Origin of the sequence: Microbulbifer sp., from assembly GCF_036563125.1 — a bacterium.
In the GTDB taxonomy this organism is placed as follows: domain Bacteria; phylum Pseudomonadota; class Gammaproteobacteria; order Pseudomonadales; family Cellvibrionaceae; genus Microbulbifer.
Map to the genome: position 1 here is coordinate 1 of NZ_DATCMV010000111.1, position 42,980 is coordinate 42,980.

Here is a 42,980-nt window from a genome sequence, read left to right on the forward strand (position 1 = left end):
GCCTATGACAAGGGGCAGAAATCGGGTCTCTGGCACGAGACCCTGAACGAGAATTTCTTGCGCGAGCAGTTCAGGGAGCAAGTCCTGCCGGCGGATGCGGCGAAAAATTTCTGACAACGAAGCACTGCCTAACTGCGGATAAAGTTCAGTATGTCGTTATTGATTTCATCCGCATGGGTTGTCGCCATGCCGTGGGAATACCCCTTATACACTTTCAGGGTCGCGTTCTTGATGATCTCCGCGGACTTGATGCCGGAGGCGTTGATCGGGACAACCTGATCGTCGTCACCGTGCATCACCAGCGTGGGAACTTCGATCCTTTTCAGGTCTTCGGTGAAATCGGTTTCCGAAAACGCCTTGATGCCGTGGTAGTGCGCCAGGGCGCTGCCCATCATTCCCTGCCGCCACCAGTTCTCGATCATGCCCTGTGACACCTTGGCATCGTCGCGATTGAAGCCGTAGAACGGGCCGCTGGCGACATCCAGGTAGAACTGCGCGCGGTTGGCCGCGAGCTGCGCGCGGAAGTCATCGAACACCTCGAGCGGCGTACCTTCCGGGTTGGAGGCGCTTTTCAGCATAATCGGCGGCACTGCGCCAATCATCACCAGCTTGTCCACCCTGCCCTTGCCATAACGCGCCACGTAACTGGCCGCCTCACCACCACCGGTGGAGTGCCCGATATGCACCGCATCACTCAGCCCCAGGTGCTCGGTGACCGCAGCGACATCCAACGCGTAGTGGTCCATGTCATGCCCGCTGTCGATCTGGCTGGAGCGCCCGTGGCCGCGGCGGTCGTGGGCGACCACGCGGAACCCCTGATTCACGAAAAACAGCATCTGCGCATCCCAGTCGTCTCCGCTCAACGGCCAGCCGTGGTGAAACACAATGGGTTGCCCGGAGCCCCAATCCTTGAAGTAAATCTTGGCGCCATCCTTGGTGGTGATTGTCGGCATATTGCCTGCTCCTGAGCGGTCGCTGCGGGGGTTAGGAAATCACTGAGTCGATCTTGGCAGACTAGCAGAAGCCGACGAGAGCCCCCTGAGCCGAGGCCACTTTAGACAGAGAAAGCGTTGGGAGAAGCCTCGGAGTAGCGTAACCTTAGCGGGATTGAGACCCGATACTGAGAGTTACCCAAGCGATGAGCAATGACGACCTGAAAGCCATCCTCGAAATGGACGATGAATCCCGCTATGACTATTTCATTGGAATGGTTGGCGAAGAGCGGGAGGTGTGGATTCTGGTGAACGACGACGAGCAGTTCCTGAAGCTGCACAGCGAAGACCAGGACGCGGTGGAATATCTGCCACTGTGGCCGCTGGAGGCATTCGCGCAAGAGTATGCCAAAGGAGAGACCGACCTTAAGCCCCGCGGTATCCCCCTGCCCCAATTCCTGAACCGCTGGCTGCCGGGACTGAGCAAGGACGGGATTTCTGTAGGGGTATTCCCCGGCGCCGACGACAGCGTGTGGATTATCGAGGCCGAGGAACTGGAGCAAGACCTGCGCGACGAACTCGCGCAATTCTGAGCAAGCGGGCGCAATGCCCGCTTTTTTATGCAAAATGATTCAGAAAACGCTTAGCCGACCGCGCGCTGCAGCATGTTCAGCGCGCTTTCGATATAGGCGAGCCGCTCAGCGGTATCCAGGGATTCCGGGCGCACCCCGATCTTGATGCCCATATAGTCGAGCGCCTGCGGGTCTGCGGCTTCCACACAGCGGCGGAACTCCGCCTCGCTGAGCATGGAACAAGGTTCGAACGCGCCGGTACTGGCCTCACCCGCCGGCGGCATGTGGGTGTCCTGCCAGCTACCGTAGGGACTTTCCGCACCGGATACACCGGAGAACATCAGCCCTTTCAACAAGCCTGCCGCGCGCGCGGCCTCAATGTGCTGCACCGGTCCGTCCACGCTGCGCGTTTCCAGCGCCGAGCGGCCCCAGTTGATGCACAGGCCAATCTCGCTACCGGTTTTGCGGTTTACTTCGGCGATGGCTGCTATCTCGGACTCGATCGTCAGAAAGCCCTTGGACGGTGCCTGGCCTTCGATCTGGGTGTCACAGTGTTCAATCACCAGTGCCGCGCCATCCCAGTCCCAGGTCTGCATCTCTTCCAGCGATGCAACCAGTGCCGCCATATCCGGGTACACACCGTCTGCTGGGCGCGGCGCGGTGTGGAGCATCATCACCTTCACCGCCTGCCTTCCCAGGTGGCGGTTGAGCTTGAGGATCGCCTGTCGCGCCTGCTGGTAAAACGCCAGCGCCGCCTGGCGGCCCGCTTCCGCGCTGGAGGCGATACCGAAACTCGCATCCTCCCCCAGACGCCCCATCACCCCGGGAATACCGGTGAACACGAAATCCCAGCTCGGATCTACGTTTGCCAGAAACCAGGCATCATCCTGCCCGTGCAGCGCCCCAGTAAACGGATGCTCCAGCCCGCGAACCCCCGGAATCGCCTTCAGGCCGTTGAAGTAAGCCGTCTGTACCTCGGGGTTCCAGGATTGTGTCACCGGGGCCGTCGCATAGGCCCCCACGTAAAAGCCCGTCATCGTGTTTCCTTTTTCGTTGTGTGAATGCAGCTGGCGGTCACTGCGCGGCTATTCCTGTGAAGCCGACTGACCTCAGGCGCCTGCCCACTTGCTGCGGAAGATAAAGAATACCGCCCCCAGAATACACAGCCCCGCCCACAGGTAGTCCAGCTTCAGCGGCTCCTTCAGGTAATACACCGCAAACGGTACGAACACCGACAGCGTGATCACCTCCTGCAGGATTTTCAGCTGCCCCACATTCAGTGCCGAATAACCGATGCGGTTGGCCGGCACCTGGAACATATACTCAAACAGCGCAATCCCCCAGCTCACCAGGGCGGCGATGACCCAGGGCTTGTGGCTCAGCTCTTTGAGGTGGGAGTACCAGGCAAACGTCATAAACACATTGCTAATTACCAGCAATGACGTAGCAGTCAGAACAGGGTTCATGGCGGAACATCACCGGAGTAAAAGTGCCCGTTGCGGGCACTGACCAGCGCTTTTTACACTGAAATCCGGTGTTCGGGAAGTCGGTTTGAATCAGCCAAACCAGAGCAAATAAAAACCAGCCAGTCCCCCGATAAAAAAGATAAAGCCGGACGCATAACCCGCAGCGGGACGATAGTTACCACTGTGCCACTGCGGATTGGCCATAAGGGCTCCAACGATAACTGCCACCAACAGCAGGAAGGAAACCACAAGCTTCCCGAACAAAATCAGAAAACTCACAGTTTCCTCAGCGCATTGCGCGCCTCCCGATTGGCCTTCTCGGTGAGGCGCACCAGCACCTGCCGAATAAGTGAACGGGTAATGGCTTCCTTGCTCGCTTCAACTTTCATTCCGAGCGCAACCAGCAGTTTCCGGATCAGCAATTCCACCCATAGACTGATGTGTTCGGCGAGATGTAACCCTCGTTCAAGTATGATAGCGAGCTTGTCCGCTACGGTCAGAATGCCGACAAACGCGCCCTGCAGTAAAAGCACCGCTCCCATCAATACCTTTTTCACAACATAGATTAGCGCCGCATCTACCCAGCGCCAGAATGCCGGGCTGCCGCTGTCGATTGGGGATTTGGATTTGAGCCACCCCTCAACTGCCGCCTCCAGGTCATAAGGCTGATCCGGAATGTCACTAACCTGTTCCCAAGATTTGCTGCCGACGGAGTCTGAATACTTCGTCATGGCATGTGCAGCGCCAGAAATCAGCGGCTCGGACGAATAAATATAGTGACCTGATGAGCCGTAAGGAGCCTGCATAAAGGGATAAAGCGCAACCATCGGCACCGGGTCGGTCTTATGGTAAACACGGTACATATTCTCCCGACCGACAGATGAAGTCGTCTGCTTTACAAACCAGTCGGTACCGACACGTGGGGCACCAAATGTGTACAGTTTGACTGCACGAGAGGTATTTCTCGATACCCAGTCGGCCGCTAGTGACGCCACGGCTCCACCGAGGCTATGCCCGATACAATGTACCGGCCCGGTTGTATCCGTTCCTGCGACAAATTCACGTATCTCAGGCAACATACTGTTAAAAGTCTGATTAAACCCGATATGCACTGGTAATCCGGCTTTTGACGTTGTAATACCGATACGAGCATCGGTCACAAAATCCGCTTTATTGTTAGCCTCGGTTGTTCCTCTAAAAACAAGGAACAAATGATTCCGATAAAGCCCATCCCCTCTAGCACAAAGCCCGAAGCTGTCTTGAGCTCGCCTAAAAATTCGCCCACCAACTTGTGCTTCAAGTATTTTGGGGCCCTGTACATTCACTTTTGTAGAGCTCTTCTGCTTGGCAAATAGAGGTTTCGCTAAAAAAAGCTCCAACTCATCTTCATCACCGGCATTAACCGAATAAACCCCAAGCGCCAAATCCGCCGCGTCGAAAGGCTCTAGAAAAATTGCCATATAACATCCCTTTAAACTTGCACATTTAGTAGTTATTGTTGCCAACTACATCTTGTGAGCACTCTCCAGCTTCCTATATCCACCGCATTTTTCGGATTTAATAGATCACAGGTTACCCCCTTCAACTCCCCCCCCATCTCCGAGTACAACTCTTTGGAGAACTTCGGCGCATACCAAATAAGCTGATCAGATTCTTCTCGCTCAACATAAATTTTCGACTTCGCCACAAACTGAACCAAAAAGTTGAAGCTCAGACTCTCTTCATGTGCAGGCAATGAAAAACGTCCGTCACCATCTGTAGAAAATTCCTGCAGCACGCCTTCTTCATTGCCATTCCAAGTCAGCCGTCGCAATATACGGGCATTCGCTACAGGCTTACCATCTTGCAGTAACACTCCAGCCAGAGGTGATGCAATCACAAAGGTTTCTTCGTTCTTTCCCTTTCCGAACATATTCGCTTCCTTTTCGCGAGAAATAGCCAAACTGGAATCTGCACTACAGTTCCAAATAGATGAAATGCCGACCAGCAAAAAAAGCCATCGCAACAAAGCCTTCCCTCCAATGATGCGCCCCGGACCCAATGGGTGAAAGTGCCACCAATTTAATATCCAGAAAAGTGCACTGTGTTAAATTAGCGATAAAACTGGCGCCAAATAAAACACTTGGCCAAATGCCCCTTTCCCCGAACAAAGTCAACACATAAAAAAACGGACCTAACATGAGGTCCGTTTTTATTTCACCAAAATGTATGTGCACGATTATTCATCAAATAACGGAGCTACCGGCCACACCTCATCGAATGCGGGCTGGGACTTCTGTGACTTTGCGATGAAGGATTTCATCATGTCGTCCTGACGAAACATGCCCGACTGCCATGTGGCCATATAGCGCAGGCTGTCTTCCACCGAGTGGTCCCGACTGTAATTCAGCATTTCCTTGCAGCCCACTACCGCCAGTGGGGAGTTCGCCGCAATCTGTGTGGCAATTTCCAGCACGCCCGCAATCAGCGCTTCGTGATCGGCAAACACCTTGTTCACCAGCCCCATGGTTTGCGCTTCACTGGCACTGAATTTACGCCCGGTGTACGCGAGTTCGCGCACCATGCCCTGAGAAACCAGCTTGGGGAAACGCTGCAAGGTACCGACATCCGCGGTCATGCCCAGCTCGGTTTCCTTGATGGTGAAAAACGCATCCTCTGATGCGTAACGGCAGTCCGCCGCGCACACCATATCCAGTGCGCCGCCAATGCAACCGCCGTGAATGGCAACCAGTACCGGGACTCTGGCTTTCTCCAGCGAGCTCAGGCTGTCCTGCAGCTGCATCACCACACGGCGCAGGTTCTCGCCCATGCGCCCTGGGTCGCCGGTCATGGGCACCGCATGCGGATCGGAAAATACCGAGAGGTCCATCCCCGCTGAAAAGTGCTTACCGGTGGAAGAAATCACGATCACCCGCGCCAGCGATTCTCCATCGATTTTTCCGATCAGAGCCGGCAACTCTTTCCAGAATGCCTTGTTCATGGTGTTCATCTGATCCGGGCGCGACAACTGCACATGGGCAACATGGTCGGCAATCGACACATCGAAACAGGAATATTCGAATTGAGTTCCTTCGGTGGCCATAGGGAATCTCCTCTTGTACGGTATAAAAATCTGTTGTTTGAATGCTCTGCGCGCGAACAATTTGGGCTGCCTGCGATACTGGTTATTTGCAGCTTTCGCCCTTCTCTCTCGCCTTATCGAACATTTCCTTGCGCACTTTCTTCATGTAATCGCTATTCACAAATTCTTTTGGCTGTGAATTGAGCAGGTAATAAAAATCGTCATCGCGCTCGCTGAGCAGACTCTCACCTTGCAGCGCGCTGAACTCATCCAGATGGATCGGCGTGATCACACTCACGTTCAGCCCCGGCCCCAGTCGCTTGAGCGCAGCCACCGTTCCCAGGTGGTCCTCACTGTGGAAACTACCGTTGATATGCACAACTTGTGCGCCCGGCGATTGCATCAGGGCCTCGGCAATGGACTCCGCCATGGTGTTGTCCCTGGTGATTTGCCCCAGATACGCCTGACGCTGGTGCTGGCTTGGGTTCTCTGCAGTGCCGCCCATCAGGCCATAAAATTTCTCGCTATAGCCGGGAATTTCCGCAAACGGCTGTCTGGCGATATACATTTTTTCGGTCTGATCGAGTTTCTCGACATAGCCTTCGGCCTGCCGCCCTATACAGCGCACAATATCCCCTGCAGCATTGGCGGCAATGACCGGGATGCCATTTTGCTTGGCATATTCAACCAGCGGTCGATAACTACCCTGGTAGTTCTTCCAGGCCGGCGCTTCATCAATCAGATATTTCTCGCCAATGGTGCCCGCAATATAGTCATTCAGGATGGCCTGCTGATCGCGGTTGAACATTTCCAAGCTGAGGACGGTTTGACGGTTAGCGGCCAGGTTGCGCCGATGCAGCGCAGCCAAAACCTGCATTTCAAGCAGGTGAGATGCCTGATTGCCGTGGTATTCACCGATAAACACCACATCTTCTTTTTCCAGTTCGGAAACCATCTGCAGAAGTGTTTGCGCTCGACCGCGGTGATTCAGTAACTGGTAGTCATACGCCGTGGGAAGCTGTCCGTCGAAGTGCGCCGCGGTAACGTCGCCACCGGCGCTGAAGGCACATCCAGTGAGGGATGAAAAAACAGCCAAACAGGACAGCAAAGTAATTTTTCTTATCATGGAATTCACCGAAGAGGTCACTTGCCGAAGCGGTAAGTTACTTTACACGCCCGCGGGCAAAAAAAAAGGCGGCCCCTCACGGGGCCGCCTTTTTCAGCAACTAGAAACTATCGGCTTACCAGCCAGTAATTTCCTTCAGTGCGTCGCCAATCTGCGCCAGGGAGCGAACGGTTTTAACACCGGCGTCTTCCAGAGCAGCAAATTTCTCGTCGGCAGTGCCTTTACCACCGGAGATGATCGCACCAGCGTGGCCCATGCGCTTGCCGGGAGGAGCGGTTACACCAGCGATGTAGGAAACAACCGGCTTGGTGACGTTTGCTTTGATGTAAGCAGCCGCTTCTTCTTCAGCGGAGCCGCCGATCTCACCGATCATTACGATCGCTTCGGTCTGCGGGTCGTTCTGGAACATTTCCAGAATGTCGATGAAGTTGGAGCCCGGGATGGGGTCGCCACCGATGCCCACGCAGGTGGACTGGCCGAAGCCGTAGTCGGTAGTCTGCTTAACAGCTTCATAGGTCAGGGTGCCAGAGCGGGAAACGATGCCCACTTTGCCCGGCAGGTGGATGTGACCCGGCATGATGCCGATTTTGCACTCACCGGGAGTGATCACGCCCGGGCAGTTCGGGCCGATCAGGCGTACGCCCAGCTCGTCGCACTTAACCTTGGCATCCAGCATGTCCATGGTAGGAATGCCTTCGGTGATGCACACGATCAGCTTGATGCCGCCGTTGGCAGCTTCCAGGATGGAGTCTTTACAGAAAGGCGCCGGAACGTAGATTACGGACGCTTCTGCACCGGTAGCTTCAACCGCTTCTTTCACGGTGTCGAATACCGGCAGGCCCAGGTGAGTCTGGCCGCCTTTACCCGGAGTTACACCACCAACCATTTTGGTGCCGTAAGCAATCGCTTGCTCGGAGTGGAAAGTACCCTGGGAGCCGGTGAAGCCCTGGCAGATTACTTTGGTGTCTTTGTTAATCAATACGGACATGATTATTTACCCTCCGCGGCTTTTACTACCTGCTGAGCAGCATCGGTCAGGCTGGTAGCTGCGATGATGTTCAGGCCGCTTTCGCTCAGTACCTTGGCACCCAGGTCGGCGTTGTTACCTTCAAGGCGCACAACAACCGGCACTTTTACGCCGACTTCTTTCACTGCGCCGATCACGCCTTCTGCGATCATGTCGCAGCGAACGATACCGCCGAAGATGTTGATCAGAACTGCCTTCACGTTCTCGTCAGACAGAATGATCTTGAACGCTTCGATAACGCGCTCTTTGGTTGCGCCGCCGCCAACGTCCAGGAAGTTGGCCGGCTTGCCGCCGTGCAGGTTAACGATGTCCATGGTGCCCATGGCCAGACCGGCGCCGTTCACCATGCAGCCGATGTTGCCATCGAGCGCTACGTAGTTCAGGTCCCACTTGGCAGCGTGTGCTTCACGAGCGTCGTCCTGAGACGGGTCGTGCATTTCACGCAGGTCCGGGTGACGGTACAGCGCGTTGCTGTCGATCACGATCTTGGCATCCAGACAGTGCAGGTTCTTCTCTGGGGTGATTACCAGCGGGTTGATTTCCAGCAGGGCCAGATCTTTTTCTTTGAACATCTTGGCGAGGCCCAGGAAGATCTTGGTGAACTGCTTGATCTGGTCGCCTTCGAGGCCCAGTTTGAATGCCAGCTCACGCGCCTGGTAAGGCTGAGCGCCTACCAGCGGGTCGATGATGGCTTTCAGGATTTTTTCCGGAGTCTCTTCCGCTACTTTCTCGATCTCAACGCCGCCTTCGGTGGAGGCCATGAAAACGATGCGACGGGTAGCACGGTCAAGGACCGCACCCAGGTACAGTTCCTGGTCGATGTCGGTGCAGCTTTCCACCAGAATGCGGGAAACCGGCTGACCTTTTTCGTCTGTCTGATAAGTTACCAGGTTGTTGCCCAGCCACTTCTTGGCGAATTCTTCGATTTCTGCCTTGGAGTCCACCAGCTTAACGCCGCCCGCTTTACCGCGGCCACCGGCGTGTACCTGGGCCTTAACAACCCACTTGTTTCCGCCGATTACGTCTGCTGCCGCTGCTGCTGCTGCCGGGGTTTCCGCTGCAATGCCTTTGGAAACCGGCAATCCGTATGCTGCAAACAGTTGTTTGCCCTGATACTCATGCAAGTTCATAGTCAATACCAATTCACATTTGAAATGTGTTTACCAATTGCAGATTACTCTGCACCTTTAGACAGAACCCCGATTTCAAGCTGGCAAAAAACTGCCGTTGCAAAATCAGGATTCTGAAATGAAACCGGGGCGGAAGTTTCAGTTTCCGCCCCGACATCGCGAATCGCTTACTTGCGCTTTTTACGGTTGGCGATGTGAATCGCGTGGCCGTTCACCGCAAGCGCCGCTTCCTTCACTGTTTCAGACAGGGTCGGGTGACCGAACACGGTCATGCCGATGTCTTCCGCACTGGAACCGAATTCCATCGCAATCGCGACCTGCTGTACCAGATCCGCTGCAGACGGGCCAACAATGTGGGCGCCCAGTACGCGGTCGGTTTCTGCGTGCGCGATAATTTTTACCATGCCTGCAGTTTCGTTCGCGGCTACGGCACGACCGGAAGCTACAAACGGGAAAACACCGATATTGTAGGGTTCGCCGTCGGCTTTAACCTGTTCTTCGGTACGACCTACCGCGGCAATTTCCGGGTGGGTGTAGATCACGTTCGGGATCACGTCGTAGTTCATCATCGGCTTCTGGCCGGCGATGCGCTCTGCCACCACAACGCCTTCTTCAGAGGCCTTGTGCGCCAGCATCGGGCCACGCACCACGTCACCTACCGCCCACACGCCCGGTGCAGAAGTCATGCACAGGTCGTTGACGTAGATGAAGCCGCGCTCGTCCAGTTTTACACCGGCGTCTTCGGACAGCAGGCCTTCGGTGAACGGACGACGGCCGACGCACACGATCAGCTTGTCGAAGGTTTCCTGATGCTCGTTACCTTCCTTGTCCTGGTAGGTAACCACAACTTCTTTGCCTTTTACTTCACTGCCGGTTACGCGACAGGACAGGCGAATATCCAGACCCTGCTTTTTCAGGATCTTCTGCGCTTCTTTGGCGATCTGCTGGTCCATGATGGCCAGGAAGCTGTCGAGGGCTTCCAGCACAACCACGTCGGCACCCAGACGGTTCCATACGGAGCCCAGTTCCAGACCGATTACACCCGCGCCGATTACGCCCAGGCGCTTCGGTACGTCGGTGAATTCCAGTGCACCAGTGGAGTCCACGATGATTTTGTTGTCTACCGGCGCCGGCGGAATGTTCACCGGAACAGAGCCGGAAGCCAGGATCACGTTTTCGGCTTCATAGACGGTGACGTTGCCATCTTTATCGGTAACTTCCACTTTCTTGCCAGCCAGCAGCTTGCCGGTACCCTGGATGGAGGTCACTTTGTTGGCCATGAACAGACCGGCGATACCGCCAGACATCTGCTTAACAACGCCGTCTTTACGCTCGATCATTTTCTTGACGTCGATCTTGACCTTGCCAGTTTCGATACCGTGTACGTCGAGAGCGTCTTTCGCTTCGTGGTATTTCCAGGAGCTGTCCAGCAGCGCCTTGGACGGGATACAGCCCACGTTCAGACAGGTACCACCGTTGATGGTCTTGCCTTCTTGGTTCACCCATTTTTCAACACAGGCAGTTTTCAGACCCAGCTGCGCTGCGCGGATTGCGGCCACATAACCACCGGGGCCAGAGCCGATTACGATTACGTCAAATTTTTCTGACATGGTCTGTTCCAAATTTGAGTGGATTCAACGGATGCGGGTTTCTACCGCAAAACCGGGGATCTGCCCGGTATTCCCTGAGGCGGTCTTGTTGCCGCTGATGCCAGACGGACTGGCTCATTTTTTAGGGCGACCGCCAATGCAGTCGCCCCATCTCCAATATTCGAAGCGCTTACACTTCCAGCAGGATGCGCGCCGGGTCTTCGATCATTTCCTTGATCGCTACCAGGAAGCCAACCGCTTCCTTGCCGTCGATCAGGCGGTGGTCGTAAGACAGAGCCAGGTACATCATCGGCAGGATTTCTACCTTGCCGTTTACCGCCATCGGGCGATCCTGGATCTTGTGCATACCGAGGATGGCGGTTTGCGGCGGGTTCAGGATCGGGGTGGACAGCAGGGAACCGAACACACCACCGTTGGTGATGGTGAAGGTGCCGCCGGTCATCTCTTCGATGGACAGTTTGCCGTCACGCGCGCGCAGGCCCATGTCACGGATGTTGTTTTCGATATCCGCCAGGCCCATGTTCTCGGCGCTGCGCAGAATCGGCACTACCAGACCTTTCGGAGAGGAAACCGCTACACCGATGTCCTGGTAGCCGTGGTAAACGATATCGTCACCGTCGATGGACGCGTTCACCGCGGAGTAACGCTTCAGCGCTTCTACAGCAGCTTTTACGAAGAAGCCCATGAAACCCAGACGGGTGCCGTTGTGGGTCTTCTCGAACAGGTCCTTGTAGTTCGCACGCAGGTCCATGATCGGCTTCATGTTCACTTCGTTGAAGGTAGTGAGCATGGCGGTGGACTGGGAAGCGTCCAGCAGACGCTCGGCGATGCGCTTGCGCATACGGGTCATCGGTACACGCTTCTCGACGCGCTCGCCCGGTGCAACCACAACCTGCGCAGCCGCAGCCGGTGCAGCAGCCGGTGCTGGTGCTGAGCCCGCTTTCATCACGTCTTCTTTCAGCACGCGACCGCCTTTACCGCTGCCTTCAACGCCGGCCAGGTCAACGCCTTTCTCGGCGGCCATTTTCTTGGCAGACGGCATGGCAATCTTGTCGGCAGTGGCGGCAGGAGCCGGCGCAGCCGCTGGTGCTTCCGCGGCGGGTGCTGCTGCAGCGGTGCTGCCAGCGGCGCCTTCGGTCAGAATCGCGATCACTTCGTTGGACAGGATGGTTTCACCCTCGCCCTTGATGATTTCACTGAGGACGCCGTCTGCCGGCGCAACAACTTCCAGCACCACTTTGTCGGTTTCAATATCCACGATCAGTTCATCGCGGGACACGGCTTCACCCGGTTGTTTGTGCCAGGTGGCAACGGTGCCGTCCTGAACGGATTCCGGGAAAGTTGGCGCTTTAATCTCGATGGTCATTGTTCCTGTTTCCTGAGATTGCTCTGGGGTGCCGGAAAAAACTGATTTTTCTCGGCACCCTGCTCTTCGTTGTACTGCTGCCTTAGTTGACAGTCAGCGCCTCGTTGATGAACTTGTTCTGTTCTTCCAGGTGCGTGGACATGTAGCCCGCCGCCGGTGCAGCAGATGCCGCGCGACCGACGTATTCCAGTTCCAGCTTCGGATGTGCCTCTTTCAGCAGTCGACGCAGGTGGTGCTGGCTGGAGTACCAGGCGCCCTGGTTCATCGGTTCTTCCTGACACCAGGCCACACTCTCGATGTTCTTGAATGCGGACACTGCGGCCAGGAATTCGTCGTCCGGGAACGGGTACAGCTGTTCGATACGAACGAATGCCACGTCCTCCTGTTCGCGCTCCATGCGCGCTTCCAGCAGATGGTAGTAAACCTTGCCGGAACAAAGGATCAGTCGTTTCACCTTGGCGGGATCCACACCCTGATCCTGGATTACGTTGTGGAATTTGCCGTTGGCCAGCTCGTCCAGGGTAGAGGTCGCGAGCTTGTGACGCAGAATCCACTTCGGGCTCATGATCACCAGCGGGCGGCGCATCGGGCGGACCGCCTGGCGGCGCAGCAGGTGGAAAATCTGCGCCGGGGTGGTGGCGTTACACACCTGGATGTTGTGCTCGGCACACAGCTGCATGAAGCGCTCGAGACGCGCGGAGGAGTGCTCCGGGCCCTGGCCTTCGTAGCCGTGCGGCAGCAACATTACCAGACCGCACATACGGCCCCACTTGTGCTCACCGGAAGTGATGAACTGGTCGATCACCACCTGCGCGCCGTTGGCGAAGTCACCGAACTGCGCTTCCCACACCACCAGAGATTTCGGGGTGGTGGTGGCGTAGCCGTATTCGAATGCCAGTACCGCTTCCTCGGACAGCAGCGAGTCGTACATGTCGAAACGCGGCTGGCCCTCGTACATGTGCTGCAGCGGCACATAGGTCTGGCCGTCTTTCTGGCTGTGCAGTACCGCGTGGCGATGGGAGAAGGTACCGCGACCCACGTCCTCACCGGTGAAGCGGATCATGTAGCCCTGCTCCAGCAGCGTGCCGTAGGCCAGGGTTTCCGCCATACCCCAGTTCAGCTCGAGGCCGCCACCGGCCATCTTGCGACGGTCTTCGTAGATCTTGGCAACCTGGCGCTGCATCACGATGCCGTCCGGCACAGTGGTCATGCGGTTGGCCACATCTTTCAGTTTGGTCAGCGGGAAGCTGGTGTCGCCTTCTGCGGTCCACTCGTGGTTCAGGTATGGAGTCCAGTCCACGAACATGGAGGAATCCGGCTCCTTGATGAGGCCGGTAGCCACGTCTTCGCCACGGTCCAGCTTATCGCGGTAATCGTTTGCCAGCGCGTCCGCCGCATCCTTGTCCAGTACGGCTTCCGCCACCAGCTTTTCCGCATACAGGGTACGGGTAGTCTTCTGCTTGCGGATGGCCTGGTACATCAGCGGCTGGGTGCCGGAGGGGTCGTCGGTCTCGTTGTGGCCGCGACGGCGGTAACACACCAGATCGATGACGATGTCTTTCTTGAATTCGTAGCGGTAATCCACTGCCAGCAGACCGGCCAGCACCACCGCTTCCGGGTCATCGCCATTCACGTGCAGAACCGGGGCGTCGATCATCTTCGCCACATCGGTGCAGTACTCGGTGGAGCGCGCATCTTCACGCTTGCTGGTGGTGAAGCCCACCTGGTTGTTCAGCACCAGGTGGATGCTGCCGCCGGTGTAGTAACCGCGGGTCTGGGACATTTGCAGGGTTTCCTGCACTACGCCCTGACCGGCAAACGCCGCATCACCGTGGATATTGATCGGCATTACCTTTTCGCCAGCGGCGTCGCCACGGCGATCCTGGCGCGCACGCACGGAGCCCACAACTACCGGCGCACAGATTTCAAGGTGCGAGGGGTTGAAAGCCAGCGCCAGGTGCACTTCGCCACCCGGGGTCATTACGTTGGAAGAGAAGCCCTGGTGGTACTTAACGTCACCGGAGGTATCGAGGGTTTTCTTACCTTCGAATTCTTCGAACAGATCCGCCGGGTTTTTACCCAGGATGTTGACCAGGGTATTCAGACGGCCGCGGTGGGCCATACCGATCACCACTTCCTTCACACCGTAGGTGCCGGAGCGGCGGATCAGCGCGTCCATCAGCGGGATCAGGCTCTCGCCACCTTCCACGCCGAAACGCTTGGTGCCCGGGTATTTGGAGTCCAGGTGACGCTCGAGGCCTTCTGCGGCAGACAGGCGCTGCAGAATCTCAACACGGATGTCGTTGCCGAAGCTGGGCTTGGACTGGCTGCGCTCAAGGCGCTGCTGGAACCACTGCTGCTCGTCCAGATTGGACAGGTGCATGATCTCTGCACCGAGGGTGCCACAGTAGGTTCTCTCCAGACCTTGAACAATTTCGCGCAGGGTGGCTTCACCTTTGCCGAAGAACAGGTCGCCGGTCTGGAAGGTGGTATCGAAATCGCCCTCGGTGAGGCCGTGGTAATTCAGTTGCAGATCCGGCACCTGCTCGCGCGCCATCAGGCCCAGCGGGTCGAGGGTGGCCTTCTTGTGGCCGCGGTGACGGTAGGAGTTGATCAGCTGCAGAACTTTGATCTGCTTGCGCTCGTGCTCAACATTGACTGAGCCGGCGCCGGGGGCGGACAGCGGGCGGGTACGGTTTTTCGCCAACAATTCGAAATGCTGACGAATGGCAGCATGTGAGACATCGCCACCGTTTACGCGCGGCAGGCTGTCAAAGTAATTGCGCCATTCTTCCGGTACACCACTGGGGTCGTGCAGATAGGTCTCGTACAGGTCTTCCACGTATCCGGCGTTACCACCGGAGATGTGCGAAGTCCGCCAGAGCTCCTCCATAGTGCTTTCGTGCATTAATGCCTACCTCAATTGACGACGCGCACCCTTTAAATTCCGCGCCGCTCTTTCCTGTCTTTTCACTCACAAAAGGGGAGGCGCTGAAAAGACACCTCCCCTTTTTCGTATAAGCCTGACACCTGCGCTGCTGTCGGCTTAATTGTGATTATCTATGGTGGCTAAACCCATACGCTATACAGCGCGGGTTATCAGCATATTGCGGATGTGGCCGATGGCCCGGGTGGGGTTCAGACCCTTCGGACATACGTTCACACAGTTCTGGATACCGTGGCAGCGGAAAACGCTGAACGGGTCATCCAGTTTACCGAGGCGCTCGTCGGTCGCGGTATCGCGGCTGTCCGCCAGGAAGCGGTAAGCCTGCAGCAGGCCCGCGGGGCCGATGAACTTGTCGGGGTTCCACCAGAAAGACGGACACGCAGTGGAACAGCAGGCGCAGAGAATACACTCGTACAGGCCATCCAGCTTTTCACGCTCTTCCGGTGACTGCAGGCGCTCGATGGCCGGAGCCGGGGAGCTGTTCTGCAGGTAGGGCTCGATCTTCTTGTACTGGGTGTAGAACTGCTCCATATCCACAACCAGGTCGCGGATCACCGGCAGGCCGGGCAGCGGACGCAGTACCAGTTTGCCTTTGGGGGCAGCCTGGGAGATCGGCATGATACAGGCAAGGCCATTCTTGCCGGAAATGTTCATACCGTCGGAGCCACACACACCCTCACGGCAGGAGCGACGGAATGCCAGTGACGGGTCCTGGGCCTTCAACAGCTCCAGTACGTCCAGCACCATCAGGTCCTTGCCCTGAGTGTCCAGTTCGTAATCCTGCATGTAAGGTGCAGAATCGGTTTCCGGGTTGTAACGGTAGACGCTTACTTTCAACATGTTCTTTCCGCTCCCGAATTAGTAGGTACGCGCTTTCGGTTCGAAAGCTGGCACAGTGTTGGGCGCAAAGTTAACCGCACGCTTGCCAACACGTTTTTCCGCCGGGAAGAACATGGAGTGGCACAGCCAGTTTTCGTCGTCGCGCTCCTGGAAGTCTTCGCGGGCGTGGGCGCCGCGGCTCTCGGTGCGGACTTCCGCAGCGATCGCGGTGGCTTCTGCCACTTCCAGCAGGTTTTGCAGTTCCAGCGCTTCGATACGCGCGGTGTTGAACGCGCGGGACTTGTCGTCCAGACGCACGTTGGCGATACGCTCGCGCAGGCTTTCCAGTTTCTTCACGCCTTCGGCCATGTAGTCGCCGCGACGGAATACACCGAAGTGGTTCTGCATCACGTTCTGCAGCTCGGTGCGCAGATCTGCCGCCTTCTCACCATTGTTGGTGGTTTCCAGACGGTTCAGGCGGGACATCGCCGCTTCGATATCGGAATCGCTCGCTTCGCGGGCTTCGATACCTTCGCGCAGGGCCTTCTCGATGAACAGGCCGGACGCGCGACCGAACACCACCAGGTCCAGCAGGGAGTTGCCGCCCAGGCGGTTTGCGCCGTGTACGGATACACATGCAACTTCACCACAGGCGAAGAGGCCTTCAACGATCTGGTCGTTACCGGAGGCGTCCTGGGTCAGGGCCTGGCCGTGAATGTTGGTCGGGATACCGCCCATCATGTAGTGACAGGTCGGAACAACCGGGATCGGCGCCTTGACCGGGTCCACGTGGGCAAAGGTCTTGGCCAGTTCACAGATGCCCGGCAGGCGGCTGTGCAGCAGTTCTTCTCCCAGGTGATCCAGCTTCAGGAACACGTGGTCGGCATTCGGACCGGCACCGCGGCCGTCGAGGATTTCCAGCACCATGGAGCGGGCCACGACATCGCGGGACGCCAGGTCTTTGGCGTTGGGCGCGTAGCGCTCCATGAAACGCTCGCCGTCCTTGTTGATCAGGTAGCCGCCTTCACCGCGACAACCTTCGGTGACCAGTACCCCGGCACCGGCGATACCGGTGGGGTGGAACTGCCACATTTCAATATCCTGCACCGGCACACCCGCACGCAGGGCCATGCCCACGCCGTCACCGGTGTTGATGTGCGCGTTGGTGGTGGACGCGAAAATACGGCCGGCGCCACCGGTAGCGAGCACGGTCGCCTTGGATTTGATGAATACCACTTCGCCATCTTCAATACAGATGGCGATAACACCCACAACCGCGCCGTCCTGGTTCTTCACCAGGTCTACCGCGAACCATTCGTTCAGGAATACGGTGTTGTGCTTGACGTTGTTCTGGTAAAGGGTGTGCAGCAGGGCGTGACCGGTACGGTCCGCTGCCGCGCAGGTGCGCGCAGCCTGGCCGCCGCGGCCGTAGTCCTTGGACTGGCCACCGAACGGACGCTGGTAGATGCGACCTTCTTTGGTACGGGAGAACGGCAGACCCATGTGCTCCAGTTCGAACACGGCTTCCGGGCCTACAGAACACATGTACTCGATCGCGTCCTGGTCACCGATATAGTCGGAGCCCTTGACGGTGTCGTACATGTGCCAGCGCCAATCGTCGTTGGGGTCATCGCTGGCGATCGCACAGGTGATACCGCCCTGGGCAGATACCGTGTGCGAACGGGTCGGGAATACTTTGGTGATCACCGCAGTCTTGAAACCGGACTGGGCCATCTGCAGCGCAGCGCGCATACCCGCGCCGCCGCCGCCAACTACGATACCGTCAAAGGTAATTGTTCGCATATTCGACATGTCTTACACACCCCACAGAATTTCAATGCCCCACACCGCGTAGAACACGGCTACAGCGCCCAACAGTACCTCTACCAGAATGCGCAGTACGGTAGCTTTGCCACCCATCATGCGGTTGGTGAGGTAGTCGGTAACCACGGACCAGAGACCGATCCAGGCGTGAGCAATTGTGGAGATCAGAGCGACCAGGCTGAAAACGCGAACCCAGCGCTGCTCGAACAGAGCAGACCAGCTGGCGTAGCCAAAATCTTTGGAGAGGAAAATGAACCCAACAATAAAGAGGGTATAAGCCACCAGCACTACGGCACTGATGCGCTGAATGAACCAGTCGTACAGACCGCTACGACCGAAACCTGTAACTGCCTTTACCATATCAGGACCCCCGCCAGCAGGATGAGTGCAACAGAAAGCACCAGCACGACGATGGCGCCGCGGCGACCGCCTTCCAGGCTCTCACCAATGCCCATATCCATGATCAGGTGACGCACACCGGCGATCAGGTGATAAATGAGCGCAGCGAGTGAAGCCCACAAAACGAGCTTTGCCGGAACACTGGTAAAAAACTCTGCTACTTTTTGGAAACCCTGCTCAGATTCCAGACTGGAGTCCAGCATGCACAGAAGAAGTGCAACGACAGCGAAGAGCACCACACCGGAAATACGGTGCAGAATAGAAACCAACGCTGGTGCAGGGAGCTTGATAGTAGAAATGTCTAAATTGACAGGTCTGTTTTTTTTCACAGGAAAAACACCTTGTTGCCCTGAAAGACGGGGCGCCCGTTAATTTTGTGTGGCTCGGGCGAGCTTGCTGATCACTCGTTACACAACCCGTAGAGATCTTGTACAAAGTGGCCTTACCACGGCGCAAGCCGCGCGGATTATAGGCATTCAAAATTCAAAACACAACGAACCACGGCCCCTTGGGGACGGCTTTATAACAGTAGCAATCCGCGCCACACCACCGACCAAGGTATGAATCGCATATTTCATCCTCTCGGCGGGCGAGCCGAATTTACACGCCATAACCCCAGCCCCTACAGGCAAATTCCCTGCCACCTGGGCCGAGTACAACAGATCCTGCGGCGTGCGAAGCGACCAGTCCATCCGATTTGGTTTGACAATTTCAGGCGCGGCACTTAAGTTTGGCCGCGCTCAAAAGCCCGCTAGCCCCATATCCGCGTCCGGATGCCGCCAAAGAAGGCCCTCCGAGCCCGCAGAATCCGGCCCTTTCCGGGTTTTGCCTGTGCACAGACAACGCCTGCGATACGCCTTGCCATAAAAAGGTGATCACAGATGAGCGCGGAGCGCGCCCCTCCCGGGCCGTTAAATCCCTGAAGGAATTCAGTGATTTGTGTGGAAATAAAAAAGCTGGCAACAGAATAGTTTTTAGGAGTCCACAATGTCCGACAAGAAAGCTCAACTCACGGTCGACGGTATCGACGCCTCTATCGACCTGCCGGTCTATTCCGGTACCGTCGGTCCCGACGTTGTCGATATCAGCAGCCTGGCAAGCAAAGGTCTGTTCACCTTCGACCCGGGCTTTATGTCCACTGCCTCCTGCGAGTCCAAGATCACCTATATCGACGGCGCCAAGGGTGTACTGCTGCACCGCGGCTACCCGATCGAGCAACTGGCGGAAAAATCCGACTACCTGGAAACCTGCTACCTGCTGATGAACGGCGAACTGCCCACCGTCGAGCAGAAGAAGGAATACGTCAGCGGCATCATGAACCACACCATGGTGCATGAATCCCTGGTCAACTTCTTTAAGGGCTTCCGCTACGATGCCCACCCGATGGCCATGATGTGTGGCGTTGTGGGCGCCCTCGCCTCCTTCTACCACGATTCCCTCGACATCACCGACCCCGAACACCGCAAGATCTCCGCTGACCGCCTGATCGCCAAGATGCCGACCCTGGCCGCCATGTGCTACAAGCACAGCAAGGGCCAGCCGTTCATGTATCCGGACAACAGCCTCAGCTACTCCGAGAACTTCCTGCACATGATGTTCGGCACCCCCTGTGAGCCGAGCAAGATCGACCCGATCGTGGCCAAGGCCATGGACGTGATCTTCCTGCTGCACGCGGACCACGAGCAGAACGCCTCTACCTCTACCGTGCGTCTGGCCGGTTCCTCCGGCGCCAACCCCTTCGCCTGTATCTCCTCCGGTATCGCCACCCTGTGGGGACCGGCGCACGGCGGTGCCAACGAAGCGGTTCTGACCATGCTGGAAGAGATCGGAGACGAGAGCCGCATCGACGAGTACGTCGCCAAGGCCAAGGACAAGAACGATCCGTTCCGCCTGATGGGCTTCGGCCACCGCGTGTACAAGAACTTCGACCCGCGCTCCCGCGTTATGCAGGGCATCTGCGACGAAGTACTGGGTGCCATGGGTGCCGAGAATGATCCGCTGCTGCGCATCGCCAAGAAGCTCGAGAAGATTGCCCTGGAAGACGAGTACTTCGTTGAGAAGAAACTCTACCCGAACGTGGACTTCTACTCCGGCATCATCATGAAGGCCATCGGTATCCCCACCGACATGTTCACCGTGATCTTCGCCACCGGCCGTACCGCGGGCTGGATCGCGCACTGGAACGAGATGATCTCCAACCCGTACAAGATCGGCCGTCCGCGTCAGCTGTACACCGGCTACCCCACACGCGATTACGTAGCTCCCCAAGACCGTTAATTCGGTCTCTGTCAGAGCACAAAAAAGCCCGGCTACAGCCGGGTTTTTTTATGCCTCAATTTTCTGCCGGTATAAAAAAGCCGCTAACTGCCAGGCTGTTAGCGGCGTTTAATCTTGTGCGCGTTACGGGTTATCCGTTACCGAAGCATGTAGGTACGCATGGTTACCTGCTCGGTGCGGCTGCCCTCGGTACCGGTCATGCTGACCCGCAGATGCACAAACTCACCGGCTTCGGCATCGTTGGGCACAATGGCGACCCACTCGCCGCCCACCTGCTTGGTCTCCGCATCCACCCAGTTGCTGGAAGAGAACTTGTCGTTAACCGGGCAGTAGACATAGGCCGGGACATCGCTCAGCACACATTCCTGCCCGTAACCGTACTGCAGGGAAACGGAAGCCAGGTCGACTTCGCCGAGTCCGTCCATCACCGCCGACAACTTGACCTCCATTGGCTCACCGGCCGGTGCAGAGTTCATGGTGTCCACAGGAAGGTCGACCACCGGAACCAGGATTGCCTGTGCCCCCTGTTTAGCGCTGTCGGTAGAGAAGCTGTATTTGCCCTGATAGAAGGAGCCGAGCTTATCCTTGACCGGGGAGCGCTCGCCGACACCGCGCGGGTAGTAACGGATCTCCAGCCCGATTTCACTGGCTGCGTCCGGAACCGTGAGGATGCCGCCATCGAGATACTGGGTCTGCCCATTGACGGTAATGCCGTAGGCACCCATCCCGTTGTAACCACCGGTTGCATCGTGGCCGGACGCATCACCGAATGCGGGAATGCTGAATTGCAGGGTGTTGGTACTGCGGTAGGCAATCGCGGAGCCGCTGGTCAGCAAGGTGCCACCGCGCGGTCCCTTGAACCAGCTGGTGCGCTCCTCGCCACCTGCGGTCATCAGGCGCGGGCCATCGAAGTAGCCACCATCCGTGCGCAGCTGCGCGTTAGGCATCACTATATTGGTCCAGGCATTTTTACTGGTCGCGGTGTAGAACTCCTCGCGCTCCACCGGCGTCATGATCAACTGCGGGCTGCCGGTTGAGTAGAATTCACCGGTGCTGTTGGTCATGCCCATCACGTCGGTCCACGCCGGCGCTTCACTGCCCTGCGCGTGATAGCTGGCAGTGATTTTGTACATCTGGTCTTCGTGGACACGTACCAGCCCGCCATCGATATGACCGTCGGTGATGTGATTGATGGAGTAGGCATAGGGTGTGCGCTCAGCCGCAATACCGGACCAGCTGATGCGGTTGTTTCCAGTATCCACTTCCGCGTGAAGGCGCGCGCCCTGCTCGGCACTCAGCATCACCACCGGAATTTTGGGAGTACCGGAAATGATGGTTTTATAGCGGCCGTTGGTACCCGGGCGATAGCCGATCACACCGATGGCGCCATGTTTCATCGCGTTGCCCACCATGTAGCCGGTCAGGTAATAGGGGTTGGAGATCAGGGCAATTTTGCCGTCCAGATCAAACTGCGACCAATCTGTACTGTACCCGGCATCCCCCACGGATACGATTTCCGCACTGCCTTCACCGTGGAAGCTGAGTGCCAGCCCCTGGTTTACATAATCCAGCACTTCGCCGTTTTCCATTTTCATTACGGTTTCCGGCGCGATGGCACGGGTGGTAACGAAGGAGCGGAAGCGGTCGTCGCGGCCCTGGGACCAGGTATAGAAGTCCTTGACGTAATCCGGAGCGAGCTCGATTGCCGCCAGCTTGGCGTGCTTGGCATCGTCCAGGGCGTAGGTGAAACCGAAGGAATATCCCTGCGGGGCCAGCGGTTTCCCGGCCTTGAATTCCACTTTTTCGGCGCTGCGGGCATCGAAGTCGATGTGGGAATCGCTCGCGACCTTGCGGCGAAGCACGGCCATCTGCGCGGCGGACTCCACCAGACCACCGAACGCACTATCGTTGTCGTAGGTCATGATATTGGCGACGATGCTGTAATCGCCTTCAGGCACGTTAACGCTGGCAATGCCATTGTTGATCGCAACGTACTGGCCCCAGTCGTCCTCTTCGTTCATCAGGTAGATTTTTGACGGAGAGGTTGCGGGCTTACCGCGGTGATCGGTAACGCTAAAGCTCAGCTTTACCTTGGGCTGGTCAATCCAGAACGAAACCGGCACGGTAATGCGCTCGTCGCTGTTACCGGTGTCGGTGCCGACAATGCGGCCGGTGATCGCACCGTAGGCGCCACTGAGCAGCCCTACGCTCGGATCTACCCAAACCGGAACCTGTGCGGAACTGTTGGCGGGAACGGTAATGGATTTCACCCCCAGCCCCGCCAGGGTTGCCGGCAGTTCCGTGGAGCCATCCTCACCGATCAGATCCAGCTTCAGCTTGAAGGTACGGGCCTTGTCGCTGAGGTTTTCCAGGGTCACCGAGGTCTCGGTGAATTTGTAATTCGGCGCTCCGCTGAAAAAACCGAGTTCGGTATTGGGCTCTGCCACTACCGCCTGAACCACGGCTTCATTGACGTCCATGGGGCCCGCGCCCTGCTCCAGAACATGGGCATCGCTTACCGCCACCGAGGAAGTGAGTACCTTTTTCAGCTGGCGGGGCGAGAGTTCAGGGCGTGCCTGTTTAAGAATGGCGGCACCACCGGATACATGGGGAGCGGCCATGGAGGTGCCGGACAAGGCGACGTAGCCGGTTTCACCAAAGCCACCGGCTGCGGCCGCAACCACGTCGACGCCCTGAGAGGCGATATCCGGTTTGGCGGAGTGGCCGTCGGGGGATGGCCCACGGGACGAGAAAACCGCAGTCTGGTTTTCGCGGTCGATGGCGGCAACGGTCAGCGCGCTGGGGGCGCACCCGGGGGAGCCGACGGTTTCGCGGGTGAAGCTGTTGCCCGCGGAAATCACGAACAGCGCCTTGTCACTCAGGGCCTCGACGAGATCCACCATTGGACCACTGCAGGTAGTCGCGCTACCGCCGAGAGACATGCTCACCACATCAGCCCCCTGCTCTACCGCCCACAACATGCCGTTCATGATGCCGGTGGTGGAACCACCGCCGGTATTACCCAGCACCTTGCCGATGACCAGCTTGGTCCCCGGCGCCATTCCGGTCCAGAGGCCGTTTGACTCATGGCCAGTGCCGGCAATGGTGGTGGCAACGTGAGTGCCGTGGCCGTTCAGGTCATCCACACCATTTCTCGAGTAGGTGAAATCCCTCGCGGCCACTACCTGGCCGGCGAGATCTGCGTGCTCTACGTCGTAGCCGGTATCCAGCACCGCAACGGTGACACCGTCACCGCTGAAGTTCGCCGCGTAGGTACCATGTGCGCCGGTCAGCGGTACGGTTGGGGTGAGGGCTGCGGATGCGGAAGTCTTGTGCGCGTGCAGCACGGCGTCCAGCCAGACGCCTTCGACACGGCTGTCCGCGGTCAATTTTGACCAGAGCTCCGCGGCCTTGTCTTTTTCAATACCGAAGCTCGCGCTGTCGATGATTTCGATTTCACCGGTCAGGGACATGCCGTCGAGTATTTCCGGTGTCGCCGCGCCAGCCAGGATTCCGTCGGTGTACTCGACAATGACCGGCAGCTTGCTGGTGGAACGATCGTCATAGCCACTCTGGAACAGCTTGTTGATATTGAACAACTCCAGATCCACCGCTTTTGCGTCTACCAGTTCCCGAGCCTTCGCCGGCACCACATAGACATCGCTTCCATACTGGAAAATGCTGGTGATGGCTTCAGTGCCGTCTTCCCCGAGCAGCCGGATACCCGCCAGCTCGCCGTCATTTTTGACCACGGCGGAAACTTTATCCCCGGTAATCAGGGTAAAGGTCACCTCTCCGGGCGAGGTTTCTGAACCCAGTTCCTGGGCGATGCCCGGCACAGCCCCGAGGCCGCCGGAAAGAGCGAGAACCGCCGCAGCGATGCGGCGCATTCCGAATACTTTTTTCATAGGGTTTCCCAAATTTATTAGATTATTTTTTTAATCACAGCCGAACACACCGCGATATCCGCGGAAAAGACGTGATGAGTATTTATGGTTTTTCCGGAGCCTGGTGTTGGCGGCCCGGTAAGGTTCAACACACCCCAAGTGTTACAAACTTGGGGGGCTCAAAACTTGGAGGCAATTCGCACTGCCGCCCGCGTTTTGTAACACTCTGTAACAGAGCGTTTGCAGCTGCACTCAAATGGGGACAATCGCCCGCGCAGCGAACAATCGCTGCACCGTTTCCGGGAATCCGCTTGGCGAGCGCAATTTGACGGGAAAAAATTTGGGGGATTAATGAAAAATACCGGGCAGCGATCAATCGCTGCCCGGTATTTTGTAGTGTCGTTATTTGATGACGAACAACCTTATGGAAGGTTGTGTACGTGGCTGCCAACAGGGCCCGAGAAAATGCCACCGTCGTTCATGTCCCAGTTGATGGACCAGGTCATCACACCGTTGAAGGTGGGGTAAGCCTGGCTCGGGGACAGGGTGGCGCAGTTCAGCTGTTGGGTCAGGCAGTCCAGTGCACGATTGATATCCGCGGTGGTGGCAAAGCCACTGCCGGCGGCCTTCGGGCCCGAAGGCAGTGCCAGGCCGACCTGATCCGGACGCAGCCCTTCAAAGAAGCCCGCGCTGCCGTAACCGAGCGGGAAGCCTTCAATCAGCATCAGCGCGGAAGACACCATCATGTCCACCGAGCCCGCCGCGTAGGCCGAGCCATTGTAGGGCGTGGAGAGACCGCCGTTGTTGTACAGCTGCACGTGCAGCAGATCCAGCTCATTGCGCAGCTGGTCGATCATCGGCAGGTAGGCACCCCAGATGCCGGTGTAGGACACATAGCCACCCTGCACGTATGGATGCTCCGGTGCCATGGACAGGTACATATTGGGATAGCTCTGCTTCAGCTGCTTGACCGCCGTCACCATGTTCTGGATTACCGGTGCACCGTGCATGACGCCAGCGCCGGATTCCAGGTCGATGTCGATGCCGTCAAAGCCGTACTCGTCGATGATCGCCGCGGTGCTGTTGACGAAGTTGGCCACGTTGCTGTCGGTGTTCAGGGTAACGGTGCCTTTTTCGCCACCGAAAGACAGGATCACAATCTTGCCAGCGGCACGTTTGGCGGCGACGTCGGCAATAAACTGCTGCTTGTCGAGACCCGCATCGAGAGTGAATGCAACGCTGCCGTTGCCCGCATCGTCCGCGAAGGCCACCACAATCACATCCCACACATCGGACACTTCAGCAATGCGGTACAGACCGGAACCGTTGTTGAAATTGTGCCAGTAACCCACCAGCGCGTGCTTCGGCAGCAGACCACTATTGCCACCTGAAGAGCTGCCGGAGGAACTGGAAGAACCGCTGCTGGAAGAAGAACCGGAAGAAGAGCTGGAACCACCGCTGGACGAGCTGGAGGACGAACCGCAGTCACCGACCTGACTCCACGCGTCCTGCCAGTGGGCGCCGACGCCGGGCTCATAGGCCCAGGCGGCACTTGAAGAGCACCAACCGGCGATATTGCACTGGAATTCCAGACCGACGTTCTGCACCTGCTGGCCGGCCGTATAGCTGGTACCGGCAACATACTGCAGCGAAGTGCAGGCACCGCCACCGGAACCACCGCCCGAGCTGGAAGAGGAAGACGAGCTGGAGGAAGAACTGGAAGAGGATGAACTGGAGGAGCTCGACGAGGAACTGGAAGAACTGGACGAGGAGCTGGAGGAACTGCCGTCACAGGCGCCGTCGTATTTCCAGTATGCCCATGTGCCAGAGTTGGTGGCTGGGTTGTTGTTCTGGGTCCAATAGTTGGCGGTGTAGCCGTTACCCAGATGCTGAACGGTGTTGCCGCCCACATAGATCGCACTGCTCTCCCAGTTCGGGCGTGCACTGCAGTCTACCGCAGCGGCCTCCACGGAAAGCAGTCCCAGGGCGATAATGCCCAACAGACCTTTTTTCATGATGAATTCCTTTATTCGCGTTATTAATTCGGAACAAAAAGAAAGGAAAAAGACAGAGGGCGCGATTGCGCCCTCTGTGGTTTGCACTAATGCTTAGTTGCAGGTTGCGGGTCCGATTACCACCCACACGCTGTTCACACCGGGCTCGTCGCCCTGGGTCCACCACTGGGCGCGGTAACGTGTACCTTCATGGTTCACTTCGGCACCGCCGTTGTAGGCTGTGCTGGCGTTCCACGGGGTTTCCACGTTGCTAAACAGTTTCCAGTCGGCGGAAGTGAATCCCGGCTCCTGCTGGGTCCAGTACTTGGCTTCCCACACCAGATCCTGATGGCTCACCTTGTTGCCACCGAGATAGGTGCTGCCGGATTGCCAGGCGGGATAACTGCCGGCGTTCGGATCGGTGGCGCTGCACTCGTTGTCGTCCGGTACGTTGGTCACGGTAACCGGGACAGTCGCACTCGCGCTGTCGATGCCATCGCTGACGGTGACGGTCAGATCGAACACAGAGTCCGCGCTCACCTGGGGGGCGGTGATGGCAATGGAGGCTCCGGAGCCTGTGGCCATGCCGGACCAGCTGTAGCTCAGCACATCGCCGTCGGCATCGGTACCAGTGGCGGTCACAGTGAAGCTTTCCCCTTCAACGACAGTGATCGCACCCGGCAGGGTCACTTCCGGCGCGGTGTTGTCGGGCAACAGGAAGATGCTGACCTGATCCGGGGTATCGTCGCTCAGGCTGCCGTCGCTTACGCTCAGCTCAAACACCAGCTCTTCCTCGGCGCTCACCTGCGCGGCGGCGAAGCTCGGGTTGACCGAAGTCGCACTGCTCAGGGAAACCGGGGTACCGCTGACCTGGGTCCAGCTGTAGCTCAGCGCATCACCATCGGGATCACTGGAGTCACTGCCGTTCAGGGTGACGGTAGACGGAGTTACCACCATCTGGTCGGCACCGGCATTGGCGCTGGGGGCGCGGTTTTGCTGGGGCGCCACGACGGTGACGATGACCAGGTCGGTGTCGCTGGCCTCGCTGGTATCGGTGACGGTCAGTGCGAACTCCAGTGCCTGGTCGGCAGTGACGCTCGGCGCGGTGAAGCTGGCAGACGCACTGGTGGCGTTTTGCAGGCTAACCGCGGGACCGGAAATTTGGGTCCAGCTGTAGGTCAACGGGTCGCCATCCAGGTCGCTGGAATTGCTGCCGTCCAGGGTTACTACGGCACCGCTGTCCACGCTCTGGTTACCACCGGCACGCGCGATCGGGGGGCGGTTGCCAGGACCGTCGCCGTGGCCGAGGCTCTCGTGCATGGCGTTGAGGATGTCGCCGTTGTCCGCGTCGATCTCCCAGGAGAACAAACCGGCCAGGTTGTTGGACTGCACATAGGCGCCCTTGGCCAGGACGGAACGGTGGTTGTCATAGGTGATCAGGTCACCAGTGCTGGGCTTGAAGATGTAGGGAGCTTCTGCGGTTGCATCGTAGTACTCCTCCCACTCACCAGTCGCAATACGACCCACGATATCGCGGTAGTCCACTACGCCCGCTTCCCAGGTGCCGGCCACTTTGCCGGTAGCGGTACCGGTCATGTGGTCGCTGCCGGTCCAGCCGGAAACCCCGGTCCAGCCGCGGCCGTACATGGCGGCACCAACAACCAGTTTGCCCGGCTCTACACCGAGGCCCAGCAGTTCCTGGATGCCGTTGTGGGTGGTGTAGTCGGTATCCGGTCGCCAGGCCGGCGCGTACAGTGCGGTCTGGTGACCGAGGACATCGTTGCTCCAACCGCCGTAGAAGTCGTAGGTCATCACGAAGAAGTAGTCCATGTACTGCTGTACCGCGAGGTAGTCCACGTCTTCGATCTTGTCGTAGCCGGCACCGATGGCGGAAGTCAGCTCGTACTCACGGCCGGTATCCTGCTCTACTTTGTCCAGCATCGCGCGCAGGTCGCGCATCAACAGGCGATAGGTTTCACCGTCGGTCGCGGCATCACCCAGGCTCGGGTTGGCGCCCTGGCCGCCCGGATATTCCCAGTCGATATCCACACCGTCGAAGAATTTCCAGGTGCGGATGAACTCTTCCACCGAGTCCACGAAGGTTTTGCGCTTGGCCGCATCGCCAAAGAAGTAGAACGGATCAGACAGGGTCCAGCCGCCGATGGACGGCAGGATTTTCAGATGCGGGTATGCCTGCTTCAGCGCCATCAGCTGGCCGAAGTTGCCCTTGTAGGGGTCGGAGTAGCTCTGGCCAGTCTGGGATTTCTGCAGCGCGGCGAACGGGTCGTGCAGGGTTACCTTGAAGTCTTCACGGCCGGAGCAGGAACGCTGCAGGGCCTGGAAGCTGCCTTCGATCTCTTTCAGGCTGTCGTTGATACCGTCGCCACCACAGATCGGCACAAAGCCGTAAATGATGTGGGTCAGGTTGTAGGCCGGGATTTTGTCCACGGAGAACTTGCGCCCGTAAACACCCCACTCCACGAAGTAGGTACCCACCACAGAACCGCTCTCGTTGGCATACGGCTGGTTGTTTTCGCCCGCGGTGAGGGTGATCGGATCCAGGTGACTGCCGTCGGTATCGGCAACCACAATGTCGACCGCTGCGGAAGTCGCGCAACCATCGTCATTGCACAGGGCAACCTGCAGCTGGTACTGGCCGCCTTCGGCAACCTGGAGAGTGGCACTGCCAGTCTGGGTGGCGCCGCCACTGATGCTCTGCTCGAGCACTACCTGGCCATTCAACAGGTATTGCGCGCTAGTCGCCGGATCACCGGACCATTTGGACCAGGCGACCGGAACTTCCGCATAATCGTTGATGGTGACCAGCTGCTCGTAGGAGGTTGCGGCATCGTCCACTTCGATGACGGCGAAGCTGGTTTCCATCCAGTCGATGGTGGGGGCGCCGGGTGCGGCAATGGCGGAGGAACTGGCAAGGCCGAGCGCTAACAGTGCGCGGCGCCAGTGGCTGGGTGTGAGCCCTTTCATTGATTTTCACCTTGTCGTTATCTTTTATTGATCAGGATCGATATCAATGAGGGCAGCGGAGAGTGTGTTCCGTCTTACCTCAACGGGCTTCGCTGCCCCCGATTGAACGGCATAACTACATCTCCATGCCGGTACTGCTTGTCTGTTTGTAAAAACAGGTACCTCTGGTGCCCGTCTATGGCCCGGGCCGAATGACACCGCTGTCATTTTTAATAAAAATATGACAGCGGTGTCATCAGGTTTTCACGATACTCTGCTTCGGACTGCGTTGACCAGCCCCCTGAGGCAGTCTTGAGAGGTGAGTCACACGGGATTATGTGATTCTGGCGCGATAGTTTGCGTATGGCCCGGTGCTGACACGCTTCACCAACGCTGAATGAATTTGGCAGCCGCAAAAGAAAAGCGGCCGATAAATATCGACCGCTCGCCCCTTTTACCCAATCAAGCTGACTGAAACTTCCCGCTTTTTCACTCGCTGAAGTCAACACTCCGACCAGTGGTCACCCGCTGTGGGCCTATTTACGGGCATGTTCAGACTCCGTTACGGACCGCTTCTTCTTGGCACTCCACCTCGTCCTGCGATGGGGGAGTCTTCCCGGGACAATTCCATTATAGTGTCCCGTCCCCACCCCCCAAATCGCAATTTCGTTACCGCACCGCCGTTCCGCGCACCCTGTCTGACGTTGCCAGGCCATACGCTTAGCGACAGCACTATTGATAGGTGACATCCGCGTCTTCCAGCTGCACCTGGAAATTCGACATCAGCTCCTCCGCGCGCTGCCGGTCGATGGGACCGAGCTGGTTCAGCGCACCGTTGACATCGGACAACCAGAAATCGTGGGAATTTGTGTGCACATTGTTGTCGAGAATCAGGCGCTTCTGATAGATCCAGAAGTTTGACCAGTCGTACCACTCTGGCAAACCATCAAACCATTTGTTGGGATTGCCTGTGCGCATGAACTGGCTGACATACTGGATGAACTTCGCAGATAGCGCTTCGCGCTGGGATTGGTTTTGCCCACTGATCATATAGCGCATGAAATCCGGCTGGTCCGGCCCCGGGAAATTGCCGAACAGAAACGGAAGATCCATGCCGTGGATGGCCCCGAAACTTTCCTTCCACGGCTCGGGAGCATCGTCCCAGTCGAAGTTGTAGCGATAGATATTGCCCTGCATCAAGCGCAGGTAGCGGCAGATATTATCGATGGTCAGATCCACCGCCAGGCTCAGGGTACGGTGCACCGGGTAATAGCTCGGGTAGAGATCGGGCTCGATGATATCCGTAACCGCGAGGTTTTCCGGGTTCTGGTAATTGGCCATATCCCAGAGTTCCGCCAGTGACGGTTTCAGATACCCCGCCAGTGCCCCGGCAAACAAAGTGCCTTCGTCACCGGTGGTGCCGAGTATCATCGGCACCTTGTGGTAACCGCCGACAATCAGATCCGCATAACCCGCCCACGGAATCACGTGCCCATCGGTGAAGTGCCCCATCACCACCGGGCTGGGTGTGTGCCGCACTATGGCTTGCGCCGGCAGTCCGCGCAGAAAATTCCGCAACCAGGCATCACTCTGGTTCAAGCGAAACTGCGCTGCGGACAGCTTGTCAACGGCGTAGCCATTCTCCACCAGCAGATCGTCGATCACGTCATTGGACTGCACCTGACCCAGCGCCTTCGGGTAAGCGTTGGGCAATCCGGACATGCACAGCATGCGATCCACCAGCGCGTCCGCCAGCGGAGATTGCAGCAGTCCCCAGGCATTGATACACCCGGCGGACTGCCCGGCAATGGTGACACTGTCGGGATTGCCGCCGAACTGGCGGATGTTATCCCGTACCCATTCCAGCCCCTTGATCAGGTCCAGGGTGGCGAAATTCCCCGAGTCATCCTTCGGGTCGCCTTCTGCCAGGGCACTGTTGTAGAACCAGCCGAGACTGCCCACCCGGTAATTGATACTGACCACCACGACATTGGCTTTCTGCGCAAAGTTGCCGCCGTGATAAAGCACCTCCGAACCCGCCCCCATTCGATTGGAACCACCGTGAATCCAGAACAGTACCGGTAGATTGTCGGCACTGCTTTTCGGTCGCCATACATTCAGATAGAGACAGTCCTCGCTGCCGATGGGCAGGTCAAAGGTTGTAGGGTCCGGCTCCCCGAAAAAGCTGCCGGGCTGCGGGCAGATACTGCCGAACTGACTCGCATCGCGGACACCGCTCCAGGCAACCGGGTTTCTCGGTGCACGCCAGCGCAGGTCCCCTGTTGGCGCCTGCGCAAACGGAATCCCCCGCCAGGACTGGGTATTGTTGGTGTCGGCAATTCCCTGAACCTGGGCACCGCCCAGAGAGGGGATGGCGCGAATCAGTGACTGGCTGTCGGCGGCACTGGCCACCTGGTTACAAACCGCGAGCAAACCGATGACTAGCAGTGTTTGTTTTATCCGGGAGAGAAGGTGATGTATCTGTTGCTGCATATTGGTGAAGGCATTCATTATTATTTTCCTCGATTCGTTTTGCCTGCGACGGCAGAAAACTCCGAAAATTGCCTGGCACTTTTCTCGCAGAAATAAATTGTTTTTTCCGAAAAACTCAAAAAATCATTTTTTCTCGGGCTTGCAACCGGCTATGCCGGCAGCATTTCCGGCCAGCAATAATCGGCCAGCTGTATCCGCAAATCTTTTTTACTGATTTTTCCTGTGGCGGTATGGGGAATGGCGTCGACCACCAGGCAGGCGTCGGGAATCCACCAGCGCGCAACCTTGCCGTGAAAGCGGCGCAGGATTTCTGCGGTATCCACTTCAGCACCCGGCACGGTGACCACCACCAGCAGCGGTCGCTCATCCCACTTTTCATGGGCGACGCCAATAACTGCAGCCTCTTGGATTTCCGGCATGGCCACGGCGATATTTTCCAGTTCGATGGAGGAAATCCATTCGCCACCGGACTTGATCACATCTTTGGTTCTGTCGGTGATACCCAGGTAACCATCGGGATCAATGGTGGCCACATCGCCGGTATCGAACCAGCCATCGGAGGTGAGTGCGGAAACGTCCGACTTGAAATAGCGCTCACAGATCCAGGGTCCTCGCACCTGCAATGCGCCGAATGCGATACCGTCGTGGGGCAGGCGTTTGCCACTGTCGTCGACAATACGCATTTCCACACCGAATGCCGCGCGCCCCTGCTTCAGCCGCCGCTGCTTGCGCTCCTCCGGCCGAATACTTTCCGGCAGCCTGCCGTTGAAGGTGCCTACGGGACTCATTTCCGTCATGCCCCAGGCGTGATGGGTGTAAACCCCGTTTCTTTCCTCAAACTCCTGCATGATCGACCATGGACAGGCCGCACCGCCGACGATGACCCGCTGCAGGCTCGGTATTTCCAGGCCGGTTTCGCGCAGGTATTGCTGCAGCGCCAGCCACACCGTCGGCACCCCCGCCGCCGCATTGACCTCCTCTTCGCGAATCAGCGTACACAGGGTTTCACCACACCCCATTTTCTGACCCGGCAACACCAGCTTCGCCCCCATGACCGGCGCGGCGTATGGCAGCGACCAGGCGTTGACATGAAACATCGGCACCACCGGCATCACCGCTTCATCGTCCTGTAGCGCAAACGCATTCGGCATCAGCACGCCGTAGGTATGCAGTGTCATTGCGCGATGGGAGTAGAGAACCCCCTTGGGATTACCGGTGGTACCGGAGGTGTAGCAAAGTGCCGCCGCACTTTGCTCATCCAGCTCCGGCCAGGAAAAATCCGCGGATTCCTGTGTGAGCAGCGTTTCGTAGCAGAAAACATTGCGCAGTGTAGTTGCCGGCATCCGCGCCTGGTCGCACAGGATCACAAACCCATTTACACAGGAAAGATCATCGGCGAGGGGTTCCAGCAAGGGGACAAAGGCGGGATCCACAAACAGCCAGCGATCTTCCGCGTGCCGAATAATGTAGGTGATCTGTTCCGAGAACAGTCGCGGGTTGATGGTGTGACAGACCAGGCCGCTGCACGAGGTTGCGTAGTACAGCTCGAAGTGGCGGTGATCATTCCACGCCAGGGTGCCAATACAATCGCCGGATTGCGCCCCGAGTTTCCGCAGCGCATTGGCCAGCTGTGCGGCGCGTGCGAAAGCATCACCGTAGGTGTAGCGATGGCGCGGGTTGTCTGCGGTGATGGATACGATTTCACGCGCGGAAAAATTCTCCTGTGCGTGACGCATAATGCCAGTCAGGGTCAGCTGCCCCTGCATCATCAGGCCGAGCATAGTGTTCTCCCTCAGTATTTTTTAAAGCGGGAGCCGCCCGTTGGCAGCCCCGGGGAAAAATGTCAGAGGTCGATGTCCAGCCGCAGCGCCCACACCCTGGGATCACCGTAAAAGCCGCTCACGATCGGGAAGCCCGAACCCCGCAGGTCATAACCGGTATTGCGGTATTCCTCATCGGTGAGGTTGCGCCCTTCGAGTGCCAGCCGCCAATTTTCCGATACGGGGGTGAACACCACTGCCGCATTCCACAGGCCGTAGGCTTCCTGGAATACGATGTCGCTCAGGTCCGTGGTCGGATAAACGTCATCGCGGTAGCTGTAACTCAGGCGCGCATCAATATTGCCCAACTCGCCAAGGGCAAAGCTGAAGTCGCCATTGACTGTGTAGGCAAGCTCCGGGGTATTGGTAAATTTCTGCTCGTCGGCAACGTTTACACCAGCGGAAATGTATTCTTTGTAATACGCATCCAGCCAGGTCGCGTTACCGCTCAGCGCAAAATAACTTACCGGCATCCACTGGTATTCCAGTTCCAGCCCGCGAATCACCCCGGCCCCGGCATTGGTAAAATCGCCGAAGAAACTGTCCTTGTTGCCGTCGCCAGTGGTATCCACACCGGTAAAGATACTGAGCTGGATATCCTGGTAATCGCTGTAAAAAGCCGCAGCATTCACACGCAGGGAGTCACCGATATCCGCCTTGATACCCAGCTCGTAACTGGCAACCTCTTCCGGCTTATAGGGATTTTGTGAATCGGGAACCTGCACGGTGTTGGCGCGAATGTTGAAACCACCACTCTTGAAGCCCTCGCTGTAACTGGCGTAGAGCAGCGTTGTTTCATCCAGCTGGTGATCGATACCGATACGGGGAGAGAAATCGGTCCAGGTTTCCGCCCCGTCAAAATCCGCACTGACCTGGCCGTTGGGAATGGTGAAATCTTCATCGGCCATATTCTGGTTCAGTACCACCGCCTGCTTTTTCTCGCGGTTGAAGCGCCCTCCCAGATTGAGCGCAGTGCTGTCGCTGAGGTTATAGCTGAGGTCGCCAAACAGTGCCGCCGCATCGGTTTCCACCTCACCGCCACTGGCACCATAAATGGCGAGGGTGGGCCCGATAATCGGCACCAGTGCCGGCGCCACCAGCACGGTCGGAATGCCGAAGCGGTTGCGTACCTCGCCACCCGCGGTTGCGTCCAGCAGATAGAGCCCGAATACACCACTCAGGGTGTCGCTGTTGTACTGCCACTGGAATTCCTGGCTCAGCTGTTCGTCGTGCTGTACTCCGTCCACATCGGCAATGGGATAGGGGCCGAGATCAAAATCGATGGCCTGGTTAAACTCGCCCTCGCGACGGGCGGTGATGGACTTGAACGCCCAGTTGCCGTCGCCCTGCCAACTGACGGTGAGAGCGGTACCGGAATTGTCGGTATCGTTGCTCTGGTTGGCGAAGCCGTTGTCCACATCGTAGCGGTGATTGCTGACCGGCAGCGGCGCTTCGCCGCTGAAGAAAGACTCGATGCCATTCACCACCATGCGCTGTGCACCTGGCACGGCGGAGCGATCGTAGACCGCATCGTGAGCGAGATTTACCGACCAGTTGGCATCGGGGCGCCACTCCACAACCGCGCGCCCGGCATACAACTGCTTGTCGGAAACCTCCGCCCCGGTTAGCCGGTTTTTGCCAAAGCCGTCGCGTTCGAATGTACCCATAGCCAGGCTCGCGTATAGCGTTTCAGACAGTGGAGTACTGATGGACGCGGCGAAATCCCGCTGGTTATAACTGCCGAGCGCCGTCTTCAGCGCAACTTCCGTTTCATCGCCAATCGGACGGCTGACATATTTGATGGCACCGCCGATGGTATTGCGCCCATACAGGGTTCCCTGGGGACCGCGCAGCACTTCCACCCGCTCCACGTCCAGCATTTCCAGCAGGGCACCTTGGGGGCGTGCAAGGTACACATCATCCACATAGATACCCACACCGGGCTCCACACCCCAGAGAGGGTCCGACTGCCCTACACCGCGGATATACGCGGTTACCGTGGAGCTGGTGGCACGGGCGGGATAGACCGTTAACCCGGGCACCTGGGATTGCAGATCCGACAGATCGGAAATACCGGCAATCAGCATGTCCTTGCCACTGATGGCACTGACCGCCTGGGGAACTTCCTGCAGGGATTCATCGCGCCGACGCGCGGACACCACAATTTCTTCGATTGCCTGTACCTGATTGCGCCCGTCGGACTCGCTCTGGGCCGCCACGTGAGGCGCACCAATGCTGCCGAGACCGGCAATGGCCAGGGTCAGCAAACGCCGTTGAAATCCAGGTACCGCATTATTTTTATTAGACATACCCAATTCCTCTCTCGCTATTTTTATGGTTGAAATCAGTCGACAGTTGCCTGCGCCAACAGGGAGCCCTCCTTCGCGGTGTGTGTGCGCAGAAATGTTCGGATATTCCGATTGCATTGCTCCGGCGCATCCATGGGGGAGGCGTGTCCGGAATTTTCGATAATGGAAAGCTGCGCGTTTTGCATGGTGGCGGCATAGGCAGCCTTGTAGGAAACCGGCGTGTAATCGTTGTCCGCGGTCATGATCAACGCCGGCACCGGGCTGCCGGCGATTCCCGGCCACACATTGAAGCGCCCGATTGCGCGCAGGATTTTGAGATAGGTGCGGCGATCCGCGGCAGCTATGCTGTGCAGGAATTTCTCCCGCAGCGGCTGCTGTGCGGACTCGGGAAATAGTTTCGGCGCGATGCTTTTCGCCAGTGCCGGCAACCCCAAGGTGCGAATCAGCAAGGTGCGCAGCACCACCAGTAATTTCAGTCGCCAGCGCCCGGCAACCATGCCGGGACCGGAGTTGATCACGATGGCGGTGCGCAGGCGCTGTGGGTGGCTTGCCACCAGTTGCATGGTCACCATGCCACCAAGGGAGAGCCCGGCCACATGGGCGCGCTCAATGGCGAGATGATCCAGCAGCGCCAGGGCGTCTGCAGCGAGGGTTTCCATGCTGACAGGCCCGGACGCTACCGCACTTTCACCGTGCCCGGGAAAATCCAGGGTCAATATGCGGTACTCACTGGCGAGGCTATTTATTTGTGGTTGCCAGTCGTCGCCTCGGGAACCGAGGCCATGCAGCAGCAACAGGGGCTCGCCCTGCCCTTCACTATCGGTGAAGTGCAGCTTGCGGCCGTCGCGGGAAAAATACGGCATGGATTGATCTCATATCGCTGTTGTTATTCTTCTGCGGGTTGGGGTTGGTCCGCCCTCTGTTCAATGCAGTGGCTCTCTCTTCATTTCAACAACCCCGCCCCAATTCGGTTATCCGGATTCCATTTCTGCCGACGGACCCGATCTGCTCCGCGGGTAAACCCCAAAAATGGAATCGGAATACGAATTCCGATACCGAAAGATTACTCCCCGCTCCCACCTTGTGCAAGTGGGATTCACCCACCACAGATGAAATTAACGCCAATTAAGGAAAGAGTTGCTAACGTGTTTAACGCGGACCGCGCAGATAGCCGAGCAGCAAGCGGGCGATTTCCTGGCGCAGGGATTCTGCCGGTAACCCGCCCAGGGTGCCGGTGACCGTGTGCTGGTTCAGTGCCCCCAGCACCATATGGACCCCGGTGGCCACCGCTTGGCGGGGATTGTCGTGCAGCACCTGGTCCAGGAACGGCTCCAAACAGTCGCAGGCGGTTGTGGATATGTGGGTATTGAGCTGGTGCACCCGGTCGCGGAAGGCGGCACTGCGGGAAGCGCGCAGAATGACCGCGCGGAGCACGCCGCGGCGTCCGGTATAGACGTCGATATAGGTATCCGTGAGCAGCCGCACTCCCTCGCCGAGATCGCGACAATTTACCCCGGCGCCCCGCAGCGATGCGGTGGCATCCGCAAGCCGCTGCATGAATCGCTGCAGCAGCAGCAGCGAGAGTGTGTCCTTGTCTCCCAGCAACCGGTAAAACGTCCCCACGGATGATTCAGCCCGGCTGGCGATTTCCGCCACGCTGGCTTCTTCGAACTGGTTGGTGGCCAGCAGTTCTTCCCCGGCCATCAGCAACCGCTCCAGGGCCTGCCGGCTGCGCACCTGGCTCGGCTCCGGCACCTGTACAAGCGTGAGATCAGGTTGCGACATAGCTTTTTTTCATCCTTCTCGGCGACGGTTCGGCTTTATTCTCAAGACCGGCTAGGGCGAGCTTACCCCATCGCTGCCGCACGACATACGCCTAATCTCTGCCGAAGAGATTTTTGTGGTGGCAAAAACACGACCATACACTGGCTCCGACCAGCGTCAGTCCATCAGGCTGAAGATAGACCGAAGGTCATTCTCGCTGATCCTCAAATGAGCGAAGTTAAGGGGTATTTATGCAGATGCAATCAATCAAGCGCTTGGGGCTGGTGACCGTGCTCACAACCAGCGTGATCGGTGCGGGCTGTGCCTCCATGAGTGATACCGATCGCCGTGTAGGTACCGGCATCGGTATAGGCGCGGTAACCGGCGCACTGATCTCCGGTGGTCGGCCCGGCGGTACCGCCGCGGGTGCAGTACTCGGTGGTGTCGGCGGCTGGCTCTATGACCGCGACAAGAAAAGACGCTACTACTACGACAGTCGCGGTCGCCGCGTTTACGAACGCTAACCCTCAAGTAGTTTATTCAGCAGTGGGCCCGCTATAACGGGCTCACTGTGCTTTAAGCGGCTTGATCAGCCCGTCCAGACCCTCAATCTTTATTTCCAGTGTCATCGCCATCAGATGCCCCAACCTGCCGTTGGGAAAGCCCTTCTTGGCAAACCACAACAGATACTCTTCCGGCAGGTCGATCAGGGGGCGGCCGGCGTATTTGCCGAATGGCATGGGCGTGCGGGCGATATCCAGTAAATCCTGTTTTTCGAACATCGCCGTCTCCCGTTTTCAATAACAACATCAACTACCTGATTCGCCACACATTCTACACTGTGGGCTGACTTATCCCGATGGATGCACCACTGATCTCAGCGAGGATTCTTACTTCTCTGATTCTGTGGCAGCATCTGGGCCACGTGGCCGCAGATAGTGGCCGTATGATTTTTAAACTCTGCATTTTAAATCCTGCGTACAGTCAAGGAATCACAGTGATAGACAACAAGTTCATACATAAAGCGGGGCTGGCTCTCACCATCGCCCTGCTGACCGCCTGCGGCAAGCCCGCGGACAACAGCAATACGTCCACCAACAGTGCACCTGCGGCGACGGAAAGCACCGCCGCCAGCACCTCGGACAATGTATCCACCGAAGGTATGTGGATGCCGCGCCAGTTGCCTGAACTGGGCGACAAGTTGAAAAGCTTGGGCCTGGAGCTGGATCCGAAGACCATGACGGATCTCACCCAGTTCCCGATGAATGCGGTGGTAAGCCTCGGCGGCTGCTCCGCGTCCTTCGTTTCGCCACAGGGCCTGGTGGCCACCAACCACCACTGCGCCTACGGCTCCATTTCCTACAACTCCACCGAAGACAATGACCTGCTGACCAACGGCTTCCTCGCCAAAACCCTGGGCGAAGAACTGCCAGCGGCCCCCGGTTCACGTATCTATGTCACCGTGGACATGAACGAAGTCACCGACAAGATCAACAGCAAGCTCAGCGACGACATGGACGGAGCCACCCGCTTCAAGGCCATTGAAGATGCGGAGAAAGCGCTGGTCGCAGACTGTGAATCGGATCCGGGCCACCGCTGTGAGGTGTACAGCTATTACGGCGGCGCCAGCTATTACCTGATCAAGCAGCTGGCGATTCGCGATGTGCGCCTGGTGCATGCACCGGCCTCCTCCATCGGCAAGTTCGGCGGCGACATCGACAACTGGATGTGGCCCCGCCACACCGGCGACTACTCCTTCCTGCGCGCCTATGTGAGCCCGGAAGGCAAGCCCGCGGACTTCTCCAAAGAAAACGTGCCCTACAAGCCAAAACATTTCCTGAAGGTTGCCACCAAGGGACCGGATGAGGGTGATTTTGTAATGGTCGCCGGCTACCCCGGCAGCACCAACCGCTACCGCACTGCGGAAGAAGTTAGCAACAACTTCAGCTGGTACTACCCCACCATGCAGAAGGTGCTGGCGGAATGGTCCGAGGTGATTGGCAAGGCCACCGAAAACAACAAGGATGCCGCGCTCAAATACGCGAGCCTGGTTGCCGGTCTCAACAACTATTCCAAAAACTTCACCGGTATGATGGAGGGCTACAACCGCAGCGATCTGCTCGCCCGCAAACAGCAGCTGGAAAAGGACCTGCAGGCATGGATTGAAGCCAATCCGGAAGCCAGCAAAAAATACGCTTCCGTGATCAGTGATCTACAGAAACTGGTCAGTGAGCAACAGTCCACCCAGGAGCGCGACCTGCTGCTCGGTTACATGAACCGCTCTGCTATGTTGAGCACCGCACAGCGCCTGTACCGCCTGAGCCTGGAAAAGCAGAAGCCGAACATGGAGCGCGAGCCCGGCTATCAAGAGCGCGACATGACCCGCTTTACCGAGAGCCTGCAACGCATCGAGCGCAACTTCGAACCGACGGTGGACCAGGCCATCTGGACCTACTTTATCGAGCGTTACAACGCGCTGCCGCAGGATCAGCACCTGGAGAGTTTCGACAGCTATTTCGCTGGCGACCTGAGTGGTGATGCGCTGCAGCAGAAGCTCGCGGCCATGTACGAAAAAACCGGCCTCACCGATACCAAAACCCGTCTGGCGTGGATGGAAAAGTCACCGGAAGAATTCCGTGCGAGCGACGATCCGTTCATCAAGCTGGCAGTAGCCACCTATGACGACCGCTTTGCGATCGAGCAGAAAGACAAGGCAATGGATGGCAAGTTCGCGGAGGTACGTCCGAAATACATGGACCTGCTGATCGCGTACTACAACGAGCAGGGTAAACCGGTGTACCCGGATGCCAACAGCTCCCTGCGCCTCACTTACGGTCTGGTGAAAGGCTATACACCGCCCGCCGGCACCATCAAGGGCCCCGCCGATGGCAACGATGGCAAAGACCGCTTTGTGCCCTTTACCACCCTGCGCGGTATCGAAGCCAAGTACACCGGTGAAGATCCGTTCGATGCTCCCCAGGCCCTGCTGGATGCCATCAAGAACAAGGACTACGGTCGCTTCTTCAAAGAGAGCCTGGACTCGGTGCCGGTAAACTTCCTGAGTACCGTGGACATCACCGGCGGCAATTCCGGCTCCGCCACCATGAACGGCAAGGGCGAGCTGATCGGCCTGGTGTTCGATGGCACCTACGACAGCATCAATGCCGACTGGGACTTCAACGACAACACCCGCGCGATCCATGTGGATGTTGCCTACATGCTGTGGGTGATGGAGAAGGTGGACCACGCGGATAACCTGCTGGAAGAGATGGGAGTTGCGGCGCCGAAGCAATAATTCAGCGCACTACTCAAATCACATCCTGAAATAAAAAAGCCGGCAATTCTGCCGGCTTTTTTACATCTGCTTTTTACAGCAGTTCTGTCTTGGTTTTCCCACAGCGCTGACAACAATACTCCGTTACCAGCCTTCCCTGCTTCACATCAAACTTGCGTTCGGTCACGACTTTCCATTTGTGGAAACCGTCGCGACAAAGGCTGCTGCCCTTGTGTTTTTCCCAGGCCGTCTTGCGTTTGAATGGCAGTATGTCACCCATGTTTTTTCCTCACACTTCGCCGCCGGCCGCGTGGGCGGAAGCCCAGGCCCACTGAAAATTGAAACCGCCGAGCCAACCGGTCACATCGAGCACCTCGCCGACAAAATACAGTCCCGGCTGTTTCATGCTCTCCATACTGCGCGATGAAACCTCGTCGGTATTCACCCCGCCGAGGGTCACTTCCGCGGTGCGGTAGCCTTCGGTACCCTCGGGAATCAGGGTCCAGGTCTGCAGTTTTTTGCCCACCTCACGCAGCTCGCTGTCAGCGTACTGCTTCAGCGGTTTGCTCTGCAGGCCATTCCTGTGCAGGAAAAACTGCACCAGTTTTTTGCTCCAGAACTCCGCCAGTAGCGTATGCAGAAAACTCTCAGGTTTTGCACCGCGCTGTTCCACAAGCCACTCGGGCAAATCCAGCCCGGGCACCAGGTCAAACTCCACCGGCATGCCCTCTTTCCAGTGGCTGGAAATCTGCAATACCGAGGGACCGGAGAGCCCCTTGTGGGTAAACAGCATCTGCTCGTGGAAACTGCCTTCACCACAACTGGCGGTGACCGCCAGCGAGGTCCCCGGCAACTCCTGCTGCCGCTCCAGAGAACGCTTGTTCAGGGTAAAGGGCACCAGCGCCGCGCGGGTTGGCACGATACTGTGGCCGAACTGACGGGCTATGTCATAGCCAAATCCGGTCGCGCCCATGGTGGGGATCGACAGTCCGCCGGTGGCGATCACCAGGGATTCACACACCACTTTTCCAAGGGACGTGTGCACCTCAAACCCCTTCGGCTCCATCGGTTCAATGCGCTGGATCTCACAACGGGTGCGGATCTGCGCCTTTGCCTCGCGGCACTCTGTCAGCAGCAGGTCGACAATATCCCGGGACTTGTTGTCGCAGAACAGCTGGCCGAGGGTTTTCTCGTGGTAGGGAATTCCGTGCTTTTCCACCAGGGCGATAAAGTCCCACTGGGTATAGCGGGCCAGGGCGGATTTACAGAAGTGGGGATTTTCGCTGTAGAAGTTGTCCGGCGCCGTGTACAAATTGGTGAAGTTGCAGCGGCCGCCGCCGGACATCAGGATTTTTTTGCCGACCTTGTTGGCGTGGTCCAGCACCAGCACACTGCGGCCGCGCTTCCCCGCCACCGAAGCACACATCAGGCCGGCGGCGCCGGCGCCGATGATGAGCACATCGGCTTGGGAGGGGAAGTCTGTCATAGGTTTTGTTACATCAGGTCCGCGGCAGGGTCACGCCACGCTGGCCCTGGTACTTGCCGCCGCGATCCTTGTAGGACACTTCACAGATCTCATCGGACTCGAAGAACAGCATCTGCGCCACGCCTTCATTGGCGTAGATCTTCGCCGGCAGGTTGGTGGTGTTGGAAAATTCCAGGGTCACATGTCCTTCCCACTCCGGCTCCAGCGGGGTCACGTTGACGATGATGCCGCAGCGCGCATAGGTGGACTTGCCCAGGCAGATGGTCAGCACCGAGCGTGGGATACGGAAGTACTCCACGGTGCGGGCGAGCGCGAAGGAGTTCGGCGGAATAATGCAGTAGTCGCCTTCCACATCCACAAAGCTGTCCTGGTCGAACGCTTTCGGGTCAACGGTGGCGGAGTGCACGTTGGTGAAAATCTTGAACTCGTTGGC

At 57.8% G+C, this 42,980-nt stretch carries 33 protein-coding genes; 4 read left to right on the forward strand and 29 right to left on the reverse strand.

Features of this window, described 5'->3' with window-relative positions; translation table 11 throughout:
- Positions 1–128: 128 nt before the first annotated feature.
- Positions 129–953: an alpha/beta fold hydrolase gene (locus VIL80_RS08675; protein ID WP_332035717.1), complete on the reverse strand. Its 825-nt coding sequence runs from the start codon at positions 951–953 to the stop codon at positions 129–131.
- A 185-nt stretch (positions 954–1,138) separates the two neighbouring features.
- On the opposite strand from VIL80_RS08675, the gene VIL80_RS08680 reads away from it, so the two are divergent.
- The gene (locus tag VIL80_RS08680; protein ID WP_332035718.1) at positions 1,139–1,525 is read left to right on the forward strand and encodes a DUF2750 domain-containing protein; all 387 of its coding nucleotides are present in this window, start codon (positions 1,139–1,141) and stop codon (positions 1,523–1,525) included.
- Between the two features lie 50 nt (positions 1,526–1,575).
- Here VIL80_RS08680 and VIL80_RS08685 read toward each other — a convergent pair whose 3' ends face one another.
- The 16 genes from VIL80_RS08685 to sdhC form a co-directional block, all read right to left on the reverse strand.
- On the reverse strand, positions 1,576–2,541 hold the full coding sequence (locus VIL80_RS08685) for a DUF4862 family protein (protein WP_332035719.1): 966 nt from the start codon (positions 2,539–2,541) through the stop codon (positions 1,576–1,578).
- 72 nt (positions 2,542–2,613) lie between these two features.
- On the reverse strand, positions 2,614–2,970 hold the full coding sequence (locus tag VIL80_RS08690) for a DMT family protein (RefSeq protein ID WP_332035720.1): 357 nt from the start codon (positions 2,968–2,970) through the stop codon (positions 2,614–2,616).
- A 90-nt stretch (positions 2,971–3,060) separates the two neighbouring features.
- Positions 3,061–3,249 (reverse strand): hypothetical protein, encoded by a 189-nt coding sequence (locus tag VIL80_RS08695; protein ID WP_332035721.1) that lies wholly within the window; start codon positions 3,247–3,249, stop codon positions 3,061–3,063.
- Positions 3,246–4,430, reverse strand: coding sequence for a lipase family protein (locus VIL80_RS08700; protein ID WP_332035722.1), 1,185 nt, complete (start codon positions 4,428–4,430; stop codon positions 3,246–3,248). Before VIL80_RS08700 ends, VIL80_RS08695 begins: the two co-directional genes overlap by 4 nt.
- A gap of 32 nt (positions 4,431–4,462) precedes the next feature.
- A complete protein-coding gene (locus VIL80_RS08705; protein ID WP_332035723.1) occupies positions 4,463–4,978 on the reverse strand; it encodes a DUF6795 domain-containing protein in 516 nt (171 codons plus the stop codon).
- 210 nt (positions 4,979–5,188) lie between these two features.
- The gene (locus tag VIL80_RS08710; protein ID WP_332035724.1) at positions 5,189–6,052 is read right to left on the reverse strand and encodes a crotonase/enoyl-CoA hydratase family protein; all 864 of its coding nucleotides are present in this window, start codon (positions 6,050–6,052) and stop codon (positions 5,189–5,191) included.
- Positions 6,053–6,134: 82 nt separating this feature from the next.
- Positions 6,135–7,157, reverse strand: a complete 1,023-nt coding sequence (locus VIL80_RS08715) for a ChaN family lipoprotein (protein ID WP_332035725.1) — start codon at positions 7,155–7,157, stop codon at positions 6,135–6,137.
- Positions 7,158–7,272: 115 nt separating this feature from the next.
- Positions 7,273–8,145: a succinate--CoA ligase subunit alpha gene (gene sucD, locus VIL80_RS08720; protein WP_318954823.1), complete on the reverse strand. Its 873-nt coding sequence runs from the start codon at positions 8,143–8,145 to the stop codon at positions 7,273–7,275.
- 2 nt (positions 8,146–8,147) lie between these two features.
- On the reverse strand, positions 8,148–9,314 hold the full coding sequence (gene sucC, locus VIL80_RS08725; protein WP_318954824.1) for an ADP-forming succinate--CoA ligase subunit beta: 1,167 nt from the start codon (positions 9,312–9,314) through the stop codon (positions 8,148–8,150).
- Positions 9,315–9,481: 167 nt separating this feature from the next.
- On the reverse strand, positions 9,482–10,924 hold the full coding sequence (gene lpdA, locus VIL80_RS08730) for a dihydrolipoyl dehydrogenase (protein ID WP_332035726.1): 1,443 nt from the start codon (positions 10,922–10,924) through the stop codon (positions 9,482–9,484).
- Positions 10,925–11,093: 169 nt separating this feature from the next.
- Positions 11,094–12,290, reverse strand: a complete 1,197-nt coding sequence (odhB, locus tag VIL80_RS08735) for a 2-oxoglutarate dehydrogenase complex dihydrolipoyllysine-residue succinyltransferase (RefSeq protein WP_332035727.1) — start codon at positions 12,288–12,290, stop codon at positions 11,094–11,096.
- Between the two features lie 82 nt (positions 12,291–12,372).
- Positions 12,373–15,198 (reverse strand): 2-oxoglutarate dehydrogenase E1 component, encoded by a 2,826-nt coding sequence (locus tag VIL80_RS08740; RefSeq protein WP_332035728.1) that lies wholly within the window; start codon positions 15,196–15,198, stop codon positions 12,373–12,375.
- A 174-nt stretch (positions 15,199–15,372) separates the two neighbouring features.
- Positions 15,373–16,077 carry a succinate dehydrogenase iron-sulfur subunit gene (locus tag VIL80_RS08745; protein WP_332035729.1) on the reverse strand — a complete coding sequence of 235 codons (705 nt, stop codon included), beginning with the start codon at positions 16,075–16,077 and terminating at the stop codon, positions 15,373–15,375.
- A gap of 18 nt (positions 16,078–16,095) precedes the next feature.
- Entirely contained in the window at positions 16,096–17,868 is a 1,773-nt protein-coding gene (gene sdhA / locus VIL80_RS08750) for a succinate dehydrogenase flavoprotein subunit (RefSeq protein ID WP_332035730.1), read from the reverse strand.
- 3 nt (positions 17,869–17,871) lie between these two features.
- Positions 17,872–18,240, reverse strand: a complete 369-nt coding sequence (gene sdhD / locus VIL80_RS08755) for a succinate dehydrogenase, hydrophobic membrane anchor protein (protein ID WP_226705010.1) — start codon at positions 18,238–18,240, stop codon at positions 17,872–17,874.
- Positions 18,234–18,608: a succinate dehydrogenase, cytochrome b556 subunit gene (gene sdhC, locus VIL80_RS08760; protein ID WP_332035731.1), complete on the reverse strand. Its 375-nt coding sequence runs from the start codon at positions 18,606–18,608 to the stop codon at positions 18,234–18,236. The genes sdhD and sdhC overlap by 7 nt, the downstream gene beginning before the upstream one ends.
- A gap of 658 nt (positions 18,609–19,266) precedes the next feature.
- On the opposite strand from sdhC, the gene gltA reads away from it, so the two are divergent.
- Positions 19,267–20,556, forward strand: a complete 1,290-nt coding sequence (gene gltA, locus VIL80_RS08765) for a citrate synthase (RefSeq protein ID WP_332035732.1) — start codon at positions 19,267–19,269, stop codon at positions 20,554–20,556.
- A gap of 137 nt (positions 20,557–20,693) precedes the next feature.
- Here the strand turns inward: gltA and VIL80_RS08770 are convergent, their stop codons facing one another.
- From VIL80_RS08770 to VIL80_RS08805, 8 genes are all read right to left on the reverse strand, one after another.
- Positions 20,694–24,464, reverse strand: coding sequence for a S8 family serine peptidase (locus VIL80_RS08770; RefSeq protein WP_332035733.1), 3,771 nt, complete (start codon positions 24,462–24,464; stop codon positions 20,694–20,696).
- Between the two features lie 401 nt (positions 24,465–24,865).
- Entirely contained in the window at positions 24,866–26,458 is a 1,593-nt protein-coding gene (locus tag VIL80_RS08775) for a glycosyl hydrolase family 18 protein (RefSeq protein ID WP_332035734.1), read from the reverse strand.
- Positions 26,459–26,551: 93 nt separating this feature from the next.
- Positions 26,552–29,422 (reverse strand): glycosyl hydrolase family 18 protein, encoded by a 2,871-nt coding sequence (locus VIL80_RS08780; RefSeq protein ID WP_332035735.1) that lies wholly within the window; start codon positions 29,420–29,422, stop codon positions 26,552–26,554.
- Between the two features lie 711 nt (positions 29,423–30,133).
- Positions 30,134–31,912 (reverse strand): carboxylesterase/lipase family protein, encoded by a 1,779-nt coding sequence (locus tag VIL80_RS08785; protein WP_332035736.1) that lies wholly within the window; start codon positions 31,910–31,912, stop codon positions 30,134–30,136.
- A gap of 131 nt (positions 31,913–32,043) precedes the next feature.
- Positions 32,044–33,675 carry a long-chain-fatty-acid--CoA ligase gene (locus tag VIL80_RS08790; protein ID WP_332035737.1) on the reverse strand — a complete coding sequence of 544 codons (1,632 nt, stop codon included), beginning with the start codon at positions 33,673–33,675 and terminating at the stop codon, positions 32,044–32,046.
- 62 nt (positions 33,676–33,737) lie between these two features.
- Positions 33,738–36,023 (reverse strand): TonB-dependent receptor, encoded by a 2,286-nt coding sequence (locus tag VIL80_RS08795; protein WP_332035738.1) that lies wholly within the window; start codon positions 36,021–36,023, stop codon positions 33,738–33,740.
- Positions 36,024–36,058: 35 nt separating this feature from the next.
- Complete coding sequence (locus VIL80_RS08800) at positions 36,059–36,886, reverse strand: alpha/beta fold hydrolase (protein WP_332035739.1); 828 nt, start codon at positions 36,884–36,886, stop codon at positions 36,059–36,061.
- 286 nt (positions 36,887–37,172) lie between these two features.
- Positions 37,173–37,808 (reverse strand): TetR/AcrR family transcriptional regulator, encoded by a 636-nt coding sequence (locus VIL80_RS08805; RefSeq protein WP_332035740.1) that lies wholly within the window; start codon positions 37,806–37,808, stop codon positions 37,173–37,175.
- Positions 37,809–38,038: 230 nt separating this feature from the next.
- Between VIL80_RS08805 and VIL80_RS08810 the strand changes: the two genes are divergently transcribed.
- The gene (locus VIL80_RS08810; RefSeq protein WP_332035741.1) at positions 38,039–38,311 is read left to right on the forward strand and encodes a YMGG-like glycine zipper-containing protein; all 273 of its coding nucleotides are present in this window, start codon (positions 38,039–38,041) and stop codon (positions 38,309–38,311) included.
- A gap of 42 nt (positions 38,312–38,353) precedes the next feature.
- Here the strand turns inward: VIL80_RS08810 and VIL80_RS08815 are convergent, their stop codons facing one another.
- Entirely contained in the window at positions 38,354–38,569 is a 216-nt protein-coding gene (locus VIL80_RS08815; protein WP_332035742.1) for a DUF3820 family protein, read from the reverse strand.
- A gap of 215 nt (positions 38,570–38,784) precedes the next feature.
- Between VIL80_RS08815 and VIL80_RS08820 the strand changes: the two genes are divergently transcribed.
- Positions 38,785–41,082 carry a S46 family peptidase gene (locus VIL80_RS08820; RefSeq protein ID WP_332035743.1) on the forward strand — a complete coding sequence of 766 codons (2,298 nt, stop codon included), beginning with the start codon at positions 38,785–38,787 and terminating at the stop codon, positions 41,080–41,082.
- 73 nt (positions 41,083–41,155) lie between these two features.
- On the opposite strand, the gene VIL80_RS08825 is transcribed toward VIL80_RS08820, so the two are convergent.
- The 3 genes from VIL80_RS08825 to dcd form a co-directional block, all read right to left on the reverse strand.
- A complete protein-coding gene (locus VIL80_RS08825) occupies positions 41,156–41,341 on the reverse strand; it encodes a hypothetical protein (RefSeq protein ID WP_318954837.1) in 186 nt (61 codons plus the stop codon).
- 9 nt (positions 41,342–41,350) lie between these two features.
- Positions 41,351–42,547: a BaiN/RdsA family NAD(P)/FAD-dependent oxidoreductase gene (locus VIL80_RS08830; protein WP_332035744.1), complete on the reverse strand. Its 1,197-nt coding sequence runs from the start codon at positions 42,545–42,547 to the stop codon at positions 41,351–41,353.
- Positions 42,548–42,560: 13 nt separating this feature from the next.
- Positions 42,561–42,980 (reverse strand): dCTP deaminase (dcd, locus tag VIL80_RS08835; RefSeq protein ID WP_332035745.1); only part of this gene is annotated, 420 nt, incomplete at its 5' end.

Excerpts from the sequence above, each read along its gene's own strand:
- VIL80_RS08800 (WP_332035739.1), bottom strand. The coding sequence starts at position 36,886 with ATGCCGTATTTTTCCCGCGACGGCCGCAAGCTGCACTTCACCGATAGT.
- VIL80_RS08745 (WP_332035729.1), bottom strand. The coding sequence starts at position 16,077 with ATGTTGAAAGTAAGCGTCTACCGTTACAACCCGGAAACCGATTCTGCA.
- VIL80_RS08680 (WP_332035718.1), top strand. The coding sequence starts at position 1,139 with ATGAGCAATGACGACCTGAAAGCCATCCTCGAAATGGACGATGAATCC.
- VIL80_RS08775 (WP_332035734.1), bottom strand. The coding sequence starts at position 26,458 with ATGAAAAAAGGTCTGTTGGGCATTATCGCCCTGGGACTGCTTTCCGTG.
- VIL80_RS08790 (WP_332035737.1), bottom strand. The coding sequence starts at position 33,675 with ATGCTCGGCCTGATGATGCAGGGGCAGCTGACCCTGACTGGCATTATG.
- VIL80_RS08815 (WP_332035742.1), bottom strand. The coding sequence starts at position 38,569 with ATGTTCGAAAAACAGGATTTACTGGATATCGCCCGCACGCCCATGCCA.
- VIL80_RS08690 (WP_332035720.1), bottom strand. The coding sequence starts at position 2,970 with ATGAACCCTGTTCTGACTGCTACGTCATTGCTGGTAATTAGCAATGTG.
- sucD (WP_318954823.1), bottom strand. The coding sequence starts at position 8,145 with ATGTCCGTATTGATTAACAAAGACACCAAAGTAATCTGCCAGGGCTTC.
- VIL80_RS08700 (WP_332035722.1), bottom strand. The coding sequence starts at position 4,430 with ATGGCAATTTTTCTAGAGCCTTTCGACGCGGCGGATTTGGCGCTTGGG.
- VIL80_RS08795 (WP_332035738.1), bottom strand. The coding sequence starts at position 36,023 with ATGTCTAATAAAAATAATGCGGTACCTGGATTTCAACGGCGTTTGCTG.
- sdhA (WP_332035730.1), bottom strand. The coding sequence starts at position 17,868 with ATGTCGAATATGCGAACAATTACCTTTGACGGTATCGTAGTTGGCGGC.
- VIL80_RS08785 (WP_332035736.1), bottom strand. The coding sequence starts at position 31,912 with ATGAATGCCTTCACCAATATGCAGCAACAGATACATCACCTTCTCTCC.
- VIL80_RS08805 (WP_332035740.1), bottom strand. The coding sequence starts at position 37,808 with ATGTCGCAACCTGATCTCACGCTTGTACAGGTGCCGGAGCCGAGCCAG.
- sdhD (WP_226705010.1), bottom strand. The coding sequence starts at position 18,240 with ATGGTAAAGGCAGTTACAGGTTTCGGTCGTAGCGGTCTGTACGACTGG.
- VIL80_RS08770 (WP_332035733.1), bottom strand. The coding sequence starts at position 24,464 with ATGAAAAAAGTATTCGGAATGCGCCGCATCGCTGCGGCGGTTCTCGCT.
- odhB (WP_332035727.1), bottom strand. The coding sequence starts at position 12,290 with ATGACCATCGAGATTAAAGCGCCAACTTTCCCGGAATCCGTTCAGGAC.
- VIL80_RS08710 (WP_332035724.1), bottom strand. The coding sequence starts at position 6,052 with ATGGCCACCGAAGGAACTCAATTCGAATATTCCTGTTTCGATGTGTCG.
- lpdA (WP_332035726.1), bottom strand. The coding sequence starts at position 10,924 with ATGTCAGAAAAATTTGACGTAATCGTAATCGGCTCTGGCCCCGGTGGT.
- VIL80_RS08830 (WP_332035744.1), bottom strand. The coding sequence starts at position 42,547 with ATGACAGACTTCCCCTCCCAAGCCGATGTGCTCATCATCGGCGCCGGC.
- VIL80_RS08715 (WP_332035725.1), bottom strand. The coding sequence starts at position 7,157 with ATGATAAGAAAAATTACTTTGCTGTCCTGTTTGGCTGTTTTTTCATCC.
- VIL80_RS08685 (WP_332035719.1), bottom strand. The coding sequence starts at position 2,541 with ATGACGGGCTTTTACGTGGGGGCCTATGCGACGGCCCCGGTGACACAA.
- sucC (WP_318954824.1), bottom strand. The coding sequence starts at position 9,314 with ATGAACTTGCATGAGTATCAGGGCAAACAACTGTTTGCAGCATACGGA.
- VIL80_RS08780 (WP_332035735.1), bottom strand. The coding sequence starts at position 29,422 with ATGAAAGGGCTCACACCCAGCCACTGGCGCCGCGCACTGTTAGCGCTC.
- VIL80_RS08740 (WP_332035728.1), bottom strand. The coding sequence starts at position 15,198 with ATGCACGAAAGCACTATGGAGGAGCTCTGGCGGACTTCGCACATCTCC.
- gltA (WP_332035732.1), top strand. The coding sequence starts at position 19,267 with ATGTCCGACAAGAAAGCTCAACTCACGGTCGACGGTATCGACGCCTCT.
- VIL80_RS08810 (WP_332035741.1), top strand. The coding sequence starts at position 38,039 with ATGCAGATGCAATCAATCAAGCGCTTGGGGCTGGTGACCGTGCTCACA.
- VIL80_RS08825 (WP_318954837.1), bottom strand. The coding sequence starts at position 41,341 with ATGGGTGACATACTGCCATTCAAACGCAAGACGGCCTGGGAAAAACAC.
- VIL80_RS08675 (WP_332035717.1), bottom strand. The coding sequence starts at position 953 with ATGCCGACAATCACCACCAAGGATGGCGCCAAGATTTACTTCAAGGAT.